Source organism: Paenibacillus oryzisoli, from assembly GCF_001653565.1.
Classification (GTDB): Bacteria; Bacillota; Bacilli; order Paenibacillales; family NBRC-103111; genus Paenibacillus_E; species Paenibacillus_E oryzisoli.
The window spans coordinates 1-56,195 of the sequence record NZ_LYPB01000039.1 but is presented as its reverse complement, the minus strand read 5'-3'; the positions used below and the strand labels follow the sequence as shown (position 1 = coordinate 56,195).

The following is a 56,195-nucleotide window of genomic DNA, read 5'->3' as shown; positions in this document are numbered from 1 at the left end:
CTAGCTACAAAGGTGGCCTGGCCCCTCCCTTGGTTGGACTTTCACCAACTAGATAATGCGTGCCTCTGGGCACGCCACATATAAAAAGCCCACGGCTAGTGCCGGGGCTTAGTCTCGATCAGGTTGATTCATTGCGCTTAGCATACTGCCCAGGTGATACACCTTCATATTTTTTGAAAATGCGGATAAAGGTATTGACGTTATTGCAACCTACTTTGCCTGCCACATCGTTGATGCTGTATACTTCCTCGGCATTCAGATATTCCTTGGCCTTGGTTACTCGATATTGGTTCAAGTATTCCTTGAAATTCTCCCCTGTGAACTTTTTGAACAACAAACTGATGTAGCCTAGCGAGAGGTTGAATTTCTCGGCAATATCTGACAACGAAATATCCTCATCGAAATGCGCATGAATATGCGCCAGAAGCTGCTCCGCCACGGTATGATCCTGCTTCTCGCTACGGCTGGCCATACCCGCCATGATAACCGTAAACACTTCATAGATTCGATCTCGAACCCGTTTGCGGTTCCCGGCCTGCTTCAGCTCATCATAGAGGGAGTCTTGCCCAAATAGCTCCCTGTAACTCTTATTCATCTGATTCAGAATCCGATGGACCGTTACATCGATGGCAAACACAAAGCGGGCCAACTTTTCTCCGCCAGCGTACCTTTCCTCCATATGTTCATCTAGAATACGGGTCAAAATAGCTTCAACCTGCTCTGTCTTTCCTTGCAGAACGAAGGTAATGAGTTCACGCTCCAGCTCCAGAGGATAGGTATACATATCTGCACTTTGCAACACAACATCATTCACGGTAATGACCGTGTTCTTGTCTATCGAGAAGCGGCGCTCTAACAAACGCACCGCATCCCGATAGGACTCGGCGCAGTTGCTTAAGGAAATCACCGGACGTCCGATGGCAGCCACGACCCGAATCTCCGTGTCCGCTTCAATGCCAGACAGAATATGGGTGAAGATCCGTTTCATCCGATCGATCTGCTGCTCCTTGACAATGAGAACATGCCGCTTATGCTCAAGTTCCACCTGTTCATAGTGAAATTCTCTCTTAACCGCCTCCAGAATCATCCGGAATATTCCCGTTTTGATCTCTACCACCGTCTCTACAGGGAACTCAGCATCTAATTCCTGAGCATCTACTAACTCCATCACAACTACGGTAACATCTTGCTGCACGTGCTCCAGCCCATATTTATCCGCATTGATCCTGACCTCCGCTTCGCCGGTAATCCCATAAAGCATATTGCGTAGAAAATGGTCACGCAGGGACAACCGGTTATTCTGGATGGTTTCCTTGAGGTTATCATTCATGCGGGAGATATTCACCGCAGTCGCCGTAATAAAGGACATGTCATCAGCGCTTTCTAATGCATCATCGTCAGCACCTCTCCTGCCCTGTTCCAGTCCCTTGAAAATGGTCAATACATTATGAATGGGCCGATAAATATTTCGTGAAGCTAGAAAAGCTACTCCAGCGCCGATTGCAAGCAGCAACCCGAACAACAATAATGAATGAAACAACAAGCCTGACAACTGCGGCTGCCAAGCATACCCCGACACCATAAACAGATATTTGACATTCGGAAGTACAGAAGAACTCACGAGATGCGCCTGATCATCGCCGTATTGTTCAACATAAGGAGCTCTTCGCTCCTTCACCTGAGCCAATACCTCATCAGAAATCCCTCCGTTAACCTCGTTTTCTTTGACATCCACCAATTGATCACCAGATAGGATGCCAATACGGTTCACCTGGGTATCTAATTTGAGTAAGTCCGGGTAAAAGCCGCCGTTGAAAAAGGAAATAACAAACATGAGATCATTCCTGCCAGTAAGCTCTTTTTTCACAAAAGAGATCGTATCGTACCCGTAATTCTCCATTTCGGACAATCGTTGTTGTACGAGCACGACATTGGAATACTTCGAATCTTTGATATATCCATCGATCTGCTCAATGTCTGTTCCCTTCAACGCCATTTCCTTATAGTACTTGTCCTTATCAATGGTCCCGAACGTTGTAATAACTAAATTGTCATCAGGTTTCATTACATCAATTCGGTAGCCATAGTTCTCGAAAGCTTCCCTATTTTTCTTTAGCTGTTCCAGCACCAACGTAATGTTGGCGTAATTGCGCGTTGTATCGTTGCTATAATTCAGAAAGTGTTCCGTTCTCTTCAATTGGTACACCAAATTAAAGGCCACCTGCAACCGAATGTCCATCTGTTCCCGCATCTGTTCCACAGATCTTGTGGCATTGGCATCCCACTTCTGGTTGAGGGACTCCATATTCTTATAGATCAGGAAACCAACAGCAATACTGGCGTATAGCAACACAATCAAGATGCATACGAGATACACTTTGGTGAAAAACTTCTTCTTTTGCACATCTGCCGCTCTTAGCATCCCCAGAATTCCCCCCCCCGCTGGATGTCATCCCCAAGTAAACGCTACCATTTTCTCCATCCTAAGCTAACTGGGAGCAACTGTAAAGAGTCCCTTTTCTATTTGACATCCTAGCTGGAACAAATAGGCTCTCCTTGCGCACATTATTTGTGCGCTAGCGTGCGACGGACCGGCGGGACGCTCTCCTTGCGCACATTATTTGTGCGCTAGCCTGCGATGGCCCGTCGGGATGCTCTCCTAGCGCACAATATTTGTGCGCTAGGGTGCGATGGCCCGTCGGGATGCTCTCCTAGCGCACAATATTTGTGCGCTAGGGTGCGACGGCCCCGCGGGAGGCATTAAATCTTATACTCTTCAAAGAAAGACCTAGCCTTGATGGCTAGGTCTTTCTTACATTCAGTCGCACTTACGCTAACGCTCCATAAATAGTAGCCCGTAGTCGGGGATGGATGTAGGGCTCCTGGCTAGGCAGTAACTGCTGCATATACACGACGGACAGCTCTTCCTTTGGATCAACCAGCATGTACGACCCGGCTAGACCAGCCCAACCGAATTCACCGATGGAGCTGTTACTGCCGCCTTCTGCTCGATCGAGCATGACGCGAACGCCTAAACCATAGCCGTATCCACGCATCTGCTGCCAATTGAAATCCTTCAGTTGCTGCGGATTTAAATGATTAGTCGCCATCAATTGAATCGTCTTCGAACTAAGAAGCCGCACCCCTTCATATTCCCCGCCTCTCGCGAGCAGCTGGGCAAACCGGCTGTAATCCCCAATGGTCGAAAGCAATCCGCCGCCACCGCTTTCATAGCGGCTTCCAGGTTGATAGCTGGCGTCCGTCTTTGTATTTGGTGTAATCGCACCACCTTCTGGACGATCATAGATGGTGCATAGACGATCCCGCTTGTCTTCCGTTATCCGGAATGAGGTATCGAGCATCCCTAACGGATCGAAAATCTCCTTCTGGAGAAACTCTCCAATGGTTTGACCTGTTAACACTTCAATCAATGCAGTCAGAACATCGTGACTGAAACCATACTTCCAGCGCGTGCCGGGATCGAATTCCAGCGGAATGGACGCCAATCCGCCTGCTAACGTCTGCATGTCTAGCTCCTCTCTTTTAACCCTCTCCAGCAGGGAACGGGTTCCTCTTTCGGTTTCCGTCCCATCCCCAGGATAGGTAAGCCCAGAGGTCATCGTGAAGAGATCCTTAATTAGAATCGGATTGCTCACAGACGATAATGACTTCGTACCATTCTCGTTATCACGGAATGTCTGTAGATTTTTGAATGCAGGCAAGTATTCTTCCAATGGATCGTTAAGCAGATACAGTCCTTTCTCATACAACATTAGTGCCGCTGCACAAGTAATGACCTTCGTCATGGAATAGATCCGGTAGATCGTATCTGGCGTGATCTCCTTCTTCCGCTCCAAATCCGCATAACCTAGTGTTTCGTTATAGATGACTTCTCCACGTTGTACAACGGTACAGGCACAACCTGCCGGTCCCTTTTCCAGAAAACTGCTCAGAAGTGGCGTTAATCGTTCATCAAGTCGCTTGTTTGGGTTCATTTTGCTATTCCCTCCGGTCTTTACTGGTTTGATTCAGATCATATTTTACATTCTAGATAAAACGGACTTAATATCTTCACTATGCCATCAGATGGGTAAATAGAAAGTAGGACTAACCCAAAGGTGGCGTTGAAAAATGAATAAACAGTAGATTCAGAAACTCAATCAAGTGATAAAGGAAACGCATGACAAGCGACTTTATGAGCGCTATTTAGCTGTTCGTCTCCACTTGGAAGGACATAGTTTTACTGAAATTAGCCGTCTTCTTGGACTCGTGCGCCAAACCATTAGCATCTATTGGCGGAACTATCAAGAAAAGGAGATCGATGGCCTTTTTCTAGAACATTCGCCTGGAAAACCATGCCGTCTGAATAACGAACAACATGAACAATTGACCCATTTACTGATTCATGAGCTGCCTGCAGATGTCGGTTTTGAAGCACGGTATACCTGGACCCTGCCGCTCATCGTAGCTTGGATTAAACAAGAGTTTAGCGTCGAATACAGTGTGCGCGGTGTTAGTAAAATGTTAAAGCGACTCGGCTTCAGTTTCACCAAGGTTACCTATACGTTAGCAAAAGCGGTTCCAGAAGCCAAAGTTGCCTTTAAAGACACAACATTTCCGGAATTGAAGAGCAAGTTGGAGGACGGCACAATCGATCATCTGCTGTTTGAAGATAAATCTATGATTCGGGCATATTAAGCTTTGCAGTATAGCTGGTTTCCTAAAGGGCAGCAGCGTAAGTTCAAAACCTATGGCCGACATGAAGGGGCCAAGTTGTTCGGTGCCATTAACTATGAGACAGGACGGGTCCACCATCGCGAAGAAGAAAAAGCGGGTCTAGCTTCTTGAATTCGTTTCCACCTCCAACTGTTGGATGCTTATCCTGATGGAAAGATTGTTATGATTCTAGACAACAGTGGTATCCATCATGCAGCAGACTTACAAGTCTTTCTACATGAACATCCACGATTGCAGCTTGTTTTTCTTCCACCATACAGTCCTGAACTCAATTTAATGGAAGGTGTTTGGAAATGGCTGAAAAGTGATGTCATCAACAACGTGTTTTTCAGCAAATTTTATCACATCCGGCTCCATGTCACTGCCTTTATGAACCGACTCAATAAGCACCCTCAGCAAACCATTGATCGGCTGCTTATTCGGTTATAATCTTAAGTGCGTCTTATATAGCTTTTTCATCTTATGTCCATTACTTTCAATCAACATTTGATTATTATCTTTTTCATCCCTATAAATTTTCTTTATCAAATTTTGTTGCACCCAACCCTCACTTCTACTCAAGATCCAAATCGGATATCCTCAATATTTTAGGATAAGAACTCTTTCTATCAATCCATATATAGGCACAAATAATAAAAAAATAAAATAATCCAAGAATAATAAAAAACCACTTTAATGGTGCTGCCATTTCGTTGCTAAGCACTGGGGCTAAAATTGAAACAGAACCAAAGAAGATTATTACACCTAACCTAGAAGAGTTATTCAATGTTAGATTGAATCCACTAACACGAAATGATGTTATTTTCTCGTTAAGATCATCTATTCTTCCACGATCAATAATACCTTTTGGAATTCCTTTAATGGTTCCTTTAATAAGAGGATATTTCTTTTGATCCGTATGAAGTAGTTCTATTACAGCGCCATCATTAGGGTCTAAATAATCGAAATTAAGATTAACTATATTTGAACAATCTACATCAATTTGAACAGATAATTTATTGATTCTGCGATTCTCTTTAATGATATTCGCTCTAAGAATTTGTGTACCTTCAGAGAATTCAAGTCTAATCCTATCATCTTTAATGATGTCAATCCCATTAACTGTAGTAGTACCAGAATTCCAAAAAACTAAATGACTTTTTGTAAGCCTGGGTATGCTAATCCCTTTATACAAAATATCTACGTCATCAGATAAAGACTTCCTTTTTCCGATAAGTCTAATAAAACTTGTTTTATAAGAGAGTTGATTTTTAACACGCGTAAATTTATAGAATACTATGGAAAAAATGATACTAAGCGCTCCTATGAAAGATCCAATCCAACCCTGATTAATAAAATCCATTGTTCCCATCCTAGTGATAATCCCCTTTTTATATTAATACATTGAGATTAGCACCTTTCACCCTAAATTGGAACATTTTTCCGAGTTATTACCCCATTTATTCTAAATCTTCCGCTATGTCTCTTTTCAACCATACTTCGCTAACTTTCTCATAGTGTGAACTCCTTCCACTAAACCCCAATATGCATGTTTCATGCATAGCCATATATATTAAATTTGTACAAAAGTACTTTCCTTTAACCTTGCGGCAAATCCATCAACCCTACCAATTTCCCCCACAATACTAAATAGGCGTTTATAGATTATTTATACAAAACACCGAGAAAACACATAGATATCGGGTTTTCGATATTTGTAAATATCTTGGAGTTTACTGTAGTTAACAATTTTTGATCGCATATACGCTGCTTATGCAAAATAAAGAAGCACTCCAATGGAGTGCTTCTCAACTAAATCTTATCTTTATACCAAACCTATGCTTAGAAGAAACTTCCAGATGAGATCAAAAATTGAACCGAGTTAATATCTTTTGATGCCCCAGGCCCATGCAACCAACTATTCACATCTGCCTCTAATGTTGAATGGTTAGAATTACTGAATGCTTTTAAACTAATCTTAATGTTCATTTAAATCACTGTATGTCCTAAGTTCTCCATTATAGTTGGCAGCTTGTAAATTACTTTTTTGTCGAATACAATCTAATATAATTAAGTGGATCTCCTCGCGAGTTCCTGGCCTCGGATTATGCTTTGATATCACACATCAGATTTCTCCCACTATCATCATTCTCCGTGTGAATTTTTGTATTCCTCGATAGCTGCAAAAGTAGCATCTTTAATATTTACTTGCTTAATACCATCTTGAACTGCTGCTTCAACAATTTTTTTATGTTCCTCCGATCCTAAAAATTCTTGCATATAAGTACTAATTATATTATCGAGTTGCTCAGAAACCATTTTTTTGTGTTTCAAGCTGTTAACATAAAAAATGATGCTAACACTTAAGAGCACTGTCATGTCATTCACTTTTTCAAGTACCGACTGCTCCCAGTTAATATCCAAAAAAGGAATAACCATAAAAAGAGAAACTGCTATGAAATACAAGATATCTTTCAATCTACGAAATTTAAAAGGATCATTCGATTGAGCAACATTATAGTCCAACAAATCAATAAAAGTGAATGTTAATGCTGAAAGAGCAAATCCCATCAAATATGCTGTTGGTAAAACTAGGAGCTCAAAGTAATTTAAAAAAGTTAAAATCAACAAACTAACTGACATGTATTTTGTTATTTGTGCAAGATACAAGTTGTCCCCCACCTTTTTTATACCATTTTCTTACATCGGATGAGAATTGTAAACATATTATACAAAGAAATTGAGTTTGATATTTGAGTGCTCAGCATTTTGTCGGCAGTTTATCTCAATACAGCTTCTCTTACAACGGTCTCAGACAACCTAAAAAGGACATTTGAGTACTAAATAGCTGCAGTTCTGCTGCACTCACTAAGAAGGCTCAAATTATTGCTGTTACTAGCTTTAATTCATTTTCAGAAAATGAGTGCATCAAATGCTAGAATTGTGACGCACTCAAATGCTACTGGATTAGAAAAGCGACGTAAACCATCCTGGTTCAGGCTTTTTATTCACCAGTTTTAGAAGGTATTTTATCCGTTAAATAGTAAAGACAGTAAAGCGCAATGAATTAAGAAAAACCGTCAGGAAAGAAAAATTCCCTGACGGTCCTTTTTAGGTTGCACGTACATCAGTTATTTTGTACTCATATCCACGAATACCTTTGTAATACTCTGAATACATCGATCCTTCACAGCTTTCACATGTAAGTAATTTCTTATATGTTAAAAAATAGCCCTACGATTTCTCGTAAGGCCTTGTATCCAATCCCATTACACTACTCTCTTAGCCACAAAAGTAAGATCATAAACATCAATCACGCCGTTCTTATCAATATCAGCTTTACTTACCTCCGCCCAGTTCGCACTTGTCGAAGATGCTCCAAAATGATAAGCGACAAACCCTATGTCAGCTACGCTGATTTTGCCATCCGGAAGTCCCCCTATGCCAGCGATATCCCCTGTGCTAGCCGTGATAAGTTTACTTGTAAACAAAGCAGCAGCCTGGCTAATCTGTACGACGGCTTGATCCAACTCAGCTTGCGTAACATCTGGTTTACCCAAAGTAACTTCCGCAGCGGCAATGACCGCTTGCAACGCTGATTTCGCCCCCGTGATATACTGGCCATTCGCATAGCCCTCCACTGCACCGGCAATCAAATTTTGAGCATTGAGCAGCGAAGCCTCGAGAAATGTTTTATTCAGTATTGCCGTAACGCTGACTGTTTTTGCAATTGGAGCAGCCTGCCACTCATTCCCGTTTCCATCTGCAAGTAGGATGGGACCGATTCCTATTGTAGCTCCGCTCGCTGTGGTATTCATTGTGAAAGTAAAGCGCAATACGGACACTTCGCCATTTAAAGCGTGGTTAGCGTCGGTTGTCGCCAAGACGAATCTCTCGATACCCGCTGGGGTGCTCGAAGTTTGGTTCAAGATAACGGTGTTTGCTGCAAGTGGCTGTGCGTCGATCAACGTAAACACCTGATTATCATAAGTTAGCGTTACATCCTGCGCTGACACATGGCTCGCTCCCTTTAATCCATAGTCAAGCGTATACGTTGCACCTATTTGCACCTGATCGCTGCCCGTCATAACGGCAACCGGTGTCCCAGTAGAGGCTGCTCCTTCTACTAACCGGATAACACCAAAGCCAGATGTGTCCACCCAACCCGAGTCAGTCACATTGTTCCACATGGCTACACTATTTCTTGTTCCAATGCCGGGATCATCATTAACCTGCACATCGAAGCCCATAACATGGCCTTTCACCGGGGTAATTTTATTCCAACGGATTGCAGCTTCCACCCGGTATCCTAGGATACTATTGTTTGCTCCATACACCGTCTTGGTAACCGATTGCAACTGATCTTGGAGGAATGTCCCGCGTGAACTAATCTGATTCAAGTAATTGAAGCGAATTTGTGCATCATCATTCTCATAAAGGCTGCTCTTGTGATTATTCTCATCTATAAACAATTCTACCGAATCCTGTAAGTGAGTCTGCGCGTTCGTTGCGCTTAACAACGGGTCATCCACTTCAACCAACACATATAAATACTGATTATCCCACTGGGTGCGGAATTTCCCTTTAGCACCTTGTGCGGTTGAAGAGGTCGAGTACCTTTCGGTCGTCTGAACAGAGCTCTCATTCCAGCTTGGGTCAATCTCTCCGTCAATGATCGGTGTACCTTTTCTGGATTCCGCATACAAGGAGGCCGTGGCAAATTTCAACAATCCCACGTTAGCCATCGTGACGGCTTGCCCTCCCGATGTGTCATTCCAATGGATCGTATCTGTCCCATTGATTACGCTAACATCAAACCCTATGTTTTTCCCTACAGCAGGTAAGGAGCTATCTAATGGCAATCGGAAGATCCCTTTATAACCGCCTGCTGACTCTTGCAAATAACCCTCACTCCCTTGAGCTTGCAGCCTACCATACGTATAAGCATGATCATCCTGATCATAGACCGGCTTTCTGCCGTTATTTCCATCCACGAATACCTTCACTGCATCCGTTGCATCTACCGTACTATCCTCGACCTCTACTTTGACATACAAGGCATTGTCATGCCATAGCGTTTTGAAAGAAGCTTGTGTATACACGCTGCCTGTAACGGTTACTGGTGTCATATAATCCCACACAGGATTATTTAGTCCTGCAGCGTCGATCGTTAACGCCTCACTTTGCTCGGCATGAATCGCTTGAATGCGTACTGGCAGCTTACTTGGATCTACCAATGCCCAATAGGCTGACTTCGCTCTTAACGATTCATCGAAAAGCAATGGAAGATCCTTGCGGTTACCTGGCGTACTGTCCAACCAAGTGCGATCGTCTGCCAATCCCCAAAAGGTAATCCCTGTAATATTTGCTTTATACTTATTGAAAACTTCGAACATGTCTTTAAATTGATAAGCTTGCTGAACTAACAGAGCGTCCACAATCTGCTTATCGGCAATGGCATCGTACTTTTCAGTGGCATTTTTGTAGATGGACATATCCATCTCTGTAATCTGAATATCGATGCCAAGTGCCGCTAGCTTCGCCATCGTACGATCTACCGTATCTTTATCGGGAATATAAATCGTATTGTGCGTTTGCACGCCGATTCCATGAATAGGTACTCCCTTTGCAAGCAGGTTCTGAATCATACTGATGGTGAAATCGAGCTTAGCAGTTGATTCGAATATGCCGAATTCATTGTAGTAAAGCTTCGCATCCGGGTCTGCTTCATGTGCATATTGGAACGCTTTTTCAATAAACTCCGGTCCCGCTATACTATACCAATCGGTTCTGCGGAAGCCATCCGATTGACTGGCATCAATCGCTTCGTTGACGACATCCCAGGCATAAATCTTGCCTTTATACCGCTCTACGATCGTTTTAATGTGGTTTTCTAATCGCGCATACAGCAATTCTTTGCTCGCAGGTTGACCTAATGCATCGACGAACATCCAATTGCCTACCCCTTGATGCCAAACTAAGGTATGCCCACGTACTTTCATCCCATTTGCTTGTGCGAAATTTACATATTTATCGGCTGTATCAAAAGTAAATACCCCTTCTGTAGGCTGCAGATAAGATGGTTTCATGGAATTCTCAGCAGTGATGCTATTGAAATGCTTCTTTATCAAATCACTGTGTACATCACCATTCAAATAATCTGGCGGTAATGCCACACCAATTGGAAAATCAGCGGCAAAAACATCCTTTAACGAAGGGATATTGGTTTCGACAACCTTGGGAGGAAGTACTTTCTCCACGACGCTGACATCATCCAAGTAGAAATCAGTTCCCGTACTTGCTGACTCGAAATAAAGATCCAACGAAGACAAGGTACCGCTATACTCCAACGTGAATGCGCCAGAGATTTGCCTCCACTCCCCACCTTTTGCCGTTACAGAAGCAACACCTTGGTAAGAGGTTACGCCACCAATGACCTTCTGGAGACTTAAACTAATTTTCTCTTCCTTACCCTCTGGAAGTCTTACCCAAGCTGACACCAAGTAGGTTTTTCCCTTTACTAACTTACTTATCATCGGCTGCATGACGCCTTTCCAGTTCGCACTGCGTCCTGAAACCAAGAGACTTTTCGTACCATTATAGACAGGTTGTGGTGCATAGACCGCTTGGAGAACGACCCCGCTGCCCCGTATTTGCCAAGGGCTGACCCCGACCTCCATACCCGAATTACTAACCAGTTCATTTGGTTTCTCCAGAAGAACTGCATCATCCACATAGATATCGAAGGCATCTGTAGCGGATTCCAAATATAGAGCCAAGTTCGTAATTGCTCCCGAAGTTTCTTCCGTTACTTTGTAAGTTGCTTGAATTTGGGTCCATTGTCCGGCTACCAGATTCTTGGCAGAGCCCACTCCCTTAAACACGCTGGGCTTCGTTCCCCCATCAATGCTCTTATCCAGCGTAAGCCGGATCTCCTTCCCGGCACCCGCAGCATCCACCTTGACCCATATACTGATGTCGTATTCACTGCCTACCTTCACCTTGCCATAAACCGCCTGCTGCACACCGCGAAATGCAGCGGTACGGACAACCTTCATGCTGTATGCACCCGTATGAGCATCACTATTGGCGGTGAGCGTTGAATTCCCACGCGCTGTCCAACCATTCACTGTTCCTGTTTCGAAGTCAGGGTTCGTAAACAGGTTTGAAGCAATCTGCCCGGAAGGCACCGTTGAATCTATCGCTGCCATTCCAGTCAAAGGATGTAGAAGCGACAAGACCATTATGAATGTAATAAACACGATGAGCTGGAAACCTTTCATTACTCCTGAAAACATAATTATCCCTCCTTTATTCTTAGTCAAAACTCTGAGAAATCTATCCTTTCACACCGCCAAGCGTTAAGCCTTTGACAAAATAGCGCTGTAAGAAAGGATACACGAGAATGATTGGCAAACTGGAAACAACGGTCATCGTTGCACGGATAGATCCTGGTGTAACCGCATGTTCGGTTTGCCCAGCTGATGCATCCTGTAAGGCTTGCTCCATCGTTCCCGTCACTTGTTGATTCGCTGACTGCAAAATCTTCATAAGCTCATATTGAAGCGTGCTTAGATTTGGATTATTAGATGCGTACAGGAACGTATCGAACCATGCGTTCCATTGCGAAACGGCAATGAATAACGCGATTGTAGCAAGTACAGGCATACACAATGGAAATATGATTTGTACAAAGATGCGAAAGTCGCCAGCTCCGTCTATTTTGGCTGATTCATTCAAACTCTCCGGCAAGGAATGAATATACGTCCTGATTACTAACAGATTAAAGGCTGTTACGATACCCGGAAGCACATACACCGCAAAGTTATTGACCAATCCAACATCCCGGATTAGAAAGTAAGTGGGAATGAGTCCGCCATCAATATACATGGTGAATACGTAAGCCATCGTAATGAAACTTCGCAACACATAATCCTTCCGACTGATGGTATACGCCACCATCGCCGTTAGAAACACACCTGAAACAACGGCAATCACTGTACGGAGGAGAGAAATCATACCCGCATGCCAAATATGGGAATCTCGAATCAAATCCTGATAATTAAATAACGTAAACTTTCTGGGCAACAAATATATGCCACTCTTCATACTGTCCGTTGCGTCATTAAGTGAAAGCGCTATTACATTGAGAAAAGGGTATAACGTAAATACTAACAATAAGCTCAATACAATCGTATTCATGATGTCAAACAGATTACTGCCTGTGAATAGCTGTTTTGTACGATACATGCCCAGTCCCCACCTTATATAATTCGTTCTTCACCCATTTTACCCGCAATGTAGTTGGCCATTAGCAGCATGGCAATACTGACGACACTGTTGAATATACCTGCTGCTGCTGCAAAGGAATAGCGTGATAGGCGTATGCCGTACTCCAATACAAAGATATCGAAGACCATCGACTTATCCTTAACCAAACTGTTCCCGAGCAAGTACTGCTGTTCAAATCCAGCCTGCATCACGTGACCAATACTCATGATGAGCAGAATCACGATGGTTGGTTTTATACCCGGAAGGGTAATATGACGGATTTTCTGCAATCGGTTGGCTCCATCGATATCCGCCGACTCATAGAGATGCGGCTCGATTGCGGAGATTGCCGCCAAATAGATGATGGCGTTCCACCCTACATTTTTCCACACATTCGCGATCCCGATAATCCACCAAAACAGGTCCGGTTTCCCCAGCCACATTTGAGAAGAATCGATGACTCCCAGCTTTAGCAACAGAATATTAACGATCCCATTGTCAGAGGAGAGCATCACCATAATGATATTGGCAGCAACTACCCAGGAGATAAAATAAGGCAAATAGGAGATTGTCTGTACCGTTCTCTTAAACCAAGTCACTCTCACTTCATTTAATAAAATCGCCAACCCGATCGCCGTAATGAAGCTAAACGTAATATTGATGGCGCTCATGGCAAGGGTATTGCGAAGAACCTGATAGAACAACTCATCTGTAAAAATACGTTTAAATTGCTCAAGACCAACCCACTTTTGATGTAAAAAGCTTTTGCCTGGCACATACTCTTGGAAAGCCATCGACCATCCCCATAAGGGCATATACTTAAAAATGAATAGATGGATCAAAAGCGGGACAGACATTAGCACCAAGACTCTTTGCTGCCATAGTCGCTGAGTAAAAGTTTTTTGCAGTATGATGAACCTCTCCTATCCGCTTGTTCATTACGTTCTCTTTCTCTATAAAATGCCAGCTGGCATGAAGGTGAGGAGAACTCTTGTGGAGCCCTCTCTCACTTCCATATTTTTACCAATTCTTCATGCGGAAATCGACCGATTTCTGAAGTTCATCGATATACGATTTGGTATCCAAAGCCTTAAACTTCCCTGTATACTCTTCCCATACTTTGTCGTAGTCAGCTGGATTCGACATAACTAGCTTAGGGATGTATGAGGTCAATAAATCATCGATCTTTTGTTTCGTTAACTCAGCTTTACCGCCTTTTTCTAGTACAATATCAAACAGCGGGAAATACTTGCGTGCCTCAGGTTTTGCAAAAAGATCATTGTACGATGAAATCTCATACGCTTTAATGATTTCTTTATCGATGTCGTTATACGTCGTTGTAAGCAGTTCTGCCTGATTGTCAGCGCGCGCCGCATTGCCATCTGCCCAGTATCCAACCGAGATTGGCAGCCCTAGGAAGTAATCGCCGCCCCACTGCTTTTTGTACTCCGGATTCTTAAAGTTTGCGATCATATCAGGAGTTCTATAGAATCTGCCCTTCTCGTTAACTTTATAATCAACATCTTTTACGCCCCAAGAAATCAAATTCTGCGTATCTTGTTTAGCCAGATAATCCAAATACTTGATAATGGCAACTGGATCTTTGGCATCCTTCGAAATTCCCATACCGGCCGATGTTGACATCCCTAGCGGTGGTGTATATTGCTCTTTGATGCTGGTATCGTAAACGAGTGGCAAAGGTACGAATGAACGCTCTGGTTTCTCCTTATCCAGAATATCTATGGCTTTGCCTATCTGGAAACGCTGGTCGTGTAAACCAAGTACTCTGCCTGAAGTAAGTTTGGCAATGTATTGATCGTAGTTCATGATGAACATCTCTTGATCCAACAACTTCTTGGCGTTGATTTCATTCAATTTCTTATAGTAACGCTTCGACATGTCTTTATCCTGGAAAGTATCTACCTTGAAGCCGCCATCCACCTTGTTGGCAATCCCGGCACCGTCATTCGGATAACCTGCGAGGAAGAACGACGGATTAACCAAGTCATGTTTACGCGAGCCCTCCATAATTCCTTCAAAGCCAATCGTTTTGCCGCCTTCAATTTCCGGATACTTCTTGGCATACTTTTCAATCACATCAAAATATTCATCAAGCGTCTTAATCTTCGGATAATTAAACTCCTTCAAAACGGCTTTCTGAATCCAAAAGCCAGTTTGAGGCGTTCCCAGCAACGGAGCCTTATCTCCCTCTTCGTATGGCACCCATCCTGGGAGGAAATAAACCTTACCATCCGGTTGTTTCAGCTTATTCCAACGGGCATTGTACAGCTTCTTCAAATTCGGAGCATATTTGTCCACTAACTCATCGAGCGGGATGTAGGCGCCGGCACTAAGCAGCTTGGAAGTTGAAGGCCCTCCATCCATGAGATCCGGATAATGACCGGAAGCAATCATGACGCCAATTTTGGTATCCAAATCACCCACTAGATATTCTCGCTTTAGCTTGACATTTGTCTCTTTGTCAATGATGTCACCTACGCGAGTGGACCCTGGATAATCCGGTAAGGAACGATTAATAAATACACTAAATTCTTTTGGTTCCGCTTTCGTATTCGTATTCGCAGTGCCCCCTGAATCCGTACTGCTTGTGCTTGGTTTCGACTCCCCACTGCTGCATGCTGCAGCAGTCAAGGCTAATGCAGCGACTAGCGTTACGGAAGCCGCTTTTCTGAAAACCTTCATTAGGACTCACTCCTTGTGGTTGTATCGTGCAGGTCATTAACCTAAACCTATTATAAGTAGGAATATCTTACCATTCCTATATGACAGAATATAGAATTCGTTCGAAATACTATAGCATTTCATTTGTAAGCCCGCAGAGACCTTCCCTTGGCATGGTTCCCTCTTTATAATGAAGGAATCAATACATGATGGAGGGTTACCGATGCCCGCATTCTTTGGTTTAGCCAGATTGAATAACATGAAAATCCATAAGAAACTGCTGCTCATCTACATTTTCTGCGTATTCCTGCCCATCACACTGAGTAACTATTTGTTCTACGCCAAAATAACCCAAAGCGTGAAAAAGGAAGAGCAGCGAAATATCGAGCTTTCCCTTGAGCGTCTAGATAATCAACTGACTCGTTCCTTCAAAGAAGCCGCAGCGTTGAGCAACAATATATATTTTTCCCGTAGTTTCTACGAAGGTTTGGATACCACTTATCAAGACAATCTAGACTATACCCTCAATTATGGGAGTTATTTCCGTACTCCCCTTATCGGAGTCACCCCTTATTTCCAATATCATTTCACCATTAATTTCTATACGGATAATCCAACTGTTCTTAACGCTGGAAGCGTTCTCAGAATTACGCCAGATATAGTAAATAGCGCTTGGTACACACAATCTTTCAATACCACCAGCAGCCATCGAGATATGTTCTATTTTGGACAGGAAGTGACTGGCGATGGGGAACGACTGTTCAGTGTCATTCGGAAAATGAATTACTTTACGTCTTATTCCCAGTATCAAAAAATACTAAAAGTGGATATCCGGTATAATGTCCTCGCTGAGATCTTTAATAGTGAAAGTACCTTAGGTAAATTTACCCTTGTTGACGACAATAACAGAGTCATTTATTCAAGTTTGCCGCAGCAGCCATACTTAGCCCTCTTCAATGCAGCTACTGTGCCGGATAAACAATTTACAATGACCAAGAATCTCACTACGTTTGATTCCATGACAGGGTATCGAATTATCGGGTGTTACGAGGAATCTGTCTTCCATAAGGCGTTAGAGCAGCCTAAGAAATACGTTTTGCTCATCGCTTTAGCTATGCTGTTGTTTGCAACTATTCTCATTATTCTGATATCCAGATCCCTATACTTCCGAACACGATTGCTCTCCCGTCATATGGATAAGGTCGATAACCAGCATTTCACGCTAATTGAGTATCCCCATGTCGGAAAAGATGAGATCGGTCTCTTGTTCCACAGCTTTAACCGGATGATCCGCAAAGTCAAACAGTTGATCAACGATGTGTATGAGGCGGAACTTCGGCAGAAGAACTATGAACTGGAAAGTAGACAAGCCGAGCTAACAGCCTTGCAAAGTCAGGTTAATCCCCACTACTTATTCAACGTATTAGAGACCATTCGGATGAAATCTGTGATCAAAGGGGAACTAGAGACAGCAGATATTTTAAGCTACATGTCGAAGTCATATAGAAGGTTCCTCACTTCCAACCGGGAATGGGTAACCGTAGAAGAAGAATTGGCCATGATTCAGGAATTTCTCTCTATACAGAAATACCGGTTTGAAGATGAAATCGATTATTCGATTGAAGTTGAGAAGAACACGCTTCCCTGCTACATTCCCTCCATGGTCTTTCAACCCTTTGTGGAGAATGCATTTAAGCACGGGATACAAGGATTAGATGAGAAAGGGCTAGTGTCTATTCGCGTCTATGCGGAAGGGGATTATCTGGTTTTCTATATTGAAGATAATGGCCTAGGAATGAAACCAGAGAAGTTAGATCAATTATTGGAGAACGTTCGAGCTAAAGAACCGCAACTTAACCGAATCGGCATGCAAAATGTATTTCGCCGGATTACCTTTTTCTTTCAGGATCGATTCGAATTTAACATCAACAGCAGAGAACATGAATTTACATCCATTGAGTTAAAAATTCCTCTCTGCCGAAAGCATCCAATCAATGGCTTTGATGAAAATTAAAGGAGTTGTGCGAACATGTTGAAAGTTCTTCTCGTAGACGATGAACCCGTTATTCGCGCGGGCTTAGCCCAACTTATTCCTTGGGAGAAATACGGTTATACCATTGTCGCCAAAGCCAAAAACGGCGAGCAAGCTCTACAGCTCATTCTGGCGGATATGCCGGATGTCATTATTACCGATATCCGCATGCCGAGAATGGATGGCCTTCAATTGATCCAAGCCTTGAGAGAAGAGCACAATTTGCAGACACCCGTTATCGTGTTGACCGGTTTTAACGAATTTGACTATGCTCGTCAAGCGATCCGCTATCAAGTTCGGGATTATTTACTTAAGCCTGTGGACAAAGAAGAGCTAATTATCGCACTTTCACGCATACGCTCCAGCTTCAATATCGATCACGCATTACCTGTCGATAGCCATTCTCGGAATGCCATTCAATTATTACTGCGCAGCACAACGAGCCATGACACGAGAATAGAACTTTGCCAATCCTTAAAAGCTCACTATCCTGTATTACTTCTGGTTATCATGCTGCAGAAACACATCCAACCTGCATACACCTCTATCCATCAGCTTCTGGTGCCGGTGCGGGAAACCTTTCGGTTGTCCGACGCGTCCCTTCGCATTTACATTGACGCAGACGGGTTCATCGCGGTACTCATCCACCCTGAATCTGCTCATCTCAGTAAAACGGAGGAAAAACAGCTTGCCTACGCCTTGCTTCATGCGATTCACGACAACCTGGATCAGGAAGCGTTTCTTTCTCTCGGTCCTCTTGCTCACTCATCTGAGCAGTTAGCCGATGCATTCGGAGCTGCATGCGCTGCGTCTGTTTATTCCTTGTACATGAATCGCCCAACGGTTCTAGCCTATGAAGATATGAAGCTGCTTCCTCCTTTTAGAAGCCACTATGAATATCTCGCTTTCTTTCAACAATTGAAAGAGTCCATTGAAAATAATAATCCGCAAGACATGGAAAGAATCGTCACAGCGATCTTTGTTTACTTTGTGGAACAGTATATTTCTCCCGATACCATTAAGGTACACTTATATCGTTTCTTGCTTGAGATCGAGAAGTATGTCGCCGAAATGAACGGCGATATTCAGCCGATTATCACAGCCGCTAATCATATTGATCTCACCTGCACAACTACGCCGATCCGTATTCAGCGAGAGACATTTCTGGATACTTGCCAGCAGATTGGCACGGAAATAGCTTTCCTCCGTGCTCAACAGAATTTCGGGATCATCGATCAGATTGAGCTCTATGTAAGTAGTCATTACCACGAAAATATGACTCTAAAAGATGTTGCCGCCAAATTTTATATGAATCATGCCTATTTAGGACAGCTCTTCCGTAGAAAGAAAGAAATTCATTTCAATGAATATCTTCATCAGGTTCGCATCGAGGAAGCGAAGCGCTTGCTGCGCCGAACGGATTTGAAAATTGCTGAGCTTGCCAAGAAAGTTGGATATAATGACCCTGCCTATTTCAGCGGTAAGTTCGAAAAGCATGTAGGCGTTACGCCAACGGCTTATAAATTAGAATTGCAGGCGCCGCGGCGACAATAGGCACTCCCTATTCGAATAGTTGAATATTATGGCATTCATTTTCATCTATAGCAATATAAATAAGAGAGACAACCAGTAGGAAGAGAACGATGAATTTGGTATGTACAAAAAGTCATTGATTTCTTCCTCGATTGTATTATATATTAAATTATAATAATTATAATTTAAGAAAGAATTCAATGGAATTGGAGAGGTAAAAATGAACCCAATGGATACTCCTATCTCAGGAAAATGCCCGTTCCCTCATGGAAATGGAAGCGCTACTAGTCACAAGTCTAGCGGTACGACGAATAAAAACTGGTGGCCTAATCAGCTGAATCTGAATATTCTCCATCAACATGACCGCAAATCAAACCCTCTTGGCGACGATTTTGATTACGCTGAGGAATTCGGGAAATTAGACTACGCTGCGCTTAAACAAGATCTTCGTGATCTCATGACGAACAGCCAAGATTGGTGGCCTGCTGACTATGGACATTATGGCCCCTTCTTTATTCGTATGGCTTGGCACTCCGCAGGAACCTATCGCACTGGCGACGGGCGCGGTGGGGCTGGAACTGGCACACAGCGTTTTGCTCCACTGAACAGCTGGCCAGATAACGGCAACCTGGATAAAGCTCGTCGACTCCTGTGGCCGATTAAGCAGAAGTATGGCAACAAGATCTCTTGGGCAGACTTGTTCATTCTAACCGGCAATGTAGCCATTGAATCGATGGGTGGCCGCACATTTGGCTTCGGCGGCGGACGTGCGGACGTATGGCACCCCGAAGAAGATATCTACTGGGGTCTAGAAACCGAGTGGCTTGGAGATAAGCGTTACACCGGCGATCGCGAGCTTGAGAATCCGCTTGCCGCTGTTCAGATGGGACTTATCTATGTGAATCCAGAAGGTCCGAACGGTAAGCCCGATCCACTTGCCAGCGCTCGCGACATCCGCAATACGTTCAAACGGATGGGCATGAACGATGAAGAAACCGTTGCCCTCGTTGCAGGCGGACATACCTTCGGTAAAGCACACGGTGCAGGAGATGCAGCGCATGTAGGGGCAGAGCCGGAAGCAGCTGCTATTGAAGCGCTAGGCTTAGGTTGGATCAGCACGCACGGTTCCGGCAAAGGCCGCGATACGATTACAAGCGGGATCGAAGGTGCTTGGACAGCCAATCCGACACAGTGGGATAATGGTTTCTTTGAACTTCTGTTCGGATATGAATGGACACTCACGAAGAGCCCCGCAGGCGCACATCAATGGACGCCAGTCAATCCGGCTGACAAGCATCTCGCACCCGATGCTGAAGATCCTTCCATTCGCGTGAAGACGATCATGACAACCGCCGATATGGCGTTGCGTGTGGATCCAGCTTATGAGCAAATCTCTCGTCGTTATTATGAGAATCCTGACCAATTCGCAGATGCCTTCGCTCGTGCTTGGTTTAAACTCACGCACCGGGATATGGGGCCTCTTGCCAGGTATCTAGGACCGGAAGTTCCTGAAGAAGTTCTGATCTGGCAAGACGCTGTGCCGACTGTGGCCTACACATTAACAGATGCAGATGTTGAAGATATCAAGGCTAAGATTCTAGCCTCTGGCCTTACCGTCAGTGAACTCGTATCTACAGCTTGGGCTTCAGCCAGCACCTTCCGCGGTACGGACATGCGCGGCGGCGCCAACGGCGCTCGCATTCGGCTTGCCCCACAGAATGAGTGGGAAGTCAATCAACCAACTCAACTGACTAGAGTGCTTACGATTCTGGAAGGCATACAAGAAGATCTAGACCTCGAGGTAAGTCTCGCGGATTTGATCGTGCTTGGCGGCAGCGCCGCGGTGGAAAAAGCGGCACGCGATGCAGGCTTTCAAGTATCTGTACCCTTTACACCCGGACGCGGTGATGCAACAGAAGAAGAAACCGATGCAGAAAGCTTCGCAGTGCTGGAGCCAGTCGCTGATGGTTTCCGTAACTATCAGAAGAAGCAATATTCCGTTAGCTCAGCGGAGCTTCTAATTGATAAGGCACACCTGCTTAACCTGACTGCACCGGAAATGACAGCGCTAGTTGGCGGTATGCGTGTTCTTGGTACGAACTTCGGTGGCACCAAGCATGGTGTATTCACAGACCGTGTTGGTGTTCTCACGAATGACTTCTTCGTTAACTTACTCGATATGGGCGTTCAGTGGAACCCTATCGGTGATGATGTTTTTGAAGGACGCGATCGCAAGACAGGCAAAGTGGTTCGATCCGCCACGACGGTTGACCTCGTCTTCGGTTCCAACTCCGTTCTTCGCGCGATTGCCGAAGTGTATGCCCAAGATGATAACCAAGAAAAGTTTGTACGCGACTTCATAGCTAGCTGGGTCAAGGTCATGAATGCCGATCGCTTTGATCTACAATCATAAAAACCAACGCCAGCTACCTCCTATTTTTATAGCGAATATGATGCGCAAAAACTCTACCCACAACAAAATGGGTAGAGTTTTTGCGCATCATACCTTGAACTTCAATGCAATTCATGAATAACAGCGAACCTCATAGATCGCGGCAGATGGATCGCCGTTCGTTGCATGAACAACGATCCTCAATTTAGCAGTCTTCACTTCTTCAGACAAGCTATGCTTCATTTGCCTCTGATAATTGTCCTTGATATGCACAAGGTCCTCCCAGCTTTCTTCCCTCCATGCTTGGATAGTATAGACCCTTGGACATTGCGGATCCTTATAAAATGGCGGGTAATAATGGTATTCCGTCAGCAACTGTCCTGGGAATGTCAGATGTACTTCACGAATTGTCACAGCTTCTTCCCATTCCAACTGAAGCCACTGGGATAGCGGCTGCTGCGGGTCGGACTTCCACAAATTCGTGGACTGGTGCGGCCGTGTCACACCACTGATGGCATTCACAGCGCCGTAGCTAGGCTGCGCGGGTTCAACCCGGTAGCTAAGTGCATATTTCACACCACGCATTTGTCCGTTGCCCATATCCCAAGCTGAGGTTTGGCCAGGCTCAATTCCACCGGCACGATGCCAGATTACATGCTCATTGCTCGATAGATCAAGACGAATATATGAGTTTGGTTTCAAATCGGTCAACTGGACCTCCCACTCGATCCATTGTGCTTCGCCAGGAGCAACCAATAATTCCGCCTCGGCTAGAACTGTTCCCGTGTTAACACGGTAATCCCAAATATCGTTTACAGGAACAAGTGAACTCCTAACCACTTGAACCTGATCCGAAGTATTCGTCAAGCATACAGCGACCTGGCGCAGCTCCGATGTTCCCATCGCGATCCATTGTCCGAGTTTCGTTAATAATTGGACCTCAGGCTTCTTCACCACATGTAACTCCAGCTTCTTCGGTGCTGTATCCCACCAACGTTTCAGTAAAGGCGTTTCCGCATCTCGACTCTCCGGTCCGACGCCATGGACGACAGCTTCACTGCTGGCTGACAACCGTGCTGAACGTGCAAGATCATACTCATCTTCATTCCTATTATTGGGAAGAAAACATCCATCCTTAATCAGCGTTTGCTTCAATTCACGAATATGGTGATTGGAAATCGTCCTGATCGGGACGTTCTTGCTGACGGCAAGACCAGCAGCTGTTCCTACAGCCTGCCCCATGAGCGCTGTTGTGCCCATAACACGAACTGTTCCTAAAGCAGCATGAGTGACACTCACATTGCGCCCAGCCATCATCAGATTGTTGACATCTTTCGCTATACAGATGCCTAGCGGTACGCCGTATGGCCCACAGTAACTTTTAACATTGTAATCACCCTGATAACCAGCTGCTGAATTCGGTTCGCTAGTAGGAGCCAACAATCCGCCAGGCGTGTGTAAATCGATGAACCAGCCTCCGAATGCAATCTCGTCTTCAAATACCTTTCTGTTCAAAATATCATGCTCGGTCATAAAATAATCCCCAATAATCCGGCGACTTTCGCGCTTGCCTGGCACTTGCCCAATCCAATCAATCGCATAATTAGCTGCTAGCTCCATTGTTTCAGGATCCCTGTTCTTAATCCAATCCCATACGCCAAGCGTATGGCAAGTCAATTCATGCCGGATATCTTCCGAATCGTAAATGGTATGCCATGGGACCCCAATTTCTAGCCACCAATACCCCCCTCGAACATCATTCGGAGTTCTGCCCTGCTTATAGAAGAAACTCGCATCTTCGTATTTGACTGCCCAGTCAGGAGCTTTAAACGGTACCTGGCGCCCCATATCTTTGGCCTTGAAATGAATGGAATTGCCCATCGTGTCTTGGCTAGCTTGGAGCGGGGCATGAGGCTCGTTAAACTCTTCACGGCTTTCAGTTCCCATTCTCCATTCGCAACCAGCTAAATCCGCTACAATACCGTCTCCCGTACAATCAATGAACATACTTCCGGAGATCGTGAGCTCCGTTTCGCTATTCGCAATTCGTCCGATAACCGACTGAATATGCTTGTTTGCATCGATAACCACTTGCTGAATGGAAGTGTTCAAGTGAAAAGTAAGATTAGGCGTACTCATTGCCATATCATACATGACCATGTCCCAAACACTGTTCGTCCAACCATTTTCCAAGATTTCCTCATGATTGCGAGCCCGTTCTTCAATCAGAAGCTCTGAGAGAATGCCTGTTTCCCTTGCATACGCATGAAATGCTGCCGCCCCGTGGGGAGTTACTCGAATTTCAGATGAACTATTCCCTCCGAAGACAGGTCTGTCTTGAACAATGCAGGCTTTGGCTCCCTGTCTTGCTGCAGCTACTCCTGCACAGAATCCCGCCAGTCCGCCTCCGCAAACGACTACATCATAATGCTCATTTTTTTGTATCATTGATGAATGCTCCTTCTCTCGAATCTACTCGAGTAAAATTATTGATAAAAAAATGCTTACACCACCCGGATAGACTCAAAGGAACGACTGCATAGCCCTAGAAGCTATGCAGTCCGTCTATCTTATTCCGACTTAATTTCCCCACACTTCAATTTCAAACAACCGAGCATCCGTGTTACTTCCGACAGAGGTGGCATCGGTAATGTACATCCGTATCTTCGTCGTTGTTATTGCCGTGAAGTTTAGATCGTTGTACTGACCGCTCATTCCGTCTTTCGTATTGCCTGCGACACTAGCCCCGGGAATGTCTACCCAAGCGCTTCCATTCCAATACTGCATTTTGAACGTGTCGATCTGCCAATCCGGCCCACTTGTGGAACCGCTCCAAATCTTAACCTTGTTGATTGTCTTACTCGACACCCAATCCAATTGAAACCAGTGGGGTTCCGCCGTATTCGTAGACAACCATCTGCTGCTTTGAACATTCTTGATTCCGTCAACAGCTAATTCTTTGGTAAAAGCACCATTTGTGGTATCCACTGACAGTGAAGCAGAAGGCGCAAGATTGATTGGACTGGCAGGACTAAACTTTATAGCATCAGCATTCACATAAGTACCATTGGCATTATCGGTTAACTCTACATACCCGGCAGTGCCTGATGTAAAGTTATGCGTTCCCAACATAAGCCACGATCCTCCCGGTACAGTCTGCTGATTAACCGTATACAGTTGAGAGCCACCGTTATAATACACCGTGAATGGTGCGTTGGTGGATCGAGCAGTGTTTCCATCCGGTATCCTATAGTACACATTATAATTGCCAGTCGTTGGAATCGTCGGTCTCCATCTGATTTTATCCGCGCCTGTTCCGGAATTATTATACGCATAGTCGGAGCCATAATAATTCGGCAAAAATGACGAAGATAACCAAGTACCCGTATATTCTGCAGAGGTGTTATCGATAATGATGTCACTATCGGAAATAGGGGTCCCCCCAGTGTAGCTAAACTTGGCTTTCAGTGTTTTACCTTTGGTTGCATTCACATTAACTGATAGTTTAATTGTCGGGGACAACTGGGTAATCGTAACTCCCGAGTCATAGGACAGATAACCTGTTGCACTTCGGTTAATTTCAATATTGATGCTGCCCGTGTTGGCTTGTGTCGGATCGGACACGGCTACTTCAATTTCTCCACCTGCATTTTCCTTGGTCATGACGGAGGCCTTCTTATCGCTGGAAAGGAAGTTGGTCCCGCTTACCTGCACCCATTTCAGTGCATCCGCCCAGAAATTCATGCCAACAACATTCAATGTCGTTTCTTTCACGGCTTGGGCTGAGATGGAATTCTCCAATACCGAAACATGTGGACTACTCGCATAGCTGCTTACTTGTGTACTCGTTTTCCCTGGCAACATGACATACGAATATGTCGAGTCTGTCGGATTCACGCCATGATCAAACCACATTGTCAAATAATTACTGGTTATATTCGTAGCAGAGGTTCCATCTCTTCCATCGATATCACTCCATTTGCCTGTTCTGGCTTCGCGCTTTCCATTCAGTGTCGTGCCTCCAGGGAAATAATAGCCGATATCCGAGCCGGATACGCTTCCCGCCAGGTGGGCCCAGTTGACACCCGTCATCGTTTCCGACCATCCCAGGATGGAAGACTTAGCCGTTCCATTTACCGTCAACGCATTATTCCCGCTGCTGTTCAGCTTGCGGTTCTCTGCAATGGTCTCCACTTTCCGGGGTGTACCGTCCCATCCATTGCCAGTCTGGCCTGTATTCGTAATCCCGGCACCAAGCGCCACGACTTCATCGTCGAACATAAACCACGATTTCTTCGCCGTTAAATTACTGCTCCAGGCATCGAGTTCCATGCCAGTTGTTCCATACAAACCTAGAATTGATGTACCGCCAACCCAATCACTCGAACTCAGATAATTACTCCCACTGCTGTTGGTTCTTGACATTGTATCTACCGTTGTACCCGGCAAGCGATATTTATTTACAGTCGGCCAGAAATCATTTGAAAATTGAGAAAGGTCATTATTATATAAATAAGTCATGCCATTTCCAACATACCAACCTTTTACATTCTCGTCATTGATGGATTCGAAGTTATAAATTCGGTTAGAAGACATACTGATTCCCAAACCAAAACCAGGACGCAGATGAACCGTGCGAGCCATATTGGGGAATTGCTTATTCGCAATTAACTCCCCACGAGAGGTTGCATTGGCAGCTATTTCTTTTCCTAGAACGATCATATTGATTGGTACAAACGAGAAGAAATTCTTATACGTATCCGTATCTATCCAGTATTTCACCATACTCCTGAACGCTGTTGCGTCCGTCGTCTGTGCAGATTGTGAAATACGTATAATTGCTTTAATTGCACTGTTGCCGGCATCATGGTCTTGCGCATAGGAACGAGAAATATTCCTTCCTCTCGTCATATCCATCATTGCCCCCCTATAGATCAAGGGCTCAAACGAATCGTATACCCATTTATATACATTATGCTTGTCGACATCTGTAACGGCCCATGTGGAGCCATTGAGTACATACATCAAGTTGGCTAAATCCTGCAACAATCCAGTCCCGTAACCCCCGGTATAAGGATGCTTGACATGCTGGATGAACGAACCGTCCGCATAAAACCCGTCACCGTTAGTTACATAATTAAATATCGTGCTTAGCCCATCCCGAGCGTTAGCGATTTTCGTTGCGTTCTTCACAAGAATACCGCGAACACCGATAATCGTGCACTCCCATGTTCGATTAGCTCCGGTCATCGTAATCGTTGGTTGGAAATGCTCTATTGCACTCATATAGCTGGTAATTTGAGCGGCAGTTAATTGTGCATACAGCAGCACCACAATATCATTGAGCGCAAGCGGTGCGCCAATCTCAAAATCCCACCAGTTATCATATTTCGTATTACTTGGGTTAGAAGGCGTACCGCTCGCATTATACCGATTCGCGTTCATCCAATCTAGTCCAGTGATAATATCCGCGAGTAACGCCGAATCGTTCTGAAGTGTTGAACCTGTCGTGGCATAGGCAAGCGCCATTGACTTTAACCGACCATACATCGATGTGATTTGACTGGAAATCGTTGTGCTCGCCAGGTCACTCCACAGATAGGTACTTGGTGTATTATCCATGGCACTCCAGTTTGTATTCGCTGTAGTGGTAAGCGCTGTAATTTGAGGGGCTATGTCTGGATCGAGTGGATTATAAGCTGTTCCTCCGGTTAGCATCTCCTTCCATCTGTCTCGGAGCGTATCGTACTCATCCGCCGCTGAAACTTGTCTCACAAAAACCGAATTCATTGTTACAAGTAGCAAAAGCGTAAGTAACGTAATAACTGTCCGTTTTACTTGCGTACTCATTGCTATTTCCTCCTTCGTGACAAGTGACGTTTTCTTCTCCAGGGCATTCATCCCATTTGCCTTCACTGACATCTGATTTCGAAAATTCTAGCATGATCCAATCCATTCGTACTTAAAACCTCCAGACGGAGTTTACTAACTTGTTCCCACTTCACATAGCTTGTAACCTGCCTCTGGTAGTTATCATGGAAGTTCATCACTTGATGACTGTCGTATGCGCCGAGTGAACTCGCAAAATAAGCAATCAGTCGGAAATCCTTCACTGTTTCAGGTTGTGGTCCCCATTCGAATTTCTTTGAAAGATTGTCCTCATGCGTCAATGTCAATCTCCGGTGCATGCCTGTATCCAGCACAATTGTTATTTCATTCATGGATACCGGCGTTTCCCATTCCAGCTCAATCCAAGGCTCCCGGTCGTCAGGACGTGACATCCATCTGTGCGTACCAGGAAGAACCAATTCAGGTCTGACACCGTTCGTTCCATGCATGGAACGGGTATATCCATCTATGATATTCGCCGCTCCCCCCTCTGGCTGCTCAGAAGAAGCTCTAACAATCGCTTGACTTGCCAAATTGTCACTCGTAGGAATACCAGGAAGGAATGCATCCTGTTTCATAAGCTGATTTTGGGTTGTCCGAATCAATTCTTTGTTGAGATACGCCAAATCCAGGGGAACACCTTCCTTTATCGCCATGGCTGCAAAAGTACCTGCCCCTTGCCCCATCACACCGCAGGTCGCCATGACCCTTGTGCTTGAAAAGGCAATATGCGTAGCGGAAATATTACGTCCTACAAACATGAGATTCGCCACATTGGCGCTAATCATTGCACGTAGAGGTATGCCATATACATGATTAGTGTGCGGTTGATGGCAGGGATCCATCTCTTTGGCTTCTATCCCCTGCGGTGGATGTGTATCCATCGGCCAACCGCCATAGGCGATGACATCTTCGAAATGGACGGCATTCTCCAAATCTCCTTGCGTCAGCATATGCTTACCGATAAATCGGCGCGATTCCCGCTTGCCAGGCACGAAGCCGAACCAATCCAGTGCCCAGTTCTCAGACTCTGGGTGGTGTCCGCTATTTTTTATATGATCCCAGACACCCATCATGATGGCTAGAAGCTCATCTCGAATCACTTCGTTATCTGAGATTGTATCCATTAATCCGCCAAATTCCACCCACCAATACCCGTATTCCCATGAGGAATGACTGCGATATTTTAAATCCTCCTCCGAATAGTGTTTAGCCCACTCAGGCGCTATAAACTTCATCGGCTTGCCCATATTTCGTGCCGTAAACAGAAGGGAAGAACCAAGACGATAGCTGTCAGATTCCTGTCCTGCGAATGATTCCCCATATTGCAGGGAAGACTCCCTGCCTGTCGTAAATAACGCACCCGCCTCTTTCCCAAGGCGTCCGTCTCCGGTGCAGTCCATGAAGATATCGGCGCAAATTTCAAATCCTTGTTCGGTGCTTTCTCTGGTAGCTATCGCAGAAACAATCCTATCCCCATCCATTTGCACCCCGATAATCGTCGTATTCAGCATCAACATCAGATTTGATTCTGCACGACACTTTTCATATAGAAGGAGATCAAGCATGGAAGCGCTTCGCTGTGGATTGCGAACCGCACAGTCAAGAAGAATTTCTTCTAGGATGCCGCCTTCCCTAGCTTCCGTCTCTAGGGCCGTCCCTCTCTTGGAATGCGCCGCCCCAACGATGTGCATTCGAATCTCAGATGAGGCATTGCCACCTAGAACGGAGCGATCCTGACATAGAATAACTTGTGCACCGTTCCGAGCAGCGGCGATGGCGGCTACGACGCCAGATATACCTCCACCAGCTACTAGTAAATCTGTCTGTATGAGATCCCTTTTATTTGGTCCACTCATGATTGATGAGCTCCCCCCCACTATCATTTTCATTCTTCACCAGCCGTAAGATTCAGTAAGATTACATGACGGTTAACCTTTCAACCCTGTATTCGCAATTCCTTCTACAAACCAACGTTGGCAGATGGCTACTATGACAATCAACGGCCCCAGTGCTGATACGGAAGCAGCCATGATAAGAGGGTAATCCGTTCCTGTTTCATCCGAGAAACTCGATAAACCGATAGGAATGGTAAACAAGTTTCTGCTTCTAAGTAGGATTAGCGGATTCTCGTACTCGTTCCAATGCCAAGTAAAAGTTAGAATTAACAACGTGACTAAAGCTGGTTTTGTTAATGGCAGTGAGAGTTGCCAGAACATCCGCCAATACCCTGCCCCATCCACCTTACTTGCCTCCAGCAACTCATTGGGCAGTGTCATGAAAAACTGACGCATAAGGAAGGTCCCCAATACCGTAAACATCCCTGGTAAAATGATCGCCGCATGTGTATTCACTAGATTCATTTGATCAAACAAAATGAATCTTGGAACGAACAGCACCTGATGTGGAATAATCATCGTACTTAGATAGATCAAGAAAATGCCGTCTTTCCATTTAAATTTCAATTTGGCAAAAGCGAAACCAGCCAACGCGCTTGTTACAATAGATCCCACTACTTGAAAAAAAGTAATCTTGATTGAGTTTATATAAAAGACCGAGAACGGAACGGATCCTGACCATACCTTCTTATAATTGTCGAAGTTCCACACCTTCGGAATCCAACGAATCGGATATTCAAATAGGTCGGCGCTATTCTTAAAGGATCCCGATAACATCCAAATAAATGGAAGTACCATACCTACAGCAATGGCCGCAAATACCAGCGTTAGCATACTTTTTAGAACCACTCGCTTAGTTAACACTTGCTCACTCACTCTTTTCACCCCCTTAGTAATAATCCTGCCACTTCTTCTGACCTTTCCATTGAACGATCGTAACAATAAAGATGACAATAAACAGCAACCACGATACCGTCGATGCATAGCTCATCTGCTTAAGCTCGAAGGCTTGTCTATAAATGTATAGCGCTAACACCAAAGTAGAGTTGAGCGGCCCTCCATTGCTCATCACTTGCACGGATGCAAATACTTGAAAGGAAGCAATCACAAGCGTTATTGCAATCATGAAACTGGTAGGTTTGAGCAGCGGTAAAGTAATATGCCAAAAGCGCTTCAGTGCGTTCGCTCCATCAATTTCGGATGCCTCATAGTAATCCTTCGAAATACCTTGAAGCCCTGCCATGTAGAGCACCATCGCATACCCTACGTAAATCCATACAGTCATGATAATAATCGCAATTAATGACCAATCGGGACTTGCCAACCATCCAGGAGGATTACTTACGCCAAGTGACTTTAAAACGTTATTAATAGGGCCTTCTGACGAATTGTACATCACCCTCCACACCACAGCGATCGCAATCAGACTGCTCATGTAGGGGAGAAAAACTAACGTGCGGAGCGTCTCTTTCAGAAAAACATGTTTGTTCAGGATGGTTGCTAGCAGTAAACCACCTAACATCGCTGCAGGAACGGTAACTGCACTGAAAATAACATTATGGGCTAATGCCTTGAACACCATGACATCATGGAATAGTTTGATCACATTATCCAATCCGATATAGGTGAGTCCCTGCAATCCCTTCAGATAATTCCAATCCGTAAATATTAAGATCAAGCTAAATACCAATGGGAGTAAAATAAATGCACAGAATCCAAGTAGATTTGGAAGTATAAATAAATAACCAGCTACGTTTTCTTTTGTTTTTTCTTTCCAATTCATTGCTCGCAGCTCCCTTCTTAATTCTTAGTATAAAAGAAGCCCTGCCCAAGCAAAATGGGATAAAGTAAGTATAAACCGTGATATCCTATGATCTGAACGAAGAAAAATCCTTGGTTATGTGAAACCTCGTCCATTGTCCCATGAATTAAAAAATCCCCCTACAGAAGTAGGAGGAAGATCGGTGTGATGGTAACAGTACATAGAAACTGTCTAGTAGTATACTTTTCTTATTTCGTTGCCGCTTTAATCGCGTCATCGGCCTTTTTCTTAATCGTCTCTACCGTTTTATCAAGTGGTTGAACGTTCATAAAGTACTTCTCTGCTTCTTCCATCAAGGCTTTACGTTGTTCGGCAATTGCTGTCGTTTTCGTGGTCACCTTATACGTATAGTTAGCTTTGAGTACACTCATGAACGATTCTTTATCAAAGTACTGACCTTTATCCGCAATGATAATATCTGCAACTTTGTTAATATCGGACTTCACGTTACTCGGGATGCGTCCACCAGCAACCATTTCCAAGTTGCCTTCTTTCAAGTACCAATCTAAGAACTTCATCGCCGCTTCTTTATTTGCACTTTTCGCATTGATGGATAAGAAGTCGCCAAAACCGCCGCCATTCACATTTTTACCCTTTTCCATTTGCGGTACAGGTGCAAAAGCTACAGTGAATTTGCGATCTGGATATGCTTTATCATCCTTAATATATCTAAATAAATACGTTCCCGAATAAACCATTGCGGTTCTGCCTTTGAGCAGCTCATCCTGCGGTTGAAGCTTATTGGCAATGCCCTCTGCATAAGGAACCAAGGCCTTTGCGTCTAACAGCTGCTTTTGTACCTCTAAACCTTTCTTTAAGGCAGGATTGTTCAAGTTGGAGCTGCCATCTGCTGCGAAGTAGGCATTCGTAGGCTGCGCCGACATAAGCACGTCATAAGCAATTGGCTCCCACGTTGGATTCAAATAAGCACCTACTTGGCCTGGTTTCGTCAGCTTCTTGCCGAGAGCCACGAAATCATCCCAAGTCCAATCTGTCGGGATTTTCTCGCCAGCTGCGTCTAGCATGGCTTTATTGAAGAACATGACCTGCAAGCTTTTCGCTCCTGGCAAATAATAAATTTTATTGTCCTTTTTAATTAGATTATTTGCACCGATTACGCCATCAAGATCGAAATTCACTTTCTTAATCAGATCATCTAGCGGTTCCACCATGCCTGATGTGATTCGTCTATCCAAGTTGGCATCGCTGTAAGAAACGAATATATCAGGGGCGTCATTGGTCGAAAGCAGTGCTGTCTCAAGCTTCGTATTCCCTGGCTCATCATTCACGAATCTTACATATTCAACTTGAATATCTTTATGAGCTGCATTCCATTTATCCACAACTGCTTTGGGACCACTTTCTTCTGGAACACCACCCCAGAACTTTAACTTTACTGTCTTTGCTGGTGCTGTCGATGCAGCCGTTGCCGATGATGCTGCAGCGGCTGGCGTGCTTGTACCTCCGCTACTCGTTTCTGTTTTACCGCACGCGCTCAAAGCTAACGATGATAACATCGCGACTGACAAACCAATAACTGAAAGCCTTTTCATCTAGTAATCCCCCTCAACTAATTTTGACCACATTTAAGTTATACCAAATGCCGTGAGAACTTCGAATGGGAGATTCTATAGACTTAAAGTGTTTTTCTCAGATTCATACTTTATTTACCCAATATCATCTTGCGATATTCCAGCGGAAATACCCCTTCTGTTTTTTTGAAATATTTACTGAAATGATTCGAATCTCCATAACCAACCATTTCACTAATTTCGTATATCTTGTAAGTTGGATCAGCCAAGAGCTCGCGCGCCTTCTTCATCCTTACCTTGGTTATATAGTCGACAATTTTATCACCAGTTTCTTTTTTAAAGAGAACACTAAGGTAATTCTCAACAAAACCAATTCGCTTAGCCAATTCAGATACCTTTATGGAGTTATTGAACTCCTTATGAATGATGTCGATAACTTCTTGAATTTCTGGCCGATAGCGCGCATCTGTCACGTTTTGTTTATCAGAATAAAACATCATCTTATCCGGATTATGAAACTTGCGTTCCAAACTCTCCTCCGCTGCTTCATAAGCACGATGTAATTCATAAATCGTACAGTGCCCTGAAATCCCGAAACTAAGCGATACACGGGCATACGTAGCCGAAGCAGCACGCATTTCCTCCAACGTGCTCTCAGAGAAGCTAGTTAAAAGCAAGGCAAACTTGCCATTTAGCGTCTCTACTAGCTCTCCTCCGCCATTCTTCTTCATGATTTCTTCCAGAATGTTGCCCACGGTGTAGTTCAATAATTGCTCACTCTTAAATCTATTTCCCTCATGGACGCGCCGATACTCATCAATCGAAATGCAGACAACGCGGTAAGGCGGCTCACCACATTGCAAATCCAACATATGCAGCAGCGTATCCGTTTCTAACTTCGAACTGTGCTTCATAAATAAATCCTGCAGCTGTCCCCGCTTAGCACCACTCTTCAGCTGTACGACCCTCGACACAAGCTGATCTTTTTCCGACTGCTGGATGCGAGAATTTTCAATATCCTCGCCAATTCGCTTGCATTTCTCAAGCAGCTCCGCTGGCACCCAGGCTAACTTAAGCATGTAATCAACCGCACCTAACTGCAAAGCTTTTTGTACATAATCGAAATCATTATAGTTTGATAAAATTATACAACGTATATGTGGCCACTGCTTCGTTATGGTTGACATTAATACGATGCCATCCATTTCTGGCATTCGTATATCCATAAGTACAATATCGCAAGGAGACCGCTCTAGCATAGCAAGAGCTTCCACCCCGTTCTCTGCTTCGCCGATCACTTCAAATCCATGTTCCTGCCACGGGATCAGCGTTTTCAATGATAATCGAACTAGAATCTCATCATCAACAATTAATATCCGTATCATAGCGTTGGCTCCTTCTGAATGTAGGGTAGCTGAATACGAGCTTCTAACCCGCATTCTTCATGTTGATGTAAGCTAATGCCGTATGAAACACCAAAATACAGCTTGATTCGTTGGTCTACATTACCGATGCCAATTCCACTATATTTGGCATGCGATGGGGTCATCCCCTCTTGAATGCGTATTAATTCCTCAGGAGCTACACCTTTACCGTTATCTTGAATCGAGATGGTATAGCCAAGTCGATTAGGCTGCCAATGCGCACTTATTTGAATGTGCAGAGGTAATCTCCCGCCGTGAATCAAACTATTTTCCACAAGAGGTTGCAGGCTAAATTTCAAAACATAGCTATCCAAGAGGTCCTCAGGGACATCCATGGCAATGCTAATATTGTCGTGATACCTAATTTTCTGCAGATACATATAGAGCTCTAGATACTCTAATTCTTGCCGAAGTGTAACATAATGATGCTGCTGTTTCATGGAGAATTCCAATAGTTTCCCTAGGGCGGTTATCATATCGCTTACATTTTGGTTCGTATTGGACAACATCGCCATCAGCTTAATGGAATTCAGTGTATTAAATAGAAAATGCGGGTTAATTTGTGCCTGCAGCGCTTGAAAATGGGCTTCCTCTTTCTTCCGTTGCTCTTCCACGACATGAGACATCAGCTCCTGAAGCTTAGCGGTCATCCGATTAAAACTATTCCCTAGAAGCGATATCTCATCCCGCCCCTTTACCTGAACAACCGTCTTAAAATCCCCCGTTCCGACTAGTCCCATAGAATGCAGGAGCGAATAAATCGGTTTGGTAAATCGAAGCAGGAAGTAGATAAATAACAGAATGGCAGCAGAAAACAACAACAAAATACTAAGAATAGATTTCGTTTTCGACTTGTTTAACTGACCTGTAAATTGATCATTTGGGATAAATGTCAGCAAACTCACACTCAGAAGTGAAACTTTGGCTTCATTGACTAAATAGGTGTTTCCATCATGGTTAAAGCGCATGACTTGGTCTTTGGCTTGATTTAATTCTGACAATTGCTCATCTGTGAAATCGGTAAACACATTGCCTTTCGTATCGATGAATCGCCCTTCATGGTCTCTCATCATCATATCCGGTAAGCTTTGCGAAGAGGATTCGCGTTTTCCGAAGAAAACATCCCACGGCACACCTACACTGATTACGCCTGTACTTTTCGAACCCGTAGCGTCTCTTACAGCTCTTGATATCGTTACATAGCTGCTTGAAGTCCCAGCATCAGAATAACCGAATTGTGGGTTAAGTTTGTAGAGTAAGGTCCATATGGGATACCCCATCTGCTTATTGGCAGCGATATACCACGGTTCCTGAATAAGATTTGCATAATTATTGTCGATATTAAAGTCATATAACGTACTGAGCGCCAGTTGATTATTATCTAGATAAATGAGGAAGGCTCTGCTGTCGAGGAGTAAATCCCTAATAGTTACCAGCGACGTTTGCACCCTTTTAATAACCGAATACGACTGATAGTCTTTCTTCCAATTAGATAGATTCGAGATATCACTTTGTTTCACATCAGACTCAACAAAGGCTGTTGCTTTGACCATTTTACCAACCAAATCGTCAATCCCCTTCGCCTTGCTTTCAACCAGTTCCTGATTCGTATCATAGACCTCTTTCTCCAACAAACTCTTAGAAGAATAGGTATAGGACAGGAATATAAGTAGAATGGGCACAACAATTAGAATGATAAACGTGAAAATTAACTTACCTCTAATGGAGTGGATGATGTGTTTGATGCCCTTCATGCTGCTCCCCCGTCCGCTTATAATTGCCCTTTAAATCAGTTTACCTGAATGCCATCCTTCGCTACAACAATCTTTCTTGCCTCTTTCATCATAATCTGTGGAAAAGGGTTTGAATATCATCATTTGAGGGAGATTCTTAACTCTTATCGTGTAATTCTTAGAGGATTGCATGCAACGACAAATAGACTGATTAGCCTAGCAGCTAAACAGTCTGTGATATAGAGCGCAGGGGCAGAATTGGTCAATGTGGTCAAGTATCTTCAGCCTCCCGATGCTGCATCCGATAGTCACTAGGACTTTTCCCATATTTGGCACGAAACGCACGGCAGAAGTAGGGGTAACTGCGGAATCCGGATGCTTCGGCAGCATCCTCAAGCCGCATGTCACTGTACAGAATCCGATCGCTTGCAATGGACAAACGAACCTCGACAGCATAACGCATTGGCGGCACACCGAACGCATGCTTGAACATATGGGACGCAGTCGACGTACTAACACCATTACGTGCAGCTAACATTTCTAGCGTGAGCGTCTCCGTGGCATGCTTTTCAATATATTGCTTAAGCTTGTAAGCAATGTAATGATCCTTACGGCATCCTGCGGCCAATAATGTAACGATGGAACGCTCAATCATCAAGCAAAGCAGCTTCGCAAAACAGGCAATGATTTCGGCGTTATTTTCATGCAAATTCCTTTTCTCAAGTATTAATCTCCGCCACAGGCTAAGCAAATCATCATTAACCTCAATCCGCACAACATCGGGAAATTCCTTCCCCTTAAGCCAATGGTCGACCCACTCCCCTCCACACACTACATAATAATCCGTACTATCGACGTGACTTTGCCCATTTCCCCCACTCTCTTCGCCAATGAACAGCTGATACGTGCCTCCTGGTTTGGACATAACCAAATCGCCTGATTGCATGTAATGTGAAATCCCATTGAGATCAATACGGCAAGTACCATTCACTTGCAACCTTATTAGTACACCGTCCTTTCTGCGTTCCAATTGATTGCGGTGAGGTGCGCGGTGGTGGGAATAACCCACGTGGATATAGCGAAATTCAGAATTTTCCACAGTAGACTCCTTTCTTCTCTCATCAAAAAAAATGCAAAATAAGTCAACTCGTACAAGATCGGATATTCAACCCTGTAACCGCTTTTCTTATAATAAATTTGCATAACACCTTTCATAAAAATAAAATCATGCGGGCATGAATGACCTGTATGGAGGAGAATCGAACTATGGGATCAACTTATCGAATTGGTATCGCTGGTGCAGGCGGCATTTTCAAAGAATCGCATTTATCGGCTTGGTTGGAAAATCCGGAATGCGAAATCGTTGCTATCTGTGATGTGAATGAAGTACGCGCTCACCAAATGGCAGAACTAGCGGGTGCAGAGCTTGTTTACACGGATTATAAGGAAATGCTGAGCGCAGCTAATTTGGATGTAATTGATATTTGTACGCCGAATCTGTTCCACTCGGAAATTGCGATTGCGGCTTTAGAAGCAGGGATCCACGTCATCTGCGAGAAGCCCGATGCAGTATCTCCCCAGGAAGCGCAGAAGATGGCTGATGCTGCAGCTCAAAGCAGCAAACTGCTCATGACCATCCGCAATAACAGGTTTCATCCCAATGTGCAATTCCTACAGCAATATGCCAAAGATGGTGGTCTTGGCGAGATCTATACCGGACGCTGTGGATGGATTCGGCGTAGAGGCATCCCCGGCAAGGGCGGTTGGTTCACAACAAAAGAATTGTCCGGCGGTGGTCCTTTAATTGATCTAGGCGTTCATTTCATCGATATTGCGGTATGGGTCATGGGCAATCCTAAACCTGTCGCGGTCAGCGGTGCCACGTATCGGAAGTTCGCCAACAACGAACTATCGGACTCCAAACACAGCGGTTTCGGTGAGAAGCATGAGGATGGCACGTTCGATGTGGAAGATTTGGCTGTAGGCTTTATTCGTTTCGACAACGGCGCTACGCTCCAAGTCGAGTTCAGTTGGGCTTCTAATATTGAGGAGGAAACCTATTTTGTCGAGCTACGGGGAACAAAATCCGGTGCAACTTACCGCAATTACGAGTTAGGTCTATTCTCCGAAGTAAATGGTCAATTAGTCGACAGCAAACCTTCCCGAGCTCATGTAAAAACTGCCAAAATGCATCATGCTAATATTAATCATTTTATTGATTGCCTGTCTGGACGAGATGAGCCCATCATTCGCCCTGAACATGGTGTGGAAATGATTCAAATCTTGTCCGCTATTTATGAATCAGCAGAAACAGGCCGAGAAGTTCGACTGTAATAACCATAATGAGAAACGGCGGAACGCATCCTCTGCGTTACCGCCGTTTTCCTTGTCATGAATTATGGAACTAAACGCACGACAACATCATCAAAATAAGCTTGGAGCAAATGCGTGTACACACCGAGTTTCCCCGCTGAGAACGTGCTGTCTGTAGCTGAAACAAGTTGCCCATTCACATAAGCCTCAAGCTGATTCCCATTCACCGTGAATCGAAGCGTATAGTACGTGCCTGCCGCAAGAGGCGTCATTGCTGCTGAAATAACCAGGTCTGTTTGAACGCCGTTTTGCAATTTACTGATATAGACTTTCTTAGTAAAGTTATCATATGACATGCTGTAATAATTGTTATAATCAACAAACCTCGCGACAAGCCCTATTCTGCCGCTCATTGTCGTCATTTTCCCTTGAGCCTCTACGCTATAGTTGGTCCAAGTTGAAGCGCCTGCGACTGACTTTGTTCCACCTTTATCCCCATTATCAGATAAATACGCTTTGGAGCCATATACGTCAGATACCACAGAGAAATTCCCCCAGGATGAAACCACCGACCAACCACTCGCGTTACCAGACTCAAAATTATTACTCAGCAGCGTGTCACTCGTCGTGACAACAGCTTCATTGCTTACAACCGACTGATTGTTGGCTGCGTCCACCGCTCGAATCGTGTAACGATACGTTGCAGCCAGATTCAATCCCGTGTCTTTGTACGATTTTACTACGCCATTAACAGAACCTATCCATTGCCCATCCCGATACACGGCATAACTCGTAACCCCTGTATCATCGGAGGATCGAGCCCACGACAACGCAACTTCTGTGGATGAGAGTGCAGCAGCCGTCAATCCTGTTGGTGCAGTAGGCGGTGTCACGTCAGGATTAGGAACGAGATTCACCTCGATATCATCAAAATAACCCTTCAGTTGGTGTGTATAAACACCGATTTTGCCAGATGGAAAAGCATTGTCTGCAGCCATGGCAAGCAGTTGGCCATTCACATATGCTTGCAGGATATTTCCCGACACGGTAAATTGAAATGTATGGTACGTTCCTGGGGCAAGCGGTGTGATTGCATCGGAAATCGCTAAGTCGATTGTCGTACCATTTTGCAACTTCGAAATGTAGACTTTCTGCGTGTAGCTCTCATAAGTCATGCTGTAGTAGTTGTTATAATCAACGTATCTAGCTACAAGACCTATTCGCCCCCTCGCCTGATCCAATTTGCCCTTAGCTTCTATTTTATAGTCGGCCCACGAGGATTGACCAGCAACTGACTTCGTAGCCCCTTTATCCGAATTGTCGGACAAGTAAGCTTTCGTATTGCCATCTGTCACCACGGCGAACGTGCCCCATGAAGAAACGACTGACCACCCATTCGCGCTTCCCGACTCGAAATTATCTTCCAGCAATGAGCTTTTGGTCGTCACAATCGCAGGAATGCTCACGACTGATTGATTATTAGCGGGATCAAATGCCTTTACTGTGTATGCGTAAGTAGTACCAAGACTTAGGCCCGTATCCATAAAGCTTGTATTCAACCCACTGACAGTTGCAATTTCTTGCCCATCCCGATAAATGGTGTAGCCAGCTATACGATCATTATCTGTAGACGGGGTCCAAGATAGGGATACTTCATATGACGAAAGAGGGGTTGCCGTCATATTGGAAGGTACAGAAGGTCCTGTTGCATCCCTGTACGCAACGAGGAAGTTATCATAAGAAACCGGTCCCATAACTCTCTTTAAAACTTCTAGTAATTTTGTTATAAAAGTGCCGTTTGAATTCGAGATCCCTTCATGAATAACTCCTTTAATCCCGCTTCCTAGTGCTGCTATCCATTGTTGACTAACCGTACCCAGAGGGAATCCTGCGGGCAGCGCGAGATCCTTGGTAAGTATACCTGCTGAACCACTTGCAATAGAGTTGTCTGTTGCTGTCACCGCCAATTGACCGTTGATATAGCCATATAGGCTATTCCCCGACACTTCAAACCTTAATTTGTTCATCACATTAAGCGGCATTGCCAATCCAGATGTTGTTTGGAGAACGATCGTTTGATCATTGTTCTTTCTCTCGATAGATGCCTTGCCGAGAAGTGCATCGTAAGTGAAGCTGTAATACTTGCCTGGATTCACGTATCTCGCAAGGAGTCCCACTGTGTCCTTAAAACTTGTCAAGCGAACATCAGATTCAACGAAATAATCCGTTCCATACGTTTGCACAACGACAGATGTCGATGGCGTTGAAGCCTGATACACATGATTGCCATTGCTCTCCGTTTGAATCGCAAAGTTCCCTCGAATCGCGGTCCAATCCGCTGCACCCGACTCAAAATCTGTACCGTATAAGGTATCGTACACGAGCTCAAAGGCAAATCCTTTATCGGTATTCAGTGATACAGACAGGACTTGACCGTTCACGGTCACAGGTATTTCCTGAAGACGCGCACCGTTTAGCGCAAGTTTATACGCTTTAAATCCGCCAGCAGGTTTATTCGTTGATAACGTGAACTGGGCCGTTTGCTGCTTCACCAGTGTGGGCAATGTGCCTTTGTAGTACTTGATCTCACCTGAAGGCTGCGTAACATATTGCTCCCCTGTAGCTGCTACATCCGTTGTATAGACAAGCAACAAGCGGTCACTATCCTTCAGCGCATTTCCGTCCAAGGAGGATGCGAAGAAAGTACCTTTGTCGACATCGCCAGTCACTGTCGCTTGCCCCAGTGCGAAGGTATGATTATTCATTGTTCCCGCTGCTGCAATGACTTTCGGCGTATTCACGAAATAGGTATCAAGATTGAGATCAAACGTTAGCTCACCGGTATCTGATAGCAGCTTATTCTGATTCAATGCAGCTAACATTTCGGCCTTCTTGCTCGCATCATCCAACGATTGAATGAACAATTCGGCCATCTGCCTGTTCGACATCGAAGATGAAATCGGCAGTTTGTTGGCTTCTGGCAGATTGCCGCTAGCAATCTGTTCAGGAGTGATATCAGACGTTATTTTGTATACAGTTAATGGCACATTCGGTTTATCCGCATACACAGACACAGTCTTAAACAAGTGTGGCATGTACATCATGTTCGTCAGATACGCATCGCCTTCAGAGGCTCCTGCCTTATCACGCGTCCATGTGCGATCCCATACGAATACGAATTTCGGACTTGCTGCCTCAATTGCCTCATTACGGAACAAGAGAGTAGCTTCTATTTCCGACATAATAGCAAGCGGATCGCCTACGATAGAAAACTCTTCAGGAGCACCTAACTTCATATTTTTATAAGCATCCCCTATATTGACGCCGAAGGAGTAGCGGTTCATCATGTCCCATCCTTGGTAAGCCCCAACTGCGCCATTGAAGATACCGATGTCTTCACGTCCTTTGACGGGTTGCGTATCCTGAAACTCCGTAAGCACCAATGGTTTGGCATATGGCTGCCTTAATGCCAGTGCAGGATAGTAAGATCCAAAATTCGTATCCGTCGGCCAATCCTTCGGATAATTGGCAATTGTAGTGCTATTGAACGCCATACTCAGACGAGGCTCCTTGAGCGGATTGTACTTATAGCCACTTCCATTACTGTCCGTAAATCTATTGTTTGAAAATTGGTAATAGGCATGTGTTTCAAACACATCCGACGCTTGATCGCGCCAATAGTTTACATTCGGGCTGTAAATGTAATTTAATCCGCCAATGGGCGCTTTAACGCCAAGATTCTCTTTTAAATAAGTTCGCATGGCATTCGAAACTTGAATTGTTTTATTCGAATAATAAGCACTGAGCTGATCTTTGATTTCCCCAGCTGCATCCCAATAGCTGTTCGGGAAACTAGCGATGGCCGGCTTACCTAACGTGGCTAAATACTGATTGAAATCCTGAAGCATATAATTGCGCAATGGCACCGTCATTCCACTTAGACTCATATTAAGGAGCAAGGACTCATTCCATGGGCTAACCCCGATTAGAACAGGATCATGCTTCAAAGGGAGACCCGTATAAGGGTTAACATGGGATAGCCACATATCTGCAATCGCTTTCCACATGTCGAGTGCTTGGGGGAGAAGGGGAAGCAAATAAGGGGATTTCGTCCCATCTGCGTATTCGCCAAGCCCCGGTATATTCTTGAAATCATACAGGTGAAAAATGTCAATTGTTACGTAAATCCCCTTCGACTTCAACTTTGCAATAAAGTACTCTAATCGATCCAATCGATCCACATTTAGTTGTGGCGTTGTTAATCCATTTTGGATGAAAATGCCTTGTACCCAATCAGCCATGGCATCCTGTGCATGTATTCTAACTGCGTTATAGCCTAAACGTGCCAGGCGATTCACAGTTTGATCCGCATCATCATGCGAACCGTAGAACATATTCCATGTTATATTGGCTCCGTATAGCTTCACCTTTTTTTGCGGTGCTTGCTCAAACGTATAGTCGCCGTCAATGCCTTGTTGGATGAAACCATATTTACCCGCCGGCGCATCATTCAATCCAGATAAATCCACAGCGCTGCCGGGAACCGTCATCGGCTCTGTATCCATAGGCTTCCATACATCAGCCCCCTGAGCTATCGGTGCATTGCCTAATATACCAGTGCTGCCAATAACAGAGAGTACCATGGTAAAAATAAGCAAAGTGGTTATTCGTTTACGCATCCATGTGTACATTATCATTCTGCTCCTTTGTTTCCGATTCAGTCGATCTCTCCAGATATCCGCTGGCACAGTACGGACGTAAAGTCGTCTGTGCTTTATTTCAGATTAAACTTCCTTATCCCCCCTCCCATTAAAGTCCACAAAAAGGCATATGCAAGCGTGGGAAGACAGCTATCCACTCACGAACGTTGCATATGCCATTGTGCTAGCTTATAACATCAAAGTTTATTTCTTGATATTCGTCGGCCAAACGAATTGTACACCTAAGGCTTTCTTGGCTTCTTGGAATTTTTTGTTTTGATAGTCTACCAATTTTTGGGAACCAAGCTTTTCTTCTTGTTCAATGCCTTCTTTGTAGAGTTTCTCTACATCCTCTGGCGCTTTAGCCAAAATCATTTTGGCTCTTGTTTTAACACGTACTTCTTCACGTTTCGCATTGATGCCCGCTTCTTCTGTGCCGCCAAGCGGTGATGTAGATTCGAAAGCAAGCATGTCGTACGTATATTTACTGAAGTAGATATTCGATTTGGTTCTTTCTGTTTCCTGTACACCGTTCACTGGCAATGTGCGTTGAACAGGGACATAGTTAATCAGCCAATCTAACGTGCCATTTCCGTATTTCAATTTCGTTTTTGCTGCATCTTCGCTTCTAGCCTTAATAAACTCATCTGATAATTTAACCTTACCATTCGCATCGTAATCCCATGTAATGCCTTTAGGACCATAAGTCACGTTCAAGCTCATTTCATCGGAGGAGAGATAATGCATAAGCTTAATAATGCGATCCTGATTCTTCGCTTTGCTGCTAACCATTGTCAGTGTCCATCCAGACGCAGCGACTGGATCAATCACTGGCTGTTTACCCTTATCTCCGAGTACGGGGCCGACTGAAACGAAGATCGCCTTCGGGTCCTTGGCATATAAAGCATCCCATTTAATAGCTTTGTTGGTAAGTGCGAACACAGCGCCGTTATTCACTTTCTCGGTAAGCTGTGACGTGTTCAACGTTTGACTATCTTCCGGCAATAAACCTTCCCGATATAAACGGTTGAGGAATTGATACGCTTCCAATGACTCTGGGGTTCTTTCACGATCAAGAAGATTGCCTTGCGCATCTTCACGTGGAGCACCGAAGAAACTTGAGATGACCCAACTCTCGAAGTAAGCGGGAGTTACATCGAAACCATTATATTTCGTCTTCGAATCTTTTACTTTCTTCAGAGCAGTAACTAAGCCTTCCTTCGTACTGAAGTCCTCTGGCTTGATGCCAAGCTGATCCATAATATCTTTACGTGCATATAAGCCTTGATTGCTGTAAATGGTATCCCCTGGTTTAAAGGTTTCCTTCGCCCAGAAATAGTTGGCATACCCATAGAAATGACCATCGGGATTACGGAACCAATCCTGCATAGATTTCGCTACATTAAACGATGGATCATGTTTCTTAATCAACTCATCTAGCGGAGCAACCAAACCGGATTTCTCAAGTACACCTCGCTGCGGTGCCCCTTTATCCACCGTAATCATGTCGGGGATATCACCTGATGCGATTAGTGCGCTTAATTTATCATCATTGCCTGATGTAAATTCAATCGAAACGCCCGTTTCCTCTGTAATCTTCTTATCGAGCAAGTTATTCACTGGATCCCAGTTCTTCTTATAGGATTCTTGATCGACGAACCAAGTAATCTTGATTGGAGATTTATCATCAGGTTTTGCTGAAGCTGACGCTGCTGCTTCGGATGACTTAGGCGAAGCCGTCACCTCAGCTCCCTTATCCGTAGAACACCCAACAAGTAAAGTTCCAACTAGCGTTGTGACAAGCCCTATACTAACTAAACTTTTTTTCATTTGCTTTGCCCCCTTTGATATGCGTGAACTAACCTTTCACAGAACCAATAAGCACACCTTTTACAAAATATTTCTGCAAGAATGGATAGATCGCGATGATTGGCGCTGTAGTTGCGACCATCATGGCTAGCTTCAACGTAGCTGAACTCACACGCTTCGCTTCTTCTGGCATAAAACTCATGGCTTGCTGACTAAATGATTCCCCATACGAAGCATCTGTCACCATCCGCATGAGTACGAGTTGAACAGGCTCTAAGGATGATTTCGTCGTAAACATCAACGCATCCATATAGGAGTTCCAATGATATACCCCATTAAACAAAGCAATAGCGGCTAAGACGGGCTTCGTCAACGGCAACACCAATTGCAGCAGGATCCGATATTCCCCCGCCCCATCCATCTTCGCCGATTCGATGATTTGTTCAGGAATCGTTCGAAAGAAGGACATAATAATAATCATATCCCAAACACTGAACAAAGAGGGAATAATATACACCATAAAATTGTTTAACAGGCCAATTTCTTTGTAAAGCAAGTAAGTTGGAATCAGTCCACCATAGAAGAACATGGTCGTGAGCATGATTACGAGATATACGTTGCGTCCATTTAGTCCCTTGCGAGACATGCCGTAGGCAACGAGAGCTGTAAAAGCGATATGCGTGGACATACCGAGCAGCGTTCTACTAATCGTAATGAAAAATGCATGATAAATGGTCGTATCCGAGAATACAGCCCTATAATTCGCGATCGTAAACTCCCTTGGCCATAGATACACATTTCCTCGCAAGTAATCCAATCCGTCATTAAACGAACCAACCAAAGCAAACCAGAATGGCGCCAACGTTACGAATACAACTGTCGACATAAAGATGATGTTACCGATGTCAAACCATTTGTCCCTAGTGGAACGGATATTCATTTGTGTGTTCCTCCTTACACGCAGGCATACGCTTAGAACAAGCTATTGTCTGTCACTTTCCGAGATACATAATTAGCAGCAAATAACAGGATTAGGGCAACGACTGATTTCGCTAAGCCTACCGCAGTCGAATAGGAATACCTCATTTGCCTAAGGCCTACCTTATAGACATACGTATCGATCGTTTCGCTCACATCCAAATTCAGCGGATTCTGCATGACCATAATTTGTTCGAAACCTGTGTTCAAGATAGAGCTTATCGCAAATATAAGCATAATCACAACGGTCCCCATAATGGCAGGCAGCGTCACGTACCACATTCGCTGAAATCGGCCAGCTCCATCAATTTTTGCTGCATCATACATTTCCTGGTCCACACCGGCTATCGCAGCGATATAGATAATCGCTCCCCAGCCAATCCCTTTTAATATTTCAGCGCAAACCATAATGATCCAGAAAAGATGCGGTTTTGCAATGAAATTAATAGGTTCATCGATGATACCCATACTCGTAAGCAAGAGATTGAGAATCCCGTTCGAAGGCGATAGTACCGTCAGAACTAATCCTCCAAAAATGACCCACGAAACGAAATGAGGCAGATAAGAAATCGTTTGCACAAAGCTCTTGAAACGCTTCTTATTCAACTCATTAAGAAAGAGTGCAAACACGATGGGTGCAGGAAACCCAAGAGCCAATCCCATAAGATTCATCGCTAGCGTGTTGCGTAGAACATTCAAGAAATTCGGATCATTGAGAAATTCTTGAAAATGTGAAAACCCTATCCACGGCGAATTCATCACACCCAAGAAAAGATCGTACTCCTTAAATGCAATCAGAATGCCATACATCGGAATGTACGAGAACACAAGCAGAAACAAAATCCCCGGCCATACCATGCTTTGCAGCGCGAACTGACTCTTGAAACGCAGCCATCTGCCCATCACTGATAATCGTGGCGACCGAACACGTTGTTTTGCATTTACGGCTCCATCCACTTAACTTACCTCCCCGATTTACTGCCCCAAGTCGTAATAACCCATGACAGCGTTCTCTATTATGCAAACTCTACTTCTGCTATAGCAAAGCAACTCCGGAAGCATATTCTCACTATACATTTTGAAAGCGCTTATAAAAATATCACTATTTTAGTTTTGATACCTTCATTTGGGCTATGCTTAATTAGCGAAAGGTATAGGATGCCTTTTGTCGAATACGTCCCTACAAACATCTTTGGAGAAAGAAGGAGTGACGTTGCAACGTACCTTTAATGCCATGAGTATCAAAACTAAAGTGACGCTAGCTTTTATTTTTTTCATACTAATCCCTTTCAGTGTGCTTGGACTCTACACGTACAATCAATCACAGCGCTACATGCAAGACCAATTACTTGCCAATTCACAGACCACCGTTAAACAGATTAAGTATACAATCGAGAATAAAATTGATCTTATTGAAAGCGTTAGCAATAACATTACGTTTAACTACCGATTGCAACAATTTCTTGGAGAACCGTATTCGTCCGACTCCAATTCTTTAGATACGTATTTCAACTTCGCTGCTCCACTTGTTAACTATGCCATGCTATTCCAGAAAATCAACATTCAGAAAATTTCCATTTATACAACCAATGTTTCGATTCCAGAAGGTTTTGGTTCCTTTTTCTCCGATCAGAAAATTAAAAAAGAGGCGTGGTACGATGCCTTTATGTCTTCAGATCAGAAATCTCTTTGGGTGCTGGATACGAAGCAGGAAGACGGTAGTGATATTTTCCGCTATATGCAGAAAATGATCTCTATTGAAGGGTATTATCTAGGAATTACGATAGTTGACGTCCGCTCAGTTGATCTACTCGAACCCGCTGAGGGCCCGAATGTTGTCAATCAACCCGTTTATATCGTGGCTGAAAATCAAGGTTACACCAAGGAACACAGCTTTTTATACGTCGCTGACACGTTAAAGGATGTCCAGCAAGTCATCGTCATGGCGATTCCACTCCCACCGTTGCTCAGTTCCTTGCAGGTTGTGGCGAACCTCGCTTTTATTCTAACCCTGATTGTTCTATTGTTCGCTTTCTACTTCGTCCTCAAGATGACGCTTAGTAAAATGAAAACGAGCATTAAACAGATGGATCTTGCTATTGAAACTGGATTTCAGCCGATTCCTATTGTACGGAAGGACGAGTTCGGTGTCATCACCGAGAAATTCAACATTTTGCTGAATAAAATTACTCTGCTGTTAGCCGATATGATTAAGAAAGAGACCCTGCACAAGGATGCACAGCTCATTGCACTTCAATCGCAAATTAATCCGCATTTTATTTATAACACGCTGGATATATTTAGTTCCAAGATGGAAATCGCTGGCCAGTATGATGTGTCAGATGCCATGGCCGATTTCGGCAAAATGATGCGCTATAATATGGACGGGCACGCTAAATTCGCAACGCTTCAAGATGAGATTCGTTATCTAGGGCAGTATATGACGCTTCAGAAGGTGAAATACGGGGACAGCATTCATTTCCGCGTTCATGTTCCCAACGAGCTTCTAAGCATTCAGGTATTAAAATTCATCCTACAGCCGATTGTCGAGAATAGCGTGAAGCATGGTTTCGCTAAGCAGGACACACTCGATATTGATATTTATGCTAGCCAAGAGAGTGACTTATCCATCCGTTTATGTGTAAAAGATAATGGCAGTGGCATTGAAGCAGCTCGTCTGGAAGAAATCAACGAACAATTCCGCACTTCCGTTTATATCACTAAAGGTAACAAAGACCGCGAAAGCATCGGTCTAGGCAATATTAATGAACGATTGAAATTATTCTACGGTGAGAATTATCCATTACAAATTAATAGTATTCAGGGCCAATTCGCCGAAACGATATTAACCCTTCCTTATGACGCAAGAAGAAGCGAGGAGAATAACGATGTATACCTTATTAATAATTGATGACGAAGAATTGATTGGCAGCGGTGTCAAAGCCAAACTAGAAAGGGCCAATGTCGCTGGTATACGGGATATTTTTGTTGCGAACGGTGGTCCACAGGGGCTTGCCATGGCGAAAACCTTACAACCGAACATCATAATCACAGATATTCGCATGCCCGAGTTAGACGGTATTCAATTGATCAAAGAGCTTTCCCCCCTGCTAACACGCACCAAATTTATTATGTTGAGCGGCTATGGGGATTATCCCTATGTGCGTGAAGCATTCAAATACGGGGCATTGGACTACTTATTGAAGCCTGCTTCCTCCGATGAGCTTGGCAAGCAAGTGCAATCTGCGATTGCCAGTATTGAGAAAGACGACGTTAACAACCAACTCTTCGAAAAAAACCTAACGGATGCAAGGACGCTGCTTACTGCTCGATTACCCCTCGTAATTCACGGGTCGAACATTGCTCTGAGCAGCAAAGATTCCGATTCACAGCAATCCCTCGAAGCTTATTTTATGCATCCGCTGTTCGCCGTTTCCATGCTTTCCTTTGGCAACGTCACCTTCAGCGAGGAACATCTGGATAGGGTAAGCAACTGTTTGGAACGATGCGTTCGGGACGCTGATGCAGAACAGCATTTACGCTTCCTAGCCTTTCATGATGTGCTAGGATGTGTGTCCCTTGTGTTTAATTATACGAATCTCCTTGCCTTTGAAACCGTTCAAGGACTGCTGAGTAAAGCAGTTATCCTGCTTAGGAACGGCAACCCAGGAATGCTTTCAGCATCTCTTAGCCAAGCTGGATATGGTTTGGACGACTTATCGCGTCTTTATAAGCAAGCGCATATCACGATGTCTGAACGGATTTTGCGAGAACCGTGCGAGGTTTTCGTGTCGCTTGAACCCACGAGTAAGACAGTTGCTTGGCTGCCTGCCAAAAAGGACATGGAGGAGTTCAAGCAAGCAGCGGAGACACTGCATGTAGAACGCATTGGGCTCTGGGTTGATCGACATCTTAGCGATTCATTGCGCACACAGATGTCTTTGGAGCAGCTCAAGTCGATTTATGATATGGTGCTAGCCGAAATTCATCGCCATGTTCATGAGCGATTTCTTTTTGAAGAAACCGAACGCACTTCAGCTTTCAATACCTTTCACACGTTAGGCGAGCTTCGTCATTATTTAAAAAGCTACGCCGCAGATACGAAACAACTCATCTCGGAACATGCTAACCTCGGCGAAACAGTGATTACCGTAGCGGAATCCATCGTTCGTGAGCATTATAGCCGAGATCTGCAGTTAGCTGAGGTGGCCAATCGGGTATCTATGAATTACTCGTACTTCAGCAAGCTTTTCAAAGAACGAACAGGGTTAACGTTTACTGCCTATTTGACCAAATTCCGCATGGAAGAAGCCCAGAAGCTGCTCAAAGACCCCACCTTACGAATCAATGAGATCTCAGAAAAGGTGGGGTATGGCAATCTCTATCACTTCTCGCGTGCTTTCAAAAACTACTTCGGCGTTTCCCCGAAGGAACATCGGAAGACCATGTAATTGAAACAGCCCCAGTTACCCGATTAGGGTACTAGGGCTGTTTGGCTATGATTTAATAACAACGTACTTCATAGATTGCAGCGGATGGGTCACCGTTGGTTGCTTCAATGACAACGCGCAGCTTATTGGTTTGAACAGATTGAGCTAACGCGTGACGGCAATGACGCTGGTAATTGCCCTTCACTTCAAGAAGCTCCTGCCACTCCTCATTCACATAGGCTTCAATCCGATAATCCTTGGGACATTGCGGGTCGCGATAGAATGGTGCATACCCGCGGTATTCCCATAAAAGGCTGCCAGGAAACGTAATCTCAACCTGTTTGATTGATTGCTGTTCTTCCCATTTGAGCTCCAGCCATTGTGAGAGCGGCTCGTGCGGATCTGACCGCCATAGGTTCGTAAACCGATAAGGTCTAGTCACCCCATTCGTGACATACTCAGGACGGTAGGCGTGCTGCGGAGGCTCCACGCGGAAGCTGCGGGTCGGACCGTTCCAATCCCGGCGCATCTTCCCTTCACCCATTTCATAGGCACATGTTTGTCCTGGTACGATGCCAGCAGCACAATGCCAAACCAAGTTGGGATTCGCCAACAAATCCAAACGAACATAACTGCCTGACTTCAATCCTGTAGTCTCGTCCAGGTGGACATCCCAGTCTATCCATTGATACTTGCCAGGCATAATAAGCAGCTTCGTTGCGGCAATGGCAGGAGTCGCTTCCGTACGATAATCCCAAATATGATCAACGGGGATGATTAGCGCTTCCACGATTTGAGGAACATCGCTCCAATTACTTAAACAAACCGAAACCCGGTTCAACACGCCTTCCGATATCGCAATCCACTGCCCTTTCCGTTGCTGGAGAAAATCATCTTGAGGCCCCCGCTCACCAGACGCGGACAGATCCGCCCTCACTTCGGCACTATGGAGAGCTGCTTGACTACTTGCTGTTACTCGTGCTTTCCGTGCCAGATCCAACTCATCCTCGTTCATTGTATTCAGCAGGAAACAGCCGTCGCGCAGCAGTGTCTGCTTCACTTCTTGAATAGCCTGAGTGGGCACATCCGCGAGCGCTACTCCACGCTTCAACGCAATCGCAGCCGCCGTCCCCACGGCTTGCCCCACCAAAGCGGTTGTCGCCATTACACGCACCGTACCTAATGCGGCATGCGTCACAGAGATATTGCGACCTGCCATCATCAAATTATCAACATCCTTCGCAATTGTTGACCGCAAAGGAATGCCATAAGGGCCACAGTAGCTTTTTACCATATAGGGCGATGTTTCATCGTAGCCTTCGGAACTGGCATGCTCGCTGGTAGGCGCAAGAAGTCCCCCCGGTGTATGCAGATCAAGAAACCAGCCGCCGTATGCAATCTCATCATCAAAAACAGTTTTGTTTTGCGGATCATGCTCCGTCATCAGATAGTGCCCCATAATTCGGCGACTTTCCCGTTTGCCCGGCACTTGGCCGATCCAATCGATGGCATGATTTGCTGCCAGCTCTTTGGTGAGCGGATCCCGATTCTTGATCCAATCCCAAATACCTAACACATACCGCGTCAGCTCATGGCGGATATCTTCATTTTCATATACGGTGTTCCACGGCATGCCAATTTCAATCCACCAATAACCACCGCGCATATCATTCGGATTCCGACCTTGTTTATAGAAGAAATCAGGATTATCGAGTTTGGCAGCCCAATCTGGAGCAGTGAACGGAGCGGGGTAGCCTATATCTTTCGTTTTGAAAAGCAGTGAACTCCCCATCACATCTCCACTCGCCAGTAGTGGCGCATGCGGCTCGGCAAATTCCTCCCGTCCTTCGGAACCCATTCGCCATTCACAACCTGCCCGGTCAGCAACGAGGCCATCCCCTGTGCAATCAACGAATACATCCCCTACGAATTCAATCTCCGTTTCCGCGTTAGCTACATAACCAACGACGGATGCAATCTTGCGCTCACCTGCCATCCGAACGTCCAGAATGGTTGTATTCAAATAGAAGGTCAAATTCTCTGTGCGCTGCGCCATATCATACATCGTCATATCCCACACGCTGTTCGTCCAGCCATTCTCAAAAATCGGCTCATGATTTCGTGCGCGTTCCTCAATTAATAACTCAGATATGATCCCGGTTTCTTTGGCGTATACATGAAAAGCGGCTGCGCCATGCGGCGTCACCCTGACTTCGGACGAACTGTTTCCCCCGAAGACAGGGCGATCCTGAACCAGACATGTCTTGGCCCCATGTCTAGCCGAAGCAACAGCCGCACAGAAACCTGCCAGTCCGCCTCCGCACACGACAACATCGTACTTCTCTGTCTTTTGCTCATGCCCTCTCGCTGAATGATTGCCGTCGGTACGCGTATTCTTGAAGTCGTTAACCATATTTCGTAATCTCCCTCTATGTAGCTGCACCCACAACTCCCTAGATGACAGCGTTTTCTTAACCTCCTTTACACTGTATCCTGAATAAGATGGCAATAAAATATCACCATTTTTGATTTGATGCCTCCATTTTGGCATGGCAGGATTACAGCGCGAATTTGACAGCATCCCCAAGAATGTATCCATCCGATTGTCGCGTAGTGCTAGAACCTTCACTCATATACGTAAAGCTCATGGATAGACCAATACACACCAGCATTACCGGTTTGAACAATTCGGATATATCTTGCTGTAATCCCTGCATGTGGGATCGTGATTACTGAGGAACTGCCTGTTCCAGTAGCAATAGGCGTCCCCCAATTAGATCCATCCCCAGAGACATAAACTTGATAGCTTCTTGCATAATCGCCTGCGCTCCCTGTGGCATCAAGCACGATACGACTGAACGTATAGGGGGCTTTCATATCCACTTGAATATATTGCCCATACACCTGAGCTGTCGCGGTATCCCAACGAGTTGCTGGCACATTATCCAAGACATTTTGAGCTTTGGCAGCTTGCAAGGATGCTGTTGCCGTCCAACCTATGCGTGAAATTGGCGCATTGTTCGTGGTAACAGTTAAAGGGGCACTGAAAGTAGACTCATTGCCAGCGGCATCTCGCGCTTTTACCGATAGGGAATAAGATGTACTTGGCGTTAGGCCTGTTACTGTATAAGTGGTTACGCTAATCCCATCCGCATTCAGCTTCTGTGAACCGTTGTACACATCATAGGCAATGAAACCATTCGCATCGGATGATGGGGACCAACTTAAGCTTATCGTTCTGTCCGTCTTATTGATCACAGTAAGCCCCGATGGTGCTGAAGGTGCTTCCCGATCAGATAAATAGATATTCATTTCATGAATCGACCAATAGACTCCAGCGGTTCCTGTTTGCATCACGCGCAAATATCTTGCCCTTTGAACCGGAAAGCTGATTGTTGTGATAGCGCTGCCTACGCCCGTTGCGATTGCTGGCCCCCAAGTCACTCCATCGGTTGAAACCAATATGGCATATTGCCTTGGATAATCACTGGAACTTCCCGAAGCATCTAATTCAATCTTGTTGAAAGTACGTTCGGCTCCCATATCTACTTGGAAATACTGACCATATACCTGAGCTGACACCGTGTCCCAGCGAGTCGAGACGACGCCATCAATCGCATTCTGTGCTTTGTTCGTACCGTGGGAGGCTGAAGCTATCCAACCCGCGCGCGACAATGGCGTTTCTTTCGTAACTACAATCACAGGAACGCTACTGGCCGACATGTTACCGGAAGTGTCTTCTGCTCTAACCGTAAACAGATACGCTGTCTGTTGTGCAAGCCCTGTTATGGTGTAACTCGTGTTTGTTAAGAGTGTTCCATTCACCTGCTGAGACCCATTATAGACGTTATAACCTACGAAGCCATTAGCGTCATAGGAAGGGAGCCAGTTCAAGGTAACTATCGTGTCTGTTGATTGGATCGCCACGACATTGATCGGTACTGTAGGCGCTTCCGTATCGATGTTATACACATTGAACTCGTGGATAGACCAGAAGGAACCCACACTACCTGTCTGAACGACCTTGATAAATCTCGCTGTCTGTACAGGAAATTGAATAGACAACATAGCGTTTCCGGAACCTGAGGCAATCGCCGATCCCCAAGTTATGCCATCCTGTGATACATATACCTCATACTTCCTCGGATAGTCCCCCGAGCTTCCAGTGGCATCTAAGACAAGTTTATTAAAAGTACGATTCGCTTGCATATCTACCGAGAAATATTGCCCGTTAACTTGAGCCGCTCCTGTATCCCAGCGTGTAGCTGGATTCCCATCAAGAGCATTGTTCGCTTTGAAAGCGCTATGGGACGCGGTTGCTGTCCAACCAGCTCGCGGCAATGCAGCGTTCGGGTCACTTGGGTTGGGGAAGTCAGCTGCAGGTGTGACCACATAGAGAATGTCACCTGGTTGTGATTCTCCAGCATCATTTACAGCCCTGATGCGGTACGAGTAGAATGAGTTGGCTGTTAGTCCGCTATCATGAAATGCATGGGTTTCACCGGAGATCGTTGCGATCACTTGCCAATTCGCTTGCCCATTAGCTCTTCGCTCGATCTTAAAGTTCGTTGCATCTCTCTTCCCATCATGCCATTTGAGGTCCACCGTACTGTTCGTAACTCCCGTCGTTGTCGCATACTCCGGCGCATCCGGCGGTGCAGCTGTTAGGCCAATAATGGCATCAACCGCTGCGGTTAGCCCCAACGTACCGTTAGTTACAATATTAAGTGTATTGTATTCGCCTATAAATGCAGAGTTCACGAGATTTATTGAAGCTTCACCAGCAGCTAACGTTTGGCCTTGCTCTGGTAATACATAAGCACGAGCTTGATCCAACAATAAGATGTTGGTCGTCGTGCTGCCTAGGAGCACAAGATCGGAATCCACCGTTTTCCACTTCGGAAATTTCAGTAAGGATTGGTATTCTTGCAAACTCTTAACAACACCACCAGGTTCGGCTAAACCTATCTGTGCACTTCGCCCTTGCGAAATATAGTAGTTCACGAGGCGTTCAGCTTGCGTAACATACGTTGAATCAGCAAGTTGTGCAGCCGTTAAAGCCACGGTTAACGGAACGGTATGCCGTTCTTCGAAGGCTCGGACATCCCACTCCCGGTGGATCGTAACCGCCTTATCTACAACGGCAGGGAGATCCGTTACACTAACCGCTGTCGTTGCTTCTAAACCGCTTAATAGTTCTTTCACCTTAATCGAATACGTACCAGGAGTATCACTTATCTTCAGAGGCAGTTTGGCTGTTAACCCTGTCGCAGAATATATCGTTGCGGTGTCCCCACTCGTTGTATGGGTGACGGTAATTTCGACAGGAATCCCCGACATCGGATTAGGATTACGTATCGTCGCATACGACTCATAAAAGCCAGAATCCGTTAATTGCACAGCGATTTCAGGTGTTGTTACCTCTGCCGGAGGTAAAGCATACCACTGAAACCCATTTGACTGGAGATCGACATGCGCTGCTTCTGCCATGGTTACCTTTCTGCCAAGTCGAACATCATAGATTGGTAACTCCGTATTCCAAGTCAACTCCGCTGTTTGGCCAATGAGATGCTGCGTATTACCTATTGTCGTATCATGCTTTTCATTCAAAACAGTTACAAAGGAGGTATCTCCTGCGCGAGTTGGTACCGCCCAAACATCACTTTGCGTAGCGTAGGCTATTGGCCTGTTAATTCCATTCATCGCAGCCTGAAGCTTACTGATGTTAGCTGTGTTCCGAGCGAGTAGATTGTTGGTTTGATCGGTGTCGCTTTGAATCACATACGCTCTAACTTGCATATTCGTAGCTACTGAATCAACGGGCGAGACCGATTCATCATCCTTAAGAATACGTCCGCCACCACTCACAAAATTCTGCAGTTCCGTCGTTATCCCTTCGCTCCAGCTCCAGCTAGTATCGAACTGATTCAACCCAACTAATACAATAGCTTTCATTGAAGGTTACTACTTAGGTAGCTAGGATGATGTAAATTGGAAATTGCCATGCAGAATTTGTGCTAAGGAGGAAAGTAGGGGGTACT

29 protein-coding genes and 1 pseudogene are annotated in these 56,195 nt (G+C 44.8%); 7 read left to right on the top strand and 23 right to left on the bottom strand.

The window, feature by feature from the left end; genetic code table 11:
• Positions 1-118 precede the first annotated feature (118 nt).
• Both A8708_RS01710 and A8708_RS01705 read right to left on the bottom strand, forming a co-directional pair.
• The gene (locus A8708_RS01710; RefSeq protein WP_068661817.1) at positions 119-2,422 is read right to left on the bottom strand and encodes a helix-turn-helix domain-containing protein; all 2,304 of its coding nucleotides are present in this window, start codon (positions 2,420-2,422) and stop codon (positions 119-121) included.
• Positions 2,423-2,828: 406 nt separating this feature from the next.
• Positions 2,829-3,995 carry a serine hydrolase domain-containing protein gene (locus A8708_RS01705; RefSeq protein ID WP_068661816.1) on the bottom strand — a complete coding sequence of 389 codons (1,167 nt, stop codon included), beginning with the start codon at positions 3,993-3,995 and terminating at the stop codon, positions 2,829-2,831.
• Between the two features lie 151 nt (positions 3,996-4,146).
• Between A8708_RS01705 and A8708_RS34635 the strand changes: the two are divergent.
• Positions 4,147-5,166: pseudogene (locus tag A8708_RS34635) on the top strand (IS630 family transposase).
• A gap of 124 nt (positions 5,167-5,290) precedes the next feature.
• On the opposite strand, the gene A8708_RS01690 reads toward A8708_RS34635, so the two are convergent.
• From A8708_RS01690 to A8708_RS01665, 6 genes are all read right to left on the bottom strand, one after another.
• A complete protein-coding gene (locus tag A8708_RS01690) occupies positions 5,291-6,088 on the bottom strand; it encodes a hypothetical protein (protein WP_068661815.1) in 798 nt (265 codons plus the stop codon).
• Positions 6,089-6,861: 773 nt separating this feature from the next.
• Positions 6,862-7,386, bottom strand: coding sequence for a hypothetical protein (locus A8708_RS01685; protein ID WP_068661814.1), 525 nt, complete (start codon positions 7,384-7,386; stop codon positions 6,862-6,864).
• Positions 7,387-7,985: 599 nt separating this feature from the next.
• The gene (locus A8708_RS01680) at positions 7,986-12,014 is read right to left on the bottom strand and encodes an endo-1,4-beta-xylanase (protein ID WP_068661813.1); all 4,029 of its coding nucleotides are present in this window, start codon (positions 12,012-12,014) and stop codon (positions 7,986-7,988) included.
• 40 nt (positions 12,015-12,054) lie between these two features.
• Entirely contained in the window at positions 12,055-12,966 is a 912-nt protein-coding gene (locus A8708_RS01675) for a carbohydrate ABC transporter permease (RefSeq protein WP_068661812.1), read from the bottom strand.
• Between the two features lie 14 nt (positions 12,967-12,980).
• Entirely contained in the window at positions 12,981-13,781 is an 801-nt protein-coding gene (locus A8708_RS01670) for an ABC transporter permease (protein WP_239696490.1), read from the bottom strand.
• Positions 13,782-14,007: 226 nt separating this feature from the next.
• Entirely contained in the window at positions 14,008-15,690 is a 1,683-nt protein-coding gene (locus A8708_RS01665; protein ID WP_068661810.1) for a type 2 periplasmic-binding domain-containing protein, read from the bottom strand.
• 202 nt (positions 15,691-15,892) lie between these two features.
• On the opposite strand from A8708_RS01665, the gene A8708_RS01660 reads away from it, so the two are divergent.
• The 3 genes from A8708_RS01660 to katG all read left to right on the top strand — a co-directional run bounded on the left by A8708_RS01660 (position 15,893) and on the right by katG (position 21,647).
• Positions 15,893-17,683: a sensor histidine kinase gene (locus A8708_RS01660; protein ID WP_068661809.1), complete on the top strand. Its 1,791-nt coding sequence runs from the start codon at positions 15,893-15,895 to the stop codon at positions 17,681-17,683.
• Positions 17,684-17,698: 15 nt separating this feature from the next.
• The gene (locus A8708_RS01655) at positions 17,699-19,255 is read left to right on the top strand and encodes a response regulator transcription factor (protein ID WP_068661808.1); all 1,557 of its coding nucleotides are present in this window, start codon (positions 17,699-17,701) and stop codon (positions 19,253-19,255) included.
• A 208-nt stretch (positions 19,256-19,463) separates the two neighbouring features.
• The gene (gene katG, locus A8708_RS01650; RefSeq protein WP_420848519.1) at positions 19,464-21,647 is read left to right on the top strand and encodes a catalase/peroxidase HPI; all 2,184 of its coding nucleotides are present in this window, start codon (positions 19,464-19,466) and stop codon (positions 21,645-21,647) included.
• Positions 21,648-21,758: 111 nt separating this feature from the next.
• Here katG and A8708_RS01645 read toward each other — a convergent pair whose 3' ends face one another.
• The 9 genes from A8708_RS01645 to A8708_RS01605 form a co-directional block, all read right to left on the bottom strand.
• Positions 21,759-24,074, bottom strand: coding sequence for an FAD-dependent oxidoreductase (locus A8708_RS01645; protein WP_068661806.1), 2,316 nt, complete (start codon positions 24,072-24,074; stop codon positions 21,759-21,761).
• 132 nt (positions 24,075-24,206) lie between these two features.
• Entirely contained in the window at positions 24,207-27,476 is a 3,270-nt protein-coding gene (locus tag A8708_RS01640) for a polysaccharide lyase family 8 super-sandwich domain-containing protein (RefSeq protein ID WP_167355842.1), read from the bottom strand.
• Positions 27,477-27,538: 62 nt separating this feature from the next.
• Positions 27,539-29,374: an FAD-dependent oxidoreductase gene (locus tag A8708_RS01635; protein ID WP_068661804.1), complete on the bottom strand. Its 1,836-nt coding sequence runs from the start codon at positions 29,372-29,374 to the stop codon at positions 27,539-27,541.
• A 72-nt stretch (positions 29,375-29,446) separates the two neighbouring features.
• Positions 29,447-30,289 (bottom strand): carbohydrate ABC transporter permease, encoded by an 843-nt coding sequence (locus A8708_RS01630; protein ID WP_239696488.1) that lies wholly within the window; start codon positions 30,287-30,289, stop codon positions 29,447-29,449.
• Positions 30,290-30,302: 13 nt separating this feature from the next.
• Positions 30,303-31,196 (bottom strand): carbohydrate ABC transporter permease, encoded by an 894-nt coding sequence (locus A8708_RS01625; RefSeq protein WP_068661803.1) that lies wholly within the window; start codon positions 31,194-31,196, stop codon positions 30,303-30,305.
• 227 nt (positions 31,197-31,423) lie between these two features.
• Entirely contained in the window at positions 31,424-32,788 is a 1,365-nt protein-coding gene (locus A8708_RS01620) for an ABC transporter substrate-binding protein (protein WP_068661802.1), read from the bottom strand.
• A 110-nt stretch (positions 32,789-32,898) separates the two neighbouring features.
• Positions 32,899-34,152, bottom strand: a complete 1,254-nt coding sequence (locus tag A8708_RS01615) for a response regulator transcription factor (protein WP_068661801.1) — start codon at positions 34,150-34,152, stop codon at positions 32,899-32,901.
• Positions 34,149-35,945 carry a cache domain-containing sensor histidine kinase gene (locus tag A8708_RS01610; protein WP_068661800.1) on the bottom strand — a complete coding sequence of 599 codons (1,797 nt, stop codon included), beginning with the start codon at positions 35,943-35,945 and terminating at the stop codon, positions 34,149-34,151. Before A8708_RS01610 ends, A8708_RS01615 begins: the two co-directional genes overlap by 4 nt.
• Before the next feature lie 250 nt (positions 35,946-36,195).
• Positions 36,196-37,023, bottom strand: a complete 828-nt coding sequence (locus tag A8708_RS01605) for a helix-turn-helix domain-containing protein (RefSeq protein ID WP_068661799.1) — start codon at positions 37,021-37,023, stop codon at positions 36,196-36,198.
• A 167-nt stretch (positions 37,024-37,190) separates the two neighbouring features.
• On the opposite strand from A8708_RS01605, the gene A8708_RS01600 reads away from it, so the two are divergent.
• Positions 37,191-38,258 carry a Gfo/Idh/MocA family protein gene (locus A8708_RS01600; protein WP_068661798.1) on the top strand — a complete coding sequence of 356 codons (1,068 nt, stop codon included), beginning with the start codon at positions 37,191-37,193 and terminating at the stop codon, positions 38,256-38,258.
• 62 nt (positions 38,259-38,320) lie between these two features.
• Here A8708_RS01600 and A8708_RS01595 read toward each other — a convergent pair whose 3' ends face one another.
• From A8708_RS01595 to A8708_RS01580, 4 genes are all read right to left on the bottom strand, one after another.
• Positions 38,321-42,916: a family 16 glycoside hydrolase gene (locus tag A8708_RS01595; protein WP_204787450.1), complete on the bottom strand. Its 4,596-nt coding sequence runs from the start codon at positions 42,914-42,916 to the stop codon at positions 38,321-38,323.
• A 225-nt stretch (positions 42,917-43,141) separates the two neighbouring features.
• Positions 43,142-44,767 (bottom strand): extracellular solute-binding protein, encoded by a 1,626-nt coding sequence (locus A8708_RS01590; RefSeq protein WP_068661796.1) that lies wholly within the window; start codon positions 44,765-44,767, stop codon positions 43,142-43,144.
• Positions 44,768-44,795: 28 nt separating this feature from the next.
• Positions 44,796-45,686, bottom strand: coding sequence for a carbohydrate ABC transporter permease (locus A8708_RS01585; protein ID WP_068661795.1), 891 nt, complete (start codon positions 45,684-45,686; stop codon positions 44,796-44,798).
• Positions 45,687-45,718: 32 nt separating this feature from the next.
• Positions 45,719-46,681: an ABC transporter permease gene (locus A8708_RS01580; RefSeq protein ID WP_068661794.1), complete on the bottom strand. Its 963-nt coding sequence runs from the start codon at positions 46,679-46,681 to the stop codon at positions 45,719-45,721.
• A gap of 277 nt (positions 46,682-46,958) precedes the next feature.
• On the opposite strand from A8708_RS01580, the gene A8708_RS01575 reads away from it, so the two are divergent.
• Both A8708_RS01575 and A8708_RS01570 read left to right on the top strand, forming a co-directional pair.
• Positions 46,959-48,635 carry a sensor histidine kinase gene (locus A8708_RS01575; protein ID WP_204787449.1) on the top strand — a complete coding sequence of 559 codons (1,677 nt, stop codon included), beginning with the start codon at positions 46,959-46,961 and terminating at the stop codon, positions 48,633-48,635.
• Entirely contained in the window at positions 48,613-50,175 is a 1,563-nt protein-coding gene (locus tag A8708_RS01570) for a response regulator transcription factor (protein WP_068661792.1), read from the top strand. The genes A8708_RS01575 and A8708_RS01570 overlap by 23 nt, the downstream gene beginning before the upstream one ends.
• Positions 50,176-50,227: 52 nt before the next feature.
• On the opposite strand, the gene A8708_RS01565 is transcribed toward A8708_RS01570, so the two are convergent.
• Together A8708_RS01565 and A8708_RS01560 are read right to left on the bottom strand one after the other, a co-directional pair.
• On the bottom strand, positions 50,228-52,567 hold the full coding sequence (locus A8708_RS01565) for an FAD-dependent oxidoreductase (RefSeq protein WP_082927209.1): 2,340 nt from the start codon (positions 52,565-52,567) through the stop codon (positions 50,228-50,230).
• Positions 52,568-52,779: 212 nt separating this feature from the next.
• Positions 52,780-56,109 (bottom strand): discoidin domain-containing protein, encoded by a 3,330-nt coding sequence (locus tag A8708_RS01560; protein ID WP_068661791.1) that lies wholly within the window; start codon positions 56,107-56,109, stop codon positions 52,780-52,782.
• Between the last annotated feature and the right edge of the window lie 86 nt (positions 56,110-56,195).

What these genes read in the sequence shown, in the direction of transcription:
- A8708_RS01710 (WP_068661817.1), bottom strand. Translation starts at nt 2,422, where the DNA reads ATGCTAAGAGCGGCAGATGTGCAAAAGAAGAAGTTTTTCACCAAAGTG.
- A8708_RS01705 (WP_068661816.1), bottom strand. Translation starts at nt 3,995, where the DNA reads ATGAACCCAAACAAGCGACTTGATGAACGATTAACGCCACTTCTGAGC.
- A8708_RS01690 (WP_068661815.1), bottom strand. Translation starts at nt 6,088, where the DNA reads ATGGGAACAATGGATTTTATTAATCAGGGTTGGATTGGATCTTTCATA.
- A8708_RS01680 (WP_068661813.1), bottom strand. Translation starts at nt 12,014, where the DNA reads ATGTTTTCAGGAGTAATGAAAGGTTTCCAGCTCATCGTGTTTATTACA.
- A8708_RS01675 (WP_068661812.1), bottom strand. Translation starts at nt 12,966, where the DNA reads ATGTATCGTACAAAACAGCTATTCACAGGCAGTAATCTGTTTGACATC.
- A8708_RS01670 (WP_239696490.1), bottom strand. Translation starts at nt 13,781, where the DNA reads ATGGCTTTCCAAGAGTATGTGCCAGGCAAAAGCTTTTTACATCAAAAG.
- A8708_RS01665 (WP_068661810.1), bottom strand. Translation starts at nt 15,690, where the DNA reads ATGAAGGTTTTCAGAAAAGCGGCTTCCGTAACGCTAGTCGCTGCATTA.
- A8708_RS01660 (WP_068661809.1), top strand. Translation starts at nt 15,893, where the DNA reads ATGCCCGCATTCTTTGGTTTAGCCAGATTGAATAACATGAAAATCCAT.
- A8708_RS01655 (WP_068661808.1), top strand. Translation starts at nt 17,699, where the DNA reads ATGTTGAAAGTTCTTCTCGTAGACGATGAACCCGTTATTCGCGCGGGC.
- katG (WP_420848519.1), top strand. Translation starts at nt 19,464, where the DNA reads ATGGATACTCCTATCTCAGGAAAATGCCCGTTCCCTCATGGAAATGGA.
- A8708_RS01645 (WP_068661806.1), bottom strand. Translation starts at nt 24,074, where the DNA reads ATGATACAAAAAAATGAGCATTATGATGTAGTCGTTTGCGGAGGCGGA.
- A8708_RS01640 (WP_167355842.1), bottom strand. Translation starts at nt 27,476, where the DNA reads ATGAGTACGCAAGTAAAACGGACAGTTATTACGTTACTTACGCTTTTG.
- A8708_RS01635 (WP_068661804.1), bottom strand. Translation starts at nt 29,374, where the DNA reads ATGAGTGGACCAAATAAAAGGGATCTCATACAGACAGATTTACTAGTA.
- A8708_RS01625 (WP_068661803.1), bottom strand. Translation starts at nt 31,196, where the DNA reads ATGAATTGGAAAGAAAAAACAAAAGAAAACGTAGCTGGTTATTTATTT.
- A8708_RS01620 (WP_068661802.1), bottom strand. Translation starts at nt 32,788, where the DNA reads ATGAAAAGGCTTTCAGTTATTGGTTTGTCAGTCGCGATGTTATCATCG.
- A8708_RS01615 (WP_068661801.1), bottom strand. Translation starts at nt 34,152, where the DNA reads ATGATACGGATATTAATTGTTGATGATGAGATTCTAGTTCGATTATCA.
- A8708_RS01610 (WP_068661800.1), bottom strand. Translation starts at nt 35,945, where the DNA reads ATGAAGGGCATCAAACACATCATCCACTCCATTAGAGGTAAGTTAATT.
- A8708_RS01600 (WP_068661798.1), top strand. Translation starts at nt 37,191, where the DNA reads ATGGGATCAACTTATCGAATTGGTATCGCTGGTGCAGGCGGCATTTTC.
- A8708_RS01595 (WP_204787450.1), bottom strand. Translation starts at nt 42,916, where the DNA reads ATGCGTAAACGAATAACCACTTTGCTTATTTTTACCATGGTACTCTCT.
- A8708_RS01590 (WP_068661796.1), bottom strand. Translation starts at nt 44,767, where the DNA reads ATGAAAAAAAGTTTAGTTAGTATAGGGCTTGTCACAACGCTAGTTGGA.
- A8708_RS01585 (WP_068661795.1), bottom strand. Translation starts at nt 45,686, where the DNA reads ATGAATATCCGTTCCACTAGGGACAAATGGTTTGACATCGGTAACATC.
- A8708_RS01575 (WP_204787449.1), top strand. Translation starts at nt 46,959, where the DNA reads ATGAGTATCAAAACTAAAGTGACGCTAGCTTTTATTTTTTTCATACTA.
- A8708_RS01570 (WP_068661792.1), top strand. Translation starts at nt 48,613, where the DNA reads ATGTATACCTTATTAATAATTGATGACGAAGAATTGATTGGCAGCGGT.
- A8708_RS01565 (WP_082927209.1), bottom strand. Translation starts at nt 52,567, where the DNA reads ATGGTTAACGACTTCAAGAATACGCGTACCGACGGCAATCATTCAGCG.
- A8708_RS01560 (WP_068661791.1), bottom strand. Translation starts at nt 56,109, where the DNA reads ATGAAAGCTATTGTATTAGTTGGGTTGAATCAGTTCGATACTAGCTGG.